This window comes from Nostoc sp., from assembly GCF_036917465.1.
Lineage (GTDB): Bacteria > Cyanobacteriota > Cyanobacteriia > Cyanobacteriales > Nostocaceae > Nostoc.
The window spans coordinates 1-57671 of the sequence record NZ_JBALDL010000106.1; the positions used below are offsets into that span (position 1 = coordinate 1).

Sequence of the window (57671 nt, forward strand, 5' to 3'; positions counted from 1 at the left end):
AAATAATAACTGACCTTTGGGCAAATTTATCCGGAGTATGGTGTTCAAGCTAAGAACAATTAATTGGTAGATGCACCCTGATAACTAACTCCCCTGGTTGGCTAACGCTGACTGGGGGTTTTTTTTTGGTTATCGCCATAATATTTACTGCTCACTCAATCCCTGAATCGCTTTCTTTTTATTGTGAGCTAGAGATGCCACACCAAAATGATTGCTATGATATCTAAATCATATTCTTAATTTTTTTTATATATTTCAGCACGCAGGAGGCAGGAGGAAAATTTCCCTCTCGATAACTATTTGTTTAAGATCGCCACTAAACTCTTGTAAGAAAGCAGGAAGCTAACGCAATAGTCGCTTCAATTCCAAATGTGGTCGAATCCTATAAGTAAATGCTCCTCCTGCCTCCTTCAAGGTTAAGCTTTTGCAGCAGCAACACTTGGTAAACTTACTTTCAACCGCTTAAACATCGCTTCCCGCGCTTGTACAGCAAGATTATCATCTAAGGGTGGCAATGCGATCGCTTCCCCATACTTTAGCCGTAGCGCTGTTTGAATTAACCAGTCGGCGACGAAAGGATTTTTTGGTAACAAAGGGCCGTGAGAATAAGTAGCGATCGCATTCTGATAAAATGCTCCTTCTGTCCCATCCTCTCCATTATTTCCCAAACCGTACACCACGCGCCCCAATGCTTCCACTTTCCCCAGCTTGGTACGTCCGCCGTGATTTTCAAAGCCTACCAAATATGGTGTACTCCCCGTCATCTCTTTTAAATCTTGCGCCAGACGTGATGCTGTCACTTCAATTACCAAGTTACCAATACAGCGCTTAGTATTTTCACCAGGATGAACGGAAACTAAATCGAGTATTCCTAAACCATCAATCCGTTGCCCTAAGCCTGGTTCATAATAATGTCCCAGTAGTTGGGGTGAACCACAGGTAAAAACGCCCGGTGTGCCATTTTCGATTTTGTCGCGCATTGCATCAGCTTTTGCGCCTTGCAAATCACGCATGACAATTTCTTGCTGACGATCTTGTGCGCCACCACCAACTATGACATCTACAGTTTTAATATCTGCGGCTGTACTATTTTGATCTAGGGGTAAGATTTTAACGTCGTATCCCCGCCACTGAGCGCGACGTTCTATAGTAATTACATTACCGCGATCGCCATAAGTACTCATCAGTGTTGGATAAAGCCAACCTATTGTTAATTGCAAATTTTGGGAACTCATATTTTTGGGGACTGGGGACTGGGGACTGGGGATTGGGGATTGGGGATTGGGGATTGGGAAAACACCGTTACCCAATGGCAAATGACAAATGACAAATGACAAATTTAAAGAATTTTCCGGCCAGTTAGGACTTCTCGAACTTCTAACATGGCTGAGTAGGTGGGTAGAATATGCAGAGTTTCATTGTCTGGTGTATGCTCTAATGCAGTAGCGATCGCTTGTCGCAAATCTTCTTCTACAATTAAATTTATGTTACTCTCAGGGGACTTTTGGCTGTAACGTAGACGTAGTGCCATATCGTAGACGCGATCGCCACTCACTACTAAAGTCCCGCCGCGTTCGACTAATTTCTCGGTATCCACGTCCCAAATCCAGGATACATCAGTGCCATCGGGCGTGCGATCGTTTAATATCAACAGTGTGGTTTTATCTGTGCTTTGAGTCACTACGCGAATGGTTTCATTCGTTCCTACAGGATTTTTTGATAATAATATCCGCACTCGTTTACCGTTAATTACTAAATCTTCTGCCCGACCAAAAGCGGCTTGGAAGTTGTTAATAGTATCTCTGATTGTCGTTTCATCAACTCCTAACTCAATAGCCGCAGTAGCTGCCGCTAAAGTATTGTATTTGTTATACAAACCAACAAGAATTTGCGACCATTCACTACTTTCTAAAGTTGGTTTACTTTTAGTAAAACCACACTTGGGACAAGTAAAATCTCCCAAATGAGACAAGTAAACACCTTTGTAATCTAGAGAATGCCCGCATTTGGGACAATAGATAGAATCGACTGCGTGAGGAATAGCTTCTAAATAATTTGCTGGTTCATTCAAGCCAAAGAATAACACCCGTTGCGGTAACTGCTGACCGAGGTTAGATAAAGTTGGGTCATCAGCATTAGGAATTACCACAGTTTCTGCTGGTAGGGTAGAAATAACTTTTGTCCAGCGCTTACTAATTGTATCTACTTCGCCGTACCTATCAAGCTGGTCGCGGAACAAGTTTAAACAGAGAATAATTCGCGGCTGGAGTGGCTTTAATACTCTTGGGACAATATTTTCATCAACTTCTAAGATGGCGTAATCAACATCTAGCGTACCTAGTAAATTGGTGCTGTCTAACAGCGTCGTCATCAAGCCATTTTCTAGATTTGCACCTGTGGAATTATGAGCGACGCGATAACCCTTGCGTTCTAAGATTGTAGATAAAAGCAATGCTGTAGTGGTTTTGCCGTTAGTACCAGCAATTAAAATCACTCCGTTTTTAACTTGCTGACTCAATAATTCTAAAATTCGGGGTTCAATGCGACGAGCAATTGAGCCTGGTAATACACTAGCAGCACCCAGACGGAGCGATCGCACTATAAATGTCACACTTTTTGCCACTGACACCGCGAAACCTAATCGCAGCCTATCTATGAATTGAATTTTGTTTCCCACATCTGTACCCTAGTCTTCTGGCGTTGCTAATTGAAAGTATTTAATTGCAAATTGAATATGCGTGAGTTTAGCGAATCCTAGCTCAAAAAGCCAGCTTCAAAATTAAGATGGAGGAAATGAGGGGGAGTCGAGGCAGGGGAGTAGGGGAGCAGGGGGCAGGGGAGAGTTAGAATCTAGTTCATCCACCTCAGAACTCCGTTTATCGATATCAGAACTCCGTTCATCTATATCAGAACTCCGTTTATCTATATCAGAACTCCGTTCATCGATATCAGAACTTCGTTTATTTATATCAGAACTCCGTTTATCGATATCAGAACTCCGTTCATCGATATCAGAACTCCGTTCATCGATATCAGAACTCCGTTTATCTATATCAGAACTCCGTTTATCGATATCAGAACTCCGTTTAACTCCATCATCCACTTACGAGAGATAATCTCAGTAGGCGTTATCTTAAAAAATAGTGCGTGGGCATAATTACATATCCAGCCCAGTTTGCCGAATTCAGCACAAACTCACGACAAGTAGTAGCTTGCAAGGTTCCTTTTGATGAATAGCACAAAATTTCTTTTTTTACACAAACAAATTACTGGCTGGGGAAGGTGGTTCTCCAAATGCCTGTTGTTGCTTGCAAGTCTTTTCATTTTAAGTACGCAACCTGCTTATGCTGGTCTTGATAATGATTTATATGACGGCAACATCTTTGTCGTTTATGCTGGCAATGGTTCATTGGTTCCTCCCAGACAGACACTTGCACAAACTTTAGCGGAACATAAACCCATATTTTTGGCTTTTTATTTAGATGACAGCAGCGATTCCAAAAGGTATGCCATTTCTATCTCACGGGTACAGGAATTTTACGGTCGGGTAGCAGAGATTATGCCGATTAATGTAGATACTATCCCGTCTAAAAAAAACTATGAGCCTACAGAACCAGGATATTACTACTCTGGGACTGTTCCTCAAGTCGTGGTGTTTAATAAATCAGGTGAGGTTGTTTTGAATAAAAAAGGTCAAGTACCTTATGAAGAAATAGACGACCAATTCCGCAAAATCTTTGATTTATTACCACGCACCGAAACAGCACAGCTAAAGCGACGAGCCTTCAATGAGTTCAGTAGTGAGTTAGCTAGATAACTTAATTGGGTAGACCAAATTGGTCTGCCCTAATTTTTAGTGCTATCTGCTACCACATTTATGCCGATGCCAAAGCATAATATTGAAATATCTGTGTTGACAGATTAGAAAGTGAATCCATAGTCTATAGTCTTTGACTAATGACTAATGACCAATGACCAATGACTAACTAGAGTGTATTCTGATGTCAAAGGTTTACACCACCCAGGAGCTAATTCAAGTTTTGGCAGCCGAACGCCAAGCTTGCCTCAATGGAAAACGCCTAAAGTTAGAAATAACAGCCTCTGGCAATCCTGTAATTGACCAGTTTATTAGAACTGATGGGCTGCAACAATTCACAGCTTATCAAGATTTCAAAGCCGCGATTCACGATTATCAAAAAGAAAATCAAGTTTCAGGTATTATCTGGCGGGAGGTGACAGTTAAAGGTAAAAACTTGAGCTATCCTGAAGTAAATACCGATTTAATAGCTCTCTCTAATGACTTAGAGATATTAAAATCTGCTAAAAATTCTATTGTAGAATTTTGGTATGAAGTCTCGATGGAGATGGATTTATACTTGAGTTTCAATAATAGTAAACAATACCAACAAATTCTCACATCTGATGTAGAAAGAATTGTTAAAAGAACAGAATGGGCAAGTTTGTGTAAGTGGGAAAATTCGAGTTTTTTGGAAATGATTTTACAGCTTGGATGGGGTAAACCAGAAGAAGCTTACTATAAACGAGGAAGACCAGTATCGGGTAGTGAATATATCCATGCAGTCAATCCTGGTAATTGCCCCATCGGATAATTAGTAATTTGTAATGACGCTCTCTACCAGACGCAGCAATCAGGAAAACAGGAAGGTGAGCAAGGACTCGTCCTACGACAGCTACAAAAACGGGTAGGAGAGTTACTTGACGAAGTTCGGCAAGGAATTCAAAGTCTTTCTCTAGAACAGTTGGAAGCACTGGGTGAGGCTTTGTGAGATTTTAGTGCGATCGCTGATTTGCTCAATTGGTTACTAAGCTCATCAAACAGTTTAGTGCGATCGCGATCGCAACTCTACCTTAAAAAGGGTTGTCTACATCTACAGATTGAAATAAGAATGGAATTTATAGTAACGAAAAGAATAGATATTTAAATAGTAGTAAATGCACTCAGGAAGTCATGAAACGACAATATTTTCTGAAAAATAGCGGTTATTATTTGAATAATTAGAGGCACATATATTTGTACACCTACTTCTGTACACCATATCTAGAAAAATCTGGAAGACCGCTCTTATGAGTTCCTATCAATGATAATTTTAAGCATTGGGAACCCTTAAAAATCAGAGTTTATGAACGCAGCCGACGATAAAACAATTGTTCGTGAGTATTTCAATTCCACAGGGTTTGACCGTTGGAGGCGGATTTACGGCGATGGCGAAGTCAACAAAGTCCAACTAGACATCCGCAATGGACACCAGCAAACGGTGGATACAGTTCTCGACTGGTTAAAAGCTGATAACAATTTACCACAACTATCAATCTGCGATGCGGGCTGTGGAGTGGGTAGTCTCAGCATCCCGCTAGCGGTAGATGGTGCTAAGGTCTATGCGAGCGATATTTCCGACAAAATGGTAGAAGAAGGCAAGGATAGAGCGAAGCAAACTTTGGGAAATGGCGAAAATCCTACTTTTGCTGTGCAGGATTTGGAATCGTTGAGTGGTAGTTACCATACTGTTATTTGCTTGGATGTTCTCATTCACTACCCCCAGCAAAAAGCCGATGAGATGATTTCTCACCTTTGTTCTTTAGCACAGTCGCGGATAATTCTTAGTTTTGCGCCGAAGACCTGTGCGTTGACTATACTCAAGAAAATTGGCAGTTTCTTTCCTGGGCCGAGTAAAGCCACTCGTGCATATTTGCATCGTGAGGCTGATGTAGTGAGAATTTTGGAAAGTAATGGCTTTTCAGTGCAACGTCAAGCGATGAATAAAACTCGCTTCTATTTTTCCCGTCTACTAGAAGCTACCCGTGCATAAGGGAGATAAGGGGGATATTACTTCCCCATATTTTCTTTATTTCTAGCTAAAAGTAGGGTGCGTTAGGCTGAAGCCATAACGCACCGCCATAAACTAACTATTGGTTGAGAAATGTCGCATTTGGTAGTGAGTTTTGGTTTTGATTTTTGCGATCGCTGCGATCGCGTTCGTGAAGAATTATGATGAAGGAGGCGATCGCTTAGTTAAGATTTCCTGGCTATAAAGTTGCCTGGTAGCTACAGAAATCAGCAACAAGCCGAAGCTTGAGTAGTTTAATATGGTTGGAAGCGATCGCTACAGGTAGAAAAATTTTACTATTTTGGGATGTTGCTAGACTAATCATGCGATCGCTAAAAAACTCTCCCAGGGAGTAGATTGATCTAGTGGAACATCTGGGAAAGTCAGGTTAGAATTTCTAGCAAAGTTCAAAATTGAAGTCGAACTATGAAAACTGCTGAAAAATTGGCTGCTGGTTGGCTACTAACACTCGGATTCATGTTTTTAACGCTATCAGCATCAGCAGCAATTGAAAAATTTGCTACCCGTAAGGTGTTCATACCAGTGAAAGATGCGTATGATTTTTATGCACCAAATGCTACTTATCAAGATGATAATACTATTGCTGGTGGTCTAATTTTTGGTGTCCCTAGTCTCACACTCGGTACATGGTTAGCATTGGGATTGTATCGCCAAAGTCGGCAAGAGAAAAAGGCACTTAATCAACAATGTAGCGATCGCTTGCAATCTCTTTTTTATGAGATGCTACAAGAAAATCATGGACGTGTAACTGTTTTAGGCTTTGCAATGCAGTCACAACTACCCGCAGCCCACGCCCGACAATATTTAGATGAAAAAGCTAAAGAATTCAATGCAAACTTTAAGGTGAACGAAGAAGGGGCTGTATCATATCATTTTGATGTTTAATTGTCAAAAGCTAAAAGTACTTCGGATATGTAATTGAGAGAGAGCCAGTGGAGTTGAAGAAGTTGATTGTAATGGAAGTGATTTTTTTCGAGGCATGAAATACGTATGTAAGTTTAAGGTTTAAAATATAACTGTCAAAGTAGTTGGGTCAATGGGAAAAGAACGCAGAAGAGTGATGATACATGAACTGTGACTAGTACGTACCGCAAGGCGGAAGTCACGCATTCAAAAGCAATACAGTGTAAGCGTTTTGTTGATTTGGAATGGGTTGTTTATTTCCGCCACGCTGTACTAGTTTTTTGTCACTAATTAGTGTGGTGGTCAGAAGTGAGATAATCTAGATTGTTACTATTGGTCAGCACACCATACCAGAAAAATTATAACGATAGGAATGACACCACAAGACGCACGACAATACGCGCCAGCAACTGAGCGCAACCGAGAAGCAATTCTAGAAATACTTTTACAGATATTACCGTCAAGTGGCACTATTTTAGAAATAGCTTCTGGTACTGGTGAACACGCAGTATTTTTTGCGTCCAGGCTAAGTCCTCGCCTGTGGCTACCAACAGATGCAAATTTAGAGTTACGAGCCAGCATTATTGCATGGACAGAACACAATGGATGCGATAACGTTCATGCGCCGCTTGAGTTAGATGTTAGAGAGCCAGTTTGGGCATTGGAGAAAGGGGCAGTGGCTCAGTGGCTGAATCCGAAGCCAATTGTCGCCATCGTCAATATCAATATGATTCACATTTCACCTTGGTGTGCGTGTCTTGGGCTAATGGCAGGGGCAGGTCGAATCTTAGCAGCAGGAGGTGTCCTCTATTTGTATGGCCCCTTCAAACAAGGTGGAGAACATACAGCAGCGAGTAATGCAGCCTTTGACGAATATTTACGCAGCCAAAATCGAGAATGGGGTGTGCGGAACTTGGATGATGTAGTCGCAGCAGCTAGGGCAGAACATTTCATCTTGAAACAGATTTACCAAATGCCAGCGAATAATCTTTCAGTAGTGTTTGAACGTTCTTTTTATGAATAATTCCTGAAAATAGTTTTGGTGCGGACTCTATCGGAGTTATGCGAGAAACTTTCCCAAAATCCAGATTGGAGATTGATCAAGGGGAATGGTGAGATTAAGGATATCTTTAACGTGAGATGCGTTGTGTTTGGAGAACTGAGCCAGAGCTTGAATCATGCATCAACACCATCTCCGGCAGAAACAATAGTATTCCCCATCTCCTCTAGGAGCGATAACTACGTTAAGCTCCGCGAACCAAAATCAGTCCGAAGATTATTGAACGACCGGTTTCTTTGCGCTTCAATTTGACAACTCGTGTCCAAGCTCAATTCTTCTCAGCACCACATCTTCCTGTCTCTCTGTTCAATACGGATGAGAAAGGGAGTCATTTCATTTTTTGGAATACAGCACTTCCGGCAGCTATGAGGTACATCCTCAAAGCCAAAAGCTATCCTAGAAAAAGGGCAATAAAAAAACTGTATTGCATAATAGCGGGAAGCGCTGTAATCTTTTCCTTGATGCGATGGGCATTGGTTTCGGCGCAACCAAAGGGATTTTAAAAGAGCGAACCTGCTCTCAAGACTCTTAGTTTGCGCTTGATAACTTGAAATTCTTGCTATGACGCTTGTGTAGGGGTGTAGGCGAGAAGTTGACTGATTAAATTGTAACTTTGACCAAGACGGCAATGCATCTGGGTTTACTCAGGTACAATTTGCACAACTATCTGCTGGATTATCACTAACCAACAACAATTTTATGGTTGTTTAATCGGAGTTAGCCCCTTCTTGTCCGAGCATTGCTCCCTATTTCTGGACTGATCTGCTAGTCATAGCAATAGGCGAGACTACTGGCATCTCTCGAACAGGGTACATGGTTTGGAATTCAGAAGGCTCAGTTGGCAGGAGGCTCTTAGCAACTGAGCCTTCTGAATAAATTTTCTTAGCACTGACCTTGAGTACATTAATCATTGTGTGCGTGTTCAAACTCGTAAACGTAAAATAGGCGACTAAATTTATCAAGCAAGTATCCTAAAAGCAGAAAGAATGCTGCACCCCCAAGCGCCCACCAGAATCCTGTATGAGGAAAAACCGTTAAAAGTGACGCAGGTATTTGGTTTGCAGATGCTAATGCAGCTTTCACCGCTATGGCTCTTGCATCCAGAATTACAGCAACACATAAGCATAATATAGATAACCCGTAAGCCAACACCCGTAGACGTTTAATATTTTTCAAAGCATCTTTGCAAACTTGGCAATGTTGGGTATGAGTTGTCCAGACATCAAAAAGCTTTTGTTTGTCTAATTCCAGTAAGGGAAGATCGGTATTACACCCTGAAGCCCAAGGAATACTACCTCCAGCTTTTTTCTCCAACCACTGGCGAAATGCAATTACCATTTTATCTTGAGGATTGGGTGTATAAACTGCGTTCACCCATTGGCCCTTTTGACGTTTAGCTAAAATATTCTGTTGATAATGAAGAAATACTAAGTCTTGGTGTAAGAACAAGGATGACAAAACATGGCCTAGCCAAGTTGGCATTGGTAGTCCAAAAACTCCTAATCCTTTAGGTGTCTTACCCATCTGGTTCTTAACTAAGACCTGACAGCCAATATGACGACACCACCCTGGGCGTGTAGGGCTAGCATACAATGCTAGGATTAGCTTACCACCATCTTTAGAAGTAGAAACAATCCTCATCTGACAAGGTGGTTGGAAGTCGTGAATTGCTTGCTCAATCGTGGGAGCAGTCGGTGTAATTTCAAAAGAAAATCCTTCTTGAGTAGACATTTCCTTGATGCAAAGCATATCGTAGTAATTAGCATCTTTATACCGATTGCCAACTAGACCGTGGTGGGAAACAGGGACATGGGCTGGATCAGCTACATTTTCCATGAAAAAGTCCCATCCATAGGGTAGGTCACGTATATTCCAAAATAGATGAACTACTCTATCGGAGTTTTCTTCAAGTTCTGGAATAATTCGTGGTGTCCTCAATTGACTTTCAAGCTGTGCATCAGAACCAGACTCAGCCCAAACCCACAATAAACCCTGCCGTTCTTGTGTTGGATAACTAATTGCAGATGACTTTGAATTTGAGCAGTGTTTAGAGGATGTCTGCTGATCTTTCGACTGGGGAATGCTCACACACTTTCCCTGCGAATCAAAACGCCAAGCATGATAAGCACATAAAAGTGTGCCATCAGATTCAACACGCCCTTCTGAAAGAGGAGCTAGTCGATGGGGGCAACAATCTTCAAAGCAAGACCATTTACTCAAACTGTCTCGCCACAAGACTAAGTTTTTTCCTAATAACTGTATTGCATGTGGGCGAGATGGATCTAGAAAATCCATAACTGCTACAGGATACCACTGCTTTGTCCATTGAAATACTTCTTCTTTGTTTTGATTCAATGGAATGCTTGCGTTATCCATATCCCCTTGAAAATCTATTTTAGTGGTCATGTGTGTTCTTTTATGTTTTTGAATTAATAAAGTTAGAGCTGTTTAATATTTAATATAGTTGCAATTCCAGGTATGCTCTTTTCTACTTAAAAAACTTTCTTCGCTTGCTTGATGGCATAAAAACTATGTATCCCCTCAAACACCCCTTCAGGACACAGTTGCTCAAAACGACAGCAGTTAGTAGACATCTTGCAAAAGTTACTTATGCAAGATGTTGGGGTGCAGGTTAAAGGGTAAGGGAAAACTCCATACCTTTACCCTTTAACATGCACCCCTTTTCCCCACTTCTGCAAGAAGTTTAGCGAGCAAATGCAACGAATGCCCATACCAGTCTACACCAAGCTATACATGAACTCCGGCACGGGTCAGTTAACGAAGTGAAGCAACTGCTGGCGTGAAAGATAGCTCTTGGGGCAAATATGCTGATGGTGTTATAGTTTGCCATTTTCTGAAGATTGAAGAAGGCAGCTATGGTGAGGGCAGAAGGGACAATTCACTTATGGGATTTAACCCCTCCTGAATTGAAGCCAGTGAACTCTTGTTCAGTGGGGGTCTTAAACTAGACTGTTAACTTTGATGAGATTTACCCATTTTTTATTCATACAATTTTGGTGTCATCATCGGTGAACAAATTAAATGAGTAATGAGTAATGGGTATTTACTCATTACTCATTACTTAAAGAACGCGAAAAATAACTTTTTCCACTGGAAATTTTACTCCTCTTGGATTGGAAAGTATTGTGCATGAATTTTTAACCCCTGAAAAGGTGCAAAGTTAACAGCCTACTCTTAAAACCTTGAACAAGAGTTCACTGGCACCAGATATGGAGTCAGAATTCTCTTCTGCCTTCACTCTTTAACAGCGCTGGAGCCTTTCTTCGATAATAGGATTATGCCTCTGATATTCAATTCGCACTTGTTGAATGTCAACTTCCTTAGACTCTGAAAACACAAGTTGCCCTATTTGATATAGTCCCAGATTTTCAAACTGTGTTAATTCCGAGTTAGATAATGGCCAAGGTGGTCCAGAGGGTTCAACTTCTGTCTCTCGAACATGAGTAATTAGTAACAGTGTTCCGTTTAGAGAGACGACAGAGGCAACTGAAGAAATAACTTCATAGCGCACATTCAAAGGTAGAGCTTGAATATTACGACATTCAAAAATAAAATCAAAGGCTTGATGCCATTGTGAGGGAATTGCTAACAAATCTGCAACTAGATAGTTGACAGTTGAATCTGGAAATCGTTCTTGACACCAAGCGATTGCTGTTGGAGAAATATCAAAGGCGGTTACTTTAAATCCTCGATGAGCTAAAGCTTCAGCATCATCTCCCAAGCCACAACCAATTACTAACGCCTTTTGATGTGAGGCTAATGGTTCATGATTCGTCAACCAATCTTGCAGATAAGGATGAGGAGCTAACTTTGCCCAAGGAATTTGTGCTGCATCCCCTTTAGCATTAGCATATAAAACTTCAAACCATGCTGAGGGATCTGATTTTTGTAAAGCTTCTGTGGCTAACTGTTTAACAGAAAACTGCAAATTTTCCGGGTTTTGTTCCAACATAAAAACTGATGCCATTATATCCCAAAAAAGAACTTGGGTTTAAGACCCCCACCAAATTTTTAATTTGGTGGCTTTTACCTCAGTTGGGGTCTGAATCCCCAACTGAGGTAAAACATAAAAGCCTTCTGCCCTCAGCATAGCAGCGTTGCTTCAATGAATCTCTATCCGAAACTGATTATTTTTAGGAACTAGCTTTTGATTTTGTATAATCTGTGCGTTGACGAAATAAACCTGTCATACTGAAGCCAGTAATCAACAAATCAATTAATCCCAAACTGTTTAAAAGTGGATAGATTTTTTCTATGAATATGCAGAAGAAATTCACCTAATTCTCGCTGATGAAACCATTCATGGACAATAGTAAAGCATATACCTGTTAACACAATCAGAAAGAGAACTTGCTTGGAAGTATTGTCAATATCTTGGTTGCGAATCTGAAAGACTGAAAAAATAGTGGTAACACACAAAACTACTAAAAAGTAAAAAATCCAAATTCGTCCAACAAATTGTCCTAACAGACCAGCAACATAAGTCAACTCGCTAGCATCCTCGAACTCCAGCATCACGCCGCACCCATGATTCCACTGCACAAAGTCTGTGATCTGCCTAGAAAGGTATAAACTAAGCCTTAGAGTTAGAGTAACTAAAAATATTGTAGAGTCAAGAAACAGTCCTAAGTATTGCCCTACACAACTGAGCCTATGACTACCGCACCCTTAAGCTGGCAAGAACTAGAAACCCTCACGGACTATCAAATAGATACTGTTAATGGTCTTACCAACGCTAAAGCCAGGTTGCGCTTGTTTGGTCAGCTAGAATCTGATGTGCGGGTAACGCTGTACCGCGATAACCACGCCTGGTGTCCTTACTGTCAAAAAGTTTGGTTATGGCTAGAGGAAAAACAGATCCCCTATCGCATCGAAAAAGTGACAATGTTTTGCTACGGGGAGAAAGAAAGTTGGTACAAGCGTAAGGTACCATCAGGAATGCTCCCCGCGATCGAGCTAGATGGAAGGATTATTACGGAAAGCGATGACATTTTGCTCGCTTTGTCAAAGGTTTTTGCTCCATTGAACCAAGGGATGGAAGACCCCACAGTACTTCCTTTACGTCAATTAGAACGACTTTTATTTAGAGCCTGGTGCGTTTGGCTGTGTTCTAGAGCAGGTTCTTCTCAACAAGAACAAAGCAACCGAAAACAATTTATCGCAGTGGTGGCTAAGGTGGAGGAGGCTCTGGATCGCACCGCAAGCCCTTACTTTCTGGATAGCTTCGGCATTGTTGATGTGATTTTTACGCCATATCTCGAACGGATGAATGCAAGCCTTTACTACTACAAGGGCTACTCCCTACGGGAAGACAACCCTCGCTTGAGCGCATGGTTTGCGGCAATGGAAAGCCGACCGACCTACTGCGGTACCCAAAGCGACTTTCACACCCACGTACATGATTTGCCACCCCAGATGGGGGGCTGTTGGGAGAACGGCGAAACCCAGATGCTTCTCAATAAAGCGCGGGTAGATTACGGCCCCTGGTTCGGGCTACCAGATGTTACTTATCCAGAACCCGAAAACTCGCGCATGGAAGCTCTTCAACGAACTATCGAACACCGCGTCAATATTATCCGAGTCAATCCCTTAGATGATAAATTGTTTGATCAAGCCCTACGTTGTGCTTTAACACACATGATGAGCGATGAAGACTGTGTACCTCCATTGGGATCTGATGTCGCTCTACGATATTTGCGCGATCGCATTAATGTACCGCGAGATATGTCCATCTACGCAGCCAAGCGATTGAGGGAATCCCTGGAGAAAACCGCAGCCCTTGCAGGTGATGGGCAGCCAGATCCCATTCCCACTAAGCATCGACGAGATCAAGACCCGTCTAACTTTGTCATCAAGTAGGATTCAGGTATCCATCCTGGCATAGAGCGCTCCTTTAACAATTAACAGTAAACAGTTATCTTAGTTTCAAGCTTTGATTTCTACAAGCCGCACACTCGTGACTTTGAGTCATGAGTTAGGCGCTCCATATTCTGATATAAGTAGGTGGGCGAAAATCAAGCTAACTAAACCACGACAACTAAAGATAAGCTCCTCTACTCTCCCACAATCCCCTACAGACAGCCTTTCACCTCCAAGGTCATCTCTTTTGGGCTAGCGAGTCGCCAATGACCATGAAAATTGCAAATCCCTCAAAGCGTGGACGCTTTGAGGGATTTTTGGGTATTGGGTGTTAGGGATTGGGTTGCTAGTTTAAATTATTTGCTTTCTGAACTGCTCCCTTTAACTCTTCAAAGGTAATACTGCCGTCTTTGTCTGAATCATAATTTACTAGCAATTCCTGGGGACTAGTGGTATTTGTTTCTGATGAAATGATTGCACTTAAGCCAGGACTTAAAAAAAGATCATTAATGGATACTTTGCCGTCTTGATCGCTATCTAAAGTATTAAAAAGAGATTGAAGCTCTTGCTCGGTTGTCATAAGTTTCTATCTGAATTAGTTTTTCAACTTAATATCTCATTAATTTCTGATTAATCTCTCGAAATTAAATAAACTTATATCAAAAGACATAGAAACGGCTATCGCTGGGGCTTAGATCGGATGTACGCTGTGGGTTACAGGCTTTACACCGTATTGACCGTTGAGTAACAAAAGATTTAATGTCTGCCAAACACGGCAATCAAGGGATGATTCACGCCATCTACTCCACCCAATCGGGCGCATCTGCCACCAGTTGAGCAAATTTGTTCGGGTTAATATCTCAAACTTCTGCATCCGCTCGTCAGACCCCCGCAGTTGAACCCCCGGCGTGAGAAACTGTACAGATTCAGATTTTCCAGCAACAACACCCCTGGCAATAGCTGCCCTTTGTTAAAATCTGGTTTCCAAATCGAATTTTCCCCAACCTGTAATATGGATTTCGCTCGTTTAGCATCTCGTTTTGTGAGAAACTCCCGCCCCAGCGTCAAGTAATAGTGCATTCTTAGTTGGGGATAGCAACCATCATCGTCTCAGAATCTGCGATCGCTTCACATTCAGCAGTAAACATCTCCAGAAAAGATTTTGTTACCTTAAATTTACATAAAAATATGAGGAAAATTAAGCCTCTCTCCGCTTGCCTAACGGCAGGCTAACGCCAACGGGGAGAGGTTTGGAGAGGGGTCTTAATTGATTTCTGGAGATGTCTAGTATACAATTCTTCACTTGCGGACTTAACCGACTCGATAACTGACCCAAAAAGCGTTGGTTAAGTGCGTAGGCGTAGCCCGTCGCAGACATCGCTGGAGGGTAAGTTAGGGCGGTAAACAACTTAATCTCCCACAATTCCAATGCAACGGCTGTGTTGTACAGTGTGTCAAAAGCTGACTGACCCTTGGTAACGATAAAATCATCAACACCTTTTTCTTGTCCAAAGGGTAAATCAATCGCTCGCAGCGAACAACTATCCGCAACCAGCAACCGTCCCATACATCTGATAGCGGTTCTTACTTTGCCTGTGGGATCAACGCCAATACGGTTCGGTTAACGTATTCCTCGAAGATCCCCCCAACCCCCTTAAAAAGGGGGGCTTATAACCTTCTTTTACCCCCTTTTTAAGGGGATCGCCGTAGGCGGGGGGATCTTAACCGAACCGTATTGGGATCAACGCCATTGCACCACAGGTAAAGTAAAGAAGAGATTGCAACACAAACTTAAAGCAATTCGTTGTAAACGGATCTGTAAATTTTTTTCAAATACTATTAACGCTCCTTGCTCTTTTCATTTAAGGAAGATAATTTAATCCGCCGACTTTCACGTGAGAGTGGTAGTAAAAGTGGGGCTTGACTTTGAGGATTGCTTTGTTTAAAGGTTTCCACTATCTTAGAGATTTGTGCAATTGTCGGTGCTTCAAATACGGTACGCAAAGGCAACTCCAGATGCAAGGTATCACGCACTCTAGAGACAAGCTGAGTTGCCAGTAATGAATGACCGCCTAGTTCAAAGAAATTGTCATAAATTCCCACGTGCTTAAGTCCCAAAACCTCAGCAAAAATTTTTACCAACACTTGTTCAATAGGAGTGCGAGGTGCGATGTAATTTTCAGGAAATTTGGGCTTAGTTGCTTCATAGAATGCTCTTAAGGCGCGGCGATTGACTTTACCATTAGCTGTTAGAGGTAAAGATTCTAATACTACAAAAGCTGATGGTATCATGTACTCAGGCAGTTTTTGTGCTAAGAAAGCCTGCAACTGCGGGACTAATTTACGCGCACCTTTGGCTTGTAAGGGATTATTAGCGTAAGATTGCCAGGGACGAGAGTAAGTGGTGCTATGGGGAAAAATAGTTCTCTTACCTATTTCATCTTGCCGTACAAAAAGCACATCATACCGTCCCTGAATATTTGAATGTGACCACGTAATCTCAACTCCGTAAGGTACACCCAATGTATATAAATCTTCTGGTTCTACTCCTAAATTTTCGAGTTCTTGCAAAGCCTTACGCATTTGACCTACAGTTTTAAAACCTTCTACATTTGATAGCCATTCTGCTGTTTTAACTGCTGCCATCACCCGCGCATTAGGTACATTTTTAATATATAAAATTTCTGGTTTATTCTTAATTAATAACTCAGACACTGCTGGGACTGTTAAATTATCTTCAGACCAGTTCAATACTAAAGGAAATTCAGTATTATTAATAATTTCATCACCGATATGAAGAATCACATTATACCGAAATTGAGTTAACTCATTGCGTTCGTCAAAGACGTTGGCGCAGCTATCGCGTCCCCGCAGCAGTTGAATTTGTACATGGCTAATCTGGGGAAAGTATTGCTTTATTGCACTAAAAAAAGCTGGATCAATCACCAACTCTGTCTCTTGGAAAATTTGCATTTGAACCCGTTGCTGTAACTCAGAGCGGGTAAGGGAAGGTTCAGCTTGATACAGTTGCACTGATGCATGGAAAGCTTGCAAGAGTTGTAAACTACGTACATCTCCTATGAAGATAAAGCCGCCTGGAGCAGTTGCCTCCACAGCACCTTTTAATACACGAATTAGATAATCAATACTAGGAAAATATTGTACAACTGAGTTGAGAATCACTGCATCAAAAGCTGCTGTTTCTACTTTCTCGAAGTCAGTAGCCATTTGCTGATACAGCGTTACCTGCGGCATTTGTTGCTTTTCTAACTGCTGCTGAATGTAGTTAAGTGAAACTAGGGAAAAGTCTGTTGCACAATATTTAGTGCAGTGAGGTGCAATCTTGAATAGAATTAAACCTGTTCCACAACCAATTTCTAACACTCGCTTAGGTTGCAAAGCCAAAATTTGCGCTACTTGATTATTCACCCACTCACGCATCTGCTCTGCTGGAATAGGTTGATTTGTGTAACTACTGTTCCAACCGATAAAATTGGATGTCAGATCGGAATCAGCAGCAGGTTGATTATAAGTTTCGTTATAGAGCATCTGCCATTGCAAAACCTGCTCATTCTGCAATTGTATTAATTGCATATTCTCTTGCTCACTCTTATATTCAGCTTTCGCTACTACATAAGCTACTAGCTGCTTTTCCTCTTCTTTATCGTCACGACTTATTACTACAGTTTGCTGTACTGCTGGATGCTGACTCATTACTACTTCAATTTCGCCTAACTCAATGCGATAGCCACGGATTTTTACCTGCTCATCGAGGCGGCCTAAAAATTCAATGTTGCCATCTACTCGATAGCGAACTAAATCACTTGTTTTATAGAGTCGTGCTTTTAACTTATTAGTGAAAGAATGATAAATGAAGCATTGATAAGTTAAATCAGGACGATTTAAATAACCTCGTGCCAATCCATCACCACTTATATATAAATCTCCTGAAACGCCAATGGGTACAGGTTGTAAATGTTTATCTAGTATGTAAACTTGGGTATTGGCAACCGGACGACCAATTGTAGGTGCTACATTATCGTTATTCTTCAAATAAATATGACCAGAAGTTGTCACGACTGTATTTTCAGTTGGGCCATAATTATTAATTACCTGAAAAGGATGGTTAGCTAAAGGATATTGATTTAGCTTGTCTCCACCTATAAGTAATATGCGTAAAGCTGCATCTTGAACAAAATCTAATAATAAAAACTTTTCTGCTATAGGTGTTGGTAAAAAAGAAATTGTTATTTTTTTTGAAATTAGCCAATCTCGTAGATATTCAGGCGATCGCCTGATTTCATCACTTACAATATAGATACTGGCTCCAACGCTTAGGTAAGGCCAAATTTCCCAACTGCAAGCATCAAATGCAATCCCAGCTATCTGCGTTACTCGGTCAATATGTGAAACTGTAAATGCTTTGTGATGCCAAAAGACTAGATTTAGCAATCCTCTATGTTCAATTTGTACGCCTTTTGGCTTTCCTGTTGAACCAGAGGTATAAATGACATAAGCAAGGTTGTCTGCTGTAACTTGGCTACAAAGATTATCTTTAATTTCTTGAGCAATAATTTTACAATCTTTATCTAAACAGATTATTTTTGAATTATTGTTTTCTAAACGTTCAAGCCATTGCTCGTGAGTTAATAAAACGGAGACTTGAGCATCTTTCAGCATAAAGTTCAAACGTTCAGATGGATAGCTTGGATCTAGAGGTACATAAGCTCCACCTGCTTTTAGGATGCTCAACATCCCGATTACCATATCAAAAGAGCGTTCTACACAAAGCCCTACTAAAACCTCGGCTTTAACTCCTAATTTTTTTAGATAATGTGCAAGTTGGTTACTACGTATATTTAACTCTTTATAGCTGAATTGCTCATTACCAAATACTAGTGCAGTTGCATCAGGATTCTGTTCTGCAATCCTCTCAAATAACTGATGGATACACTTATCTTGAGGATAATCTAACTGAGTATTATTCCATTCAATTAATAAATTATGTAGCTCAGATTCACTTAAAAACGGTAATTGTGCAACTCGTTCTTCTGGATTTGCAACTATACCTTCAAGTAATGTTTGGAAATGTCCTAGCATCCTAGTTATAGTAGCGTCATCAAATAAATCAGTGCTGTAAATTACAAAACCACTAATTCCTTCTGAGTTATCTACCCATAAACTATTTTGAGTATTTGGCTCCCAGAGGTGAAACTCTAAATCAAAGCGTGTTGTTTCCGTATCAAATGGTAGCGGACTTAAAGTTAAACCAGTTAACTCTAATGCTGACATAGGCGCATTTTGTAATGCAAATACCACTTGAAATAGCGGATTTTGATTTAAATTTCGCTCTGGATGTAGTTCTTCTACAAGCTTTTCAAAAGGCAAATCTTGATGAGCATAAGCTCCCAAAGCTACGTCTTTGACTCGATTCAATAATTCTCGAAAAGTTGGGTTTCCAGTTAAGTCGGTACGCAGGACTAAGCTATTGACAAAAAAACCAATTAATCCCTCAATTTCACTACGGTTGCGATTGGCAATAGGTGAACCAATAGCAATATCTTCTTGTTGTGTATAGCGGTAAAGTAAAACTTTAAATGCTGCTAAGAGGGTTATAAACAAACTTACCCCTTCTTGCTGTCCGAGAGCTAAAAGTGCTTTGCTCAAGCTTTTTGATAATTGTACAGGTTGCCTTGCACCCTGGTAAGTTTGAACAGATAGTCTTGGTCTGTCTGTTGGCAGATTTAAAATAGAAATTCCGTCTAATTGCTTCTGCCAGTAACCGAGTTGTTTTTGTAATACTTCTCCTTGCAACCATTGGCGTTGCCAGTATGCAAAGTCTGCATATTGGATTGTAAGTTCCGGTAGAGGAGAAGGCTGATTGCTAGCAAAAGCTATGTAGAGTGTTGCTATCTCTTGAATTAGCACTCCAATAGACCAACCATCGGAGACAATGTGGTGTATATTTAGCAGCAGGATATATTCTATCTCATTCAATCGCAGCAGTTTTACTTGCAACAATGAATCAGTTGATAAATTAAAAGGATGTTGAGCTTCTTGGTTAATGAATTGTCGTGCTTTTATTTCTCGTTCAGTTTGTGGCAGTTGCCGTAAATCTATTATTGGTAACGGGATTGTTAGCGTAGCATTAATTACCTGAACAGGTTGCCCTGACTGCATAACAAAATTGGTGCGTAAAGCTTCGTGTCGTCGCACAATTTCGTTAAAGGTTTGCTCTAGCGCGGCTAAATTTAGTGAACCTGTTAAATGTAAGGCTACTGGAATGTTATAGAAAGGATTATTAGGTATTAATTGGTCAAGAAACCACAGCCGTTGTTGAGCAAAGGAGAGGGTAAGATTTCCAGAACGCGAAATAGGTACTATAGGTATAAAGCTGTATTTTTTATTATGATTAGTTGCTTTTAAAAATTCAATAATTTCTGCTTTTCGCTCTTGAATTTCTACACGTAGTCCTGGTGTAAGAGTTCCTTGTGGCGCGTTACAACGAAACTTTTCACTATCAATAAAAACTTGAATATCTAAGCTGCGAAGATAAGATAAAAACTCAAGCGTATTCAAAATTATACCCCTTCACAACTATTGTTACTTAGTAGTTATCAACTAACTCAGCATTTTTATCATACTTACAACACTGGATAAATCATTCTTGGGAGTGAAAGCTGAATGATTTTAACTATGGTATGAAGCTAAAAGACAACGCAGTTAACAAGGTATCGCAAGGTTTAGGCTTATGATATTCATGCCTCATAATTTTCTAGTTGTATGGCTGTTTCAACTGCTGTCCGTGGGGGTACTTGGCGGGGGAATCTACATTCTTTATGAGTGGTACGAACGAGAACTTGTAGGAACGTCTTACTTGGTAGCTGGATTAGTAATGTTTCTGTGGACTTTTGGCGGCCGTTTTATCAGTTTGCCACTGCTGCGCCGTCCTGGAAACCAAGAACCCACGTTTATGCGTAGCAAAACTGTGCAGCGCTTGCCACGTCCAGACGGGAGCGTGTTGCAAGTAGAGTTTTTTGGCCCTGAAGATGGTCAGCCAATTATTTTGTCACACGGTTGGGGGCCAAACAGTACTGTATGGTATTATGCCAAGCGACAATTAAGCGATCGCTTCCGAGTAATTGTTTGGGATTTACCAGGGTTAGGAAAATCCTCTAAACCGAAAAACAACGATCACTCCATAGAAAAATATGCCCGTGACTTGGAAGCTGTTATTGCGATCGCAGGTGATAAACCTGTTATTTTGGTGGGACACAGCATGGGTGGAATGATTAATTTAACCTTCTGTCGTCTGTTTCCAGAGCAATTAGGGAGTCGGGTGGCTGGCTTAATTCTTGTAGATACTACTTACACCAATCCGGTAAAAACTTGCATCTTTAGCAATCTGGTACGTAAATTGCAGAAACCGCTACTCGAACCTGTGTTGTACCTGACTACCGTACTGTGGCCAATTTTTTGGTTGATGACTTGGCTTTCGTATTTCAACGGTTCGCTGTACATCACTGTAGAACTGTCTGGATTTACGGGTACAGAAACACGGGGTCAACTAAGTTTTGCAGGTTTATTATCAGCATTGGGTTCGCCTGGTGTTCTGGCTCGTGGCACACTAGCAATGTTCAACTTTGATGAAACAGAAACACTTGCGACTATTAATATTCCTGTGTTGGTAATGTGTGGGGATTCAGATATAGCGACTAAACCTGTGGCGAGCGATCGCATGAAAGCAGAATTACCTTACTCTGAAAGAGTCACCCTAAAACCAGGTGGACACATGGCATTGATGGAACAAAACCAGCAGTTTTCTGAAGCAGTCAGCAGGTTTTGCGATGGCTGCTTATAGCACCGAACCTGATATTAATCGCTACTGTGGTTCGCGCATATATACCGGATGACATAAATAGTGATGTTTCTCCTTAAAATTCAACGTCTTCTCGCTCTTGCCCCGGAGTTTCAGTTTTATCTCCACCTTTTGCTGCCCAACACATTGTATCAATGGACTTAGCAAGTTGTTCAATAGTTGGTGCTTCAAACAAATTGCGTACAGTTACATCTATTTGAAAGGTATCTCGGATTCGGGAAATTAACTGAGTTGCTAATAGAGAATGACCGCCCAATTCAAAGAAATTGTCATGAATGCCTATCTGCTCTTTTATCAAAAGTTTAGCCCAAATTTCTCCAAGTAACTCTTCAACTTGCGATCGCGGTGCTACATAATCATATCTCTCGAAAGTTACTATATTGGGTCTAGGTAAAGCATGACGGTCTACTTTGCCATTAGGTGTTAGTGGTATTGATTCTAGTACTACATAGGCTGTTGGCATCATGTATTCTGGTAACTTTTCTTTCAAAAATTTGCATAGGTTATCTACCAAGTTTGATACTTCTACTACACTAATAACAATATAAGCTACCAAATACTTATTATCAGGTATGTCTTCATCAGCGATAACCACTGTTTCTTTCACTACTGGATGTTCACTCAACACTGCTTCAATCTCTGATAATTCAATGCGAAAGCCACGAATCTTTACTTGATTGTCAATCCGTCCTAAAAATTCAATATTGCCGTCTGGTAAATAGCGGGCTAAATCACCAGTTTTATAAAGACGTGTTTTTAAGTTATTATTAAAGGAATTTGTAATAAAGCATTGAGCAGTTAATTCCGTGCGATTGAGATATTCTCGTGCCAAACCATCGCCACCAATATATAATTCGCCCATAACGCCAATGGGCAAAGGTTGTAAATAAGTATCTAATATATAAAGTTGTGTATTATTGATCGGGCAACCAATGGGAATAAATGTAGAGGATTCTGGTAATTGTTGGATATGGTAGTAAGATGAAAATGTTGTATTTTCTGTAGGCCCATAGACATGAATTAAATGCTTTGGCACGCCATGTTTGAGAATCTTTTTAACCCATCTTATATTAACAGCCTCGCCACCGAATAGTAAATATCGCAATGAAGCAAAAGCTTGCGGAACATCTCTAGAAATCTGTTCAAGTAAAGCTGTTGTCAAAAACAAGATACTAATGCCTTTTTGTCGTAATTGTAATGCAAACTCGTGAGGCGAGAGGATTACATCTTTGCTAATACCCACAAGTTGAGCGCCGTTAAGTAGCGCTCCCCAAATCTCGAATGTTGCTGCATCAAAAGAAGTGTTTGAGGCTTGAGCGATTTTATCTGAGGAGGACAATTTTATATAATTTGTATTGCACACTAGCCGATTTACAGCTTTGTGATTTATAGCCACACCCTTGGGTTTCCCTGTAGAACCAGAAGTATAAATAACATAAGCTAAATTGTTAGATGTAATGCTATTTTCAAGGTTATTTTTGTTTCCTTGAGTAATAACTTCCCAGTCTTTATCTATGCAAACGATTGGATTCAGGAAGTATTTAAAAGACTTGAGCAAATTTTCTTGTGTTAGCAATACTGAAACCTGTGCATCTTCCAGCATAAACTTTAGGCGTTCTTGAGGATAGCTGGAATCTAAAGGAAGATATGCTCCTCCTGCTTTCAGAATACCTAATAACCCAACTATCATTTCTATAGACTGGGAAATGCAAATACCTACTAAAATTTCTGAACCTACCCCGATTTTTTGTAAGTATTTTGCTAGTTTATTACTGCGATTATTCAACTCTTGATAAGTCAATTGCTCGTCACCAAATTCTAATGCTATAGAATCAGGTTGATGCTCTACCTGTTTTTCAAACAATTGATGGATACACTTATCATTAGGATAATTTGCCTTAGTATTATTCCATTCTACTAATACCTGATGTAACTCAACTTCACTTAATAGTGGTAAGTTGGCAATGCGTTGTGCTTGATTTGCAACAATGCTTGACAACAGAGTTTTAAAATGCTCCAGCATCCGGCTAATAGTTGCTTGCTCAAACACATCTGTGTTATAAATTATTACGCCACGGAGTCCTTCAGAATATTCCCAGTTTGCACCCCATAGACTTCTAAAGTCGTCAGAACACTTCCATAAATGTAATTCTAAATCAAAGCGGGTTTTTTTTAAGTCAATATTTATAAAGCTAGGCACTAATCCAGGCAATTCTAGTGCCGACATTGGCGAATTCTGGAAACTAAATACTACTTGAAATAACGGATGATGGCTCAAGTTCCGCTCTGGATGCAGTTCTTCAACTAGCTTGTCAAATGGTAAATCTTGCTGATTATAAGCTCCTAGTGTTACTTCTCGTACTCTATCTAACAGTTCTCGAAAAGTTGGGTTTCCAGATAAGTTGCTACGTAGGACTAAAGTATTGACAAAAAAACCAATCAAACCTTCAATTTCGCTGCGATTACGGTTAGCAATTGGCGAACCTACCGCAATATCTTCTTGATTTGTATAGCGGTAGAGCAAAATTTTAAATGCTGCCAGCAGCGTCATAAAAAAGGTGACTCCTTCTTGCTGCGAAAGCTTTTCTAGTGCATCAGTTAGCTTTTTTGGTAACTCAAAAAATTGTGTTGCTCCTTGATAGCTTTGTATAGCTTTTCTTGGTTTGTCGGTAGGCAAATGCAGCATAGAAATACCATTTAATTGCTGTTGCCAATAAGTTAACTGCGTTTGCAGCACTTCTCCTTGTAGCCACTCACGTTGCCAGTGGGCAAAGTCGGCGTATTGAAGAGGCAGTTCTGATAAAAACGGAGTTTGGTTCTGTGCAAAAGCTGTGTACAGCATTCCCAGTTCTCGAATCAGCACCCCAATAGACCAATCGTCGCAGATAATGTGGTGCATATTCAGTAATAGAATATGTTCTGTTTTGGAAAGCACAAGCAACTTCACTCGCAGTAATGGCCCGGAGGATAAATTGAAGGGATGTTCTATCTCTGCTCCCATAATCCTCCTTGCTTCTAACTCTCCTTTACCATCTGGCAATAGCTGGAGATATAATACAGAAATAGGTATTGTTAAGTTAGGTGCGATCGCCTGTAGAGGTTGCCCATCTAAGACTATAAATGTAGTCCGTAAGCTTTCATGGCGATCCACAATTTCGTTAAAAGTCTGCTCCAGTGCCGTTAAGTTAAGTGAACCTGTTAAGCGAATTACTGTCGGCACATTATAAATAGTATTGTTAGGGATCAACTGATCGAGGAACCATAACCGTTGTTGGGCAAAAGATACTGGAAAGACAAAAATCTCTTCAGAAGACATATTTATTCCTTATTTTAAAGTTTGTGCTTTCTCAATACAGGCTCCTAACTGTGCGGCGAGAACCTGGATATGGGGTTTTCTGAGCATTGTTAGGTGATTGCCAGGGATATGATGAATTTCCGTTCTTTCCACAGCTAGCTGATCCCAACCCATACTCGGATCTTCCTCGGCAATATTTAACTGAACTTTTGTTCGGAAAAGATTAATTTGCTTAGGGTAGACTTGCGGAACGTAGTTGAGAACTGCTTGGCTATTGGCGTAAAAAACACGAAACATAGGAACAATTGCTGACTCACTTAAAAGTCTTAACTTGGATTCCTCAGATATTCGGTTCTTACTAGGAGCGGTAATTAGACGCAAATAATCGAGGAAAAAAGGCCACATATATGGCACTACTGTAGTTAGAATAAACTTGAAAGTATTAATAAAAGAAGGAATATTGCTCTTAATTGGTGCTACAGTGTCAAGCACAGCAAGTAAAGCTACTTCTTCCCCAGAATTTTTGATTTGTTGAGCCATCTCAAAAGCAACCCAACCTCCGAAAGACCAACCTCCTAGAAAATAAGGGCCTTTTGGTTGTACTGAGCGCAATGCTTCAATGTAGTGGCTAGCCATATCCTCAATGCGATTTAATGGAGTTTCTCCATCAATTCCAATAGGCTGTAACCCATAAAATGGTTGATTTTGCCCTAACTGATGAGCTAATTCATAATAAGGAAAGACAAGACCAAAGATTGGATGCACACAGATAAAAGGTGGATTTGAACCATTTGGTTGAATCGGAACCAAAGGGGACCAGGCCAGAGAATTTGTTTTAAAATATAGAGCGATCGCTAAACTTTCAATTGTTTGATTTAAAAACAGCTTAGATAAGGGTAAATCACGAGCAAACTGCTTGTTTATCTGGTCTAATAAACGTACAGCTAGCAGTGAATTTCCTCCCAAATCGAAAAAGTTATCATGAATACCTATATGCTCAATGTTGAGAACTTCAGCCCAAATTTTTGCCAAGGTTGACTCAGTTGGAGTCCGAGGAGGAATAAAGGTTTTATTTATTGAGCGGCTGAGAGGATGAGCTTCTTTTAGTGCATAACGATCCACTTTACCATTAGCTGTTAGCGGCAGAGAATCCAGAACTACAAAAGCCTTTGGGATCATGTATTCTGGTAATTTTTCTTTTAATAATTCACGTAGTTCAATAATTGTTTGCTCCGGCGGTGACTTAGAAACAATATAAGCTACTAAATGCTTATGTTCAGATAGATTACTTTGAGAAATTACAATTACTTTTTGGATATTTTTATGTTGAATGATAACTGTTTCAATCTCGGACAACTCAATGCGGAAGCCACGAATTTTTACTTGATTATCAATGCGTCCTAAAAATTCAATATTACCGTCTGGTCGATATCGGGCTAAATCACCCGTCTGGTAAATTATTGTTTCTTTTTTACCATTAAAAGGATTGGGAATAAACTTTTTGGCAGTTAATTCAGGGCTGTTAAGGTAGCCTCGTGCTAGTCCATCACCACCAATATATAATTCACCTAAAATTCCAATTGGTACAGGTTGTAAATGTTTATCTAATATATAAATTTCAGTGTTAGCGATTGGGCGACCAATGGGAGGTTTTTCACTTACAGATTTAATTTCGGCAACAGTTGACCAAACGGTTGCCTCAGTAGTCCCGTAAGCGTTAAAAAACCTCCGACTAGAACTCCACCAACGTTTTATTATATCCTCAGAACATGATTCGCCTGCACTAATAATAGTTTGTAATTCGGGGAGGGATTCTGTAGGTAAGACTGCCAAAACCGCCGGGGGGAAAGTGACGTGAGTAATAGCTTTTTCGCGTAATAGTTGGAGTAAAGCTTTTCCAGGGAGAAGACATTCTTTATTTGCTAAATAAAGAGTTGCCCCTATTTGCAATGCCATGACAATCTCAAAAATTGAAGCATCGAAACTCAATGATGCAAATTGCAGAATGCGGTTACTTAGTTGTAAGTTAAAAACCTCAATCTGATCTGCTGCTAAATTAGACAATCCTCGGTGTTCTATAGAAACGGCTTTAGGTTGCCCTGTTGAGCCAGAAGTGTAGATGACATAAGCTAAGTTTTCAAGTGTTACACAACTCTTTGGGTTTTCTTGACTATATTGTGTAATAGTTCCCCAATCTTTATCTATACTAATAATTTGTTTTGAGAATTCTGTAAAATGCTGAAGCAATTTTCCTTGTGTTAGCAATACTGAAACTTCTGCATCTTCCAACATGAAGTCAAGACGCTCTTGAGGATAGCAAGGATCTAAAGGTAGGTATGCACCACCAGCTTTGAGGATAGCTAATAACCCAATTATCATCTCTGGCGAACGCTCTATACAAATACCAACTAAAGATTCGGTTTGAACACCTATTCTTTGGAGATGATGTGCAAGTTGATTGCTGCGTATATTTAACTCTTTGTAGCTGAGTTGTTGATTCCCAAATACTAATGCTATCGCATCTGGATTTTTCTCTACCTGGGCTTCAAATAACTGATGAAAACATTTATTATTTGGGTAATTTTTTTTAGTATTGTTCCAATCAATTAATAACTGCTGTCGTTCTCCTTTAGTAAGCAAAGATAAATCTGAAAGACGCTGTTTTGGATTGACGATAATACTTTCTAACAGTATTTGGTAATGTCCCAGCATTCGCGTAATAGTGCTTTGATCAAATAAATCAGTGCTATACACCACTTCTCCTTTGAGAGTTTCTAAGTCTCGCCACACATGGAACTCTAAATCAATCTTTGCAATTTTGCTGTCGAAGTCGAATAGCGAAAGCTTTAGCCCAGGTAACTCTAGCGTTTCAATCGGAGTATTTTGCAGGCTAAATACAACCTGAAATAAGGGATGGCGGCTCAAATCTCGCTCTGGATTAAGTTCCTCCACCAGCTTTTCAAAGGGCAAATCCTGATGGGTGTATGCTCCTAAAGTTACCTCTCGCACTCGATTTAATAATTCTTGAAACGTCGGGTTCCCTGAAAAATCTGTACGCAGCACCAAACTATTGACAAAAAAACCAATCAACCCCTCTAGTTCGCTTCGGTTGCGATTAGCGATAGGCGAACCTACGGCAATATCATCTTGCTGCGTGTAGCGATATAGCAAAGTCTGGAAGGCTGCCAGCATTGTCATGAATAACGTAACATCTTCTTGGTAGCTAAGTGCTTCTAGCCCTTGAGTTAAGGACTGTGGTAGTTCTAGAAAATGTTTTGCACCCCTGTGGGTTGGAACTGCTGGTCTTAGTCGGTCAGTGGGGAGATTGAGTGCCGAAATCCCGTCTAATTGTTTTTGCCAATAAGCTAACTGCGTTTGTAACGGTGAACAGCCGTTTGTCCCTATGCCTTGTAGCCACTCCCGTTGCCATTGGGCGAAATCTGCGTACTGAATGGGTAGGTCTGGCAGAGGCGTAGACATCAGATATCGCTGATCTTCTACAAAACTTTTGTATAATACCCCCAGTTCTCTTACTAGCACTCCAATTGACCAGCCATCAGCAACAATGTGATGTAGATTTAGTAGCAGTACATATTCTGCTTCATCTAGTTGTAGCAGCTTCACTCGCAGCAATGGCCCGGTATTGAGATTGAAAGGATTTTGAGCCTCTGCGGTTGCGATTCGCTGTACTTGTATCTCACGTTCTTGGCTCTCGAAATTGCGTATATCTATTAGGGGAAAAGGTATGGTTAAGCTGGGTGCGTTAGCGCCGCTTGCAGCGATCGCCTGCACTAGTTCTTGCTGTACCATAACAAACATAGTGCGTAAGATTTCGTGGCGACGGACAATTTCGTTTAATGTCTGCTTGAAGGCGGTGAAGTTTAGGGAACCTCTCAGACGAAGTGCTGTTGACACATTGTAAAATGGATTACCGGGTGCTAACTGATCGAGAAACCACAATCGTTGCTGGGCGAAAGAAGTGGGGAAGATAAAAACCTCTGCATCTTCAGAAAAATTAACTTCTTCATCATCTGTAAGGCTACTAAAAATATGCTTGCTCATCAGAATATCTTTCCCAAAAAACGACAGCTACAGCTACAGCGCTATTGATAATGATGGCATCCGTTAGTTGAGATGCAATTTAAGCGCAACACTATGTAAACAGGGAATTCAAAATGTACACAAAGTAATGTATATGTGATTTAATGCGGATTTCTAAAATCGGGATGCCTGCGGCGGGCTACGCCTACGCAGTATGTCAAAACAGTTATGCACAGCAACACAACTCTATCGTCGGGTTACATCTTAGCACTGGACTTAGGTACAACAGGGAACCGCGCCTTTGTGTTTAACGCAGAAGGCAAGGTTGTTGGACAGGCATATAAAGAACTAACTCAGTTTTATCCTCAGCCCGGATGGTTAGAACACGATGCTCAACAAATCTGGGAAGATACGTGTTGGGCGATGCAAACGGCAATTGAGAATGCCCAGATTGTTCCATCTGCGATCGCAGCTTTGGGATTAACTGTACAGCGCGAAACCTGTTTGATTTGGGACAAAACCACTGGTAAACCACTCCATAAAGCGATCGTCTGGCAAGATCGCCGCACTGCTCCCCTTTGTTACCAGTTGCAAGAGCAAGGCTATGCTGATGAAATTTACGATCGCACCGGATTAATCATTGATGCTTATTTTTCTGCCACCAAGCTCAGATGGCTATTAGACAAGGTTACAGATATTGACCTGAACAATGTCTTAGCAGGCACTATTGATACCTGGATACTGTGGAAACTCACAGGTGGAAAAGTCCATGCTACTGACCACAGCAACGCCAGCCGGACAATGTTGATGAATCTCAAAACTTGTGAGTGGGATGAGAATTTACTCAATCTGTTTCAAATTCCAACTCATATTTTGCCCCAAATTCAGCCTAGTTTAGGAATATTTGGAGTTACTGATGCCACCTTGTTGGGCGCTGAAATTCCCATTACTGCCATCTTGGGAGATCAACAAGCTGCTCTATTTGGTCACGGCTGCGATCGCCCCGGTTTGATGAAATGCACTTACGGAACTGGTAGTTTTTTGGTAGCTCACACAGGCGATCGAATTGTGCGATGTCTACGACGGGCTACGCCTACACATCATCAACTTATTTCTACAGTGGCATGGACACAAGCAAATCCAAGTGGAGCATTGAATGTAGGATATGCTCTGGAAGGCAGTATGTTTACTAGTGGGGCTTGTATTCAATGGTTGCGCGATCGCCTGAAGCTGATTAAAACTGCTGCTGAAAGTGAAACGATGGCAAATCAGGTAACAGATAATGGCGGAGTCTACTTTGTCCCTGCATTTAGTGGGCTAGGCGCACCTTATTGGGATATGAGTGCTAGGGGAGCCTTTTTTGGCATTACCGCCAGCGTACAACCAGAGCATCTAGTACGCGCCGTATTAGAAGCGATCGCTTACCAAGTTCTGGAGGTAGTGCAGGCGATTAATGCATCTAGCAGTACTCCAGTTGGACTATTAACCGTAGATGGTGGTGCTTGCGAGAATAATTTTTTGATGCAGTTCCAGGCTGATGTTTTAGGTATTCCAGTTGAACGGCCAATAATGCGCGATACGACTGTTCAGGGTGTAGCATTTGCAGCAGGTTTAGCTGTAGGATTTTGGGAGAGCTATGAAGCATTAGTGCAGCAACGGCAAATTGAGCGTGTGTTTGAGCCAAAAAGCGATCGCCCATTGTCCAACTTTGCTACTTGGCAAAAAGCAGTGAAACGCACTTTAGCTTGGACAGGGTAAAGACAAGCAATAACAAACTTTGCTATTTTCGACAAATGATTAAACCTAAGATTTTTATTGATGGGGAATCGGGAACCACAGGCTTACAAATTTACTCACGCCTCAATCAACGGGATGATATTGAGTTAGTTAGCATTGAAGAATCTAAACGTAAGGATGCAACTGAACGAGCCAAACTAATCAATGCCGTCGATGTTGTTATTCTCTGCCTACCTGATGATGCAGCCCGCGAAGCTGTTAGCTTAGTAAGTAGTACTACGGTTAAGATCCTTGATGCTAGTAGTGCCTATCGCACAGCTAATGGCTGGGTATATGGCTTCCCTGAACTGAATCCACAACAGAGAGAGAAAATCGCCAGCGCCCAGTTTGTCAGCAATCCAGGCTGTTATCCCACAGGATTTTTAGCCTGTATCCGTCCATTGATTGCCAAGGGAATTTTAAAAAGTAATTTTCCCATCACCATTAATGCAATATCGGGTTACTCTGGTGGCGGAAAGAATCTCATCAATCAATACCATACCTTCCACGAACAGCAAGCCGGAGGCGAGTCGCTATATCCATACAGCATCTACGGTTTGCAGTTTGGGCATAAGCACGTCAAGGAAATGCATTATTATTCAGGGTTAGCATCGCCGCCACTGTTTGTACCGTCAGTAGGGGATTTTGAGCAAGGGATGCTAGTTCAAGTGCCTTTGCCACTAGGAATTTTGGATAATCCACCATCAGGTGAGGTAATCTATGAAGCGATCGCTAATTACTACCAAGGTGAAAAATTTGTGCAGGTTGCTCCATACCAGGATTCTACTCTGCTGCGAGACGGAATATTTTTGGATGCGATCTCTACGACGGGCTACGCCTACGCAATAAATGGTACTAATATTGTTCAGGTTTTTGTATTCGCCAATGACACCACCAAAGAAGCATTGCTAGTTGCTCGTCTCAACAACTTGGGCAAAGGCGCATCAGGAGCCGCAATCCAAAACCTAAATATTATGTTGGGCTTTCCAGAAGAATTGGGATTGTTATAACAAAATGGGGAATGGGGAACAAGCAAGCGAGCAGGGAGCAGGGAGCAGGGAGCAGGGAGATTAGTTTTCCCCTCTACCTCTTTTCAATGCCCAATGCCCAATGCCCAATGCCCAATGCCCAATGCCCAATGCCCAATGCCCAATGCCCATTATTTTGATTCTTTTTTCAGTTCTTGAAGCAATTGGATTACACGATCTTCAAAGCCTTTATTTCGGTTTTTAACTGATTCAATCAAAGGTTTATCAAAAAGATTAATAACACATTTAACTAATTGAATACCTAAAGGTTTTAAATGCCGACCTTCAACAGTTCCCAGAAATTTTTGAGGTGGTTTTTTAAGAATATCAGTAAACCATTCACATGTTAATTTAGCAATGTTATCAGATTGAAAACAAACGAAACCCATGATATTAAATAGCTCACTATCCTTGATTAAATTCTTAGTTTCTTCAGGGGTTGGTTTCACACCCCAACCAAGATTATCGATGAAATCCGCTAAAAATTGAGGACGAATTGCGCTAGCTGTATCACTAATATCTGGTGCTAAAAGGATAGAAACTTGCCCTTTAATGAAGACACTATTAATTTTTATTTCTCGACGTACATAAGTGTAAATTAATTTCCGATCTTCTACAATTTTTCGTTTAAGCTCCTCAACGAGAGTATTAATATCTTTAATCACACTTTCTATTTGGGACTTTTCCGAAGTATGAGATAGCAGATTCCGAATAAAGTTTTCCCGCTCTTGAAGATTATCTGGCAGAGCAGTAAATCCTTCTAATAAGGAAATATATTTACAGCCAAGGCTATGTCCTATCCAAGAAAAGTTTTTATCATTTAGATAGGCTTCATAATCATATCCTTCAACACTTGCCATCCTCACAAGCTCTGGCAAAATTTCATACTGCTCTCTCATAAGAAAACCCGCTTCTACATAATGGTCAAATGTAAAATTAAACGGTAGAAGAATAATAGTATATCCCTGCTCAAATAGAGATTGAAGCAAATGGCGATAAAAAAGCATGGGGCCAAATGTACCAAAAAAAGCCCCTGCAATAAATTGAATTACCCCTTTAGGCTGTGGATGCAAAGCAACCCAACTGTGAGAAACGGGTTTAAATCTCAGTTTTAAATTTGTATTAACCATGACGTTAGCAATGAGTCCATCTCATTTTGGTAAGTGTATACTTAATCTCCAAACTGGTATTGCTACTTTTCGGATTCTTTAAAAAATATTTTTCCAAAACTGAGATATTCGGCTTAATAACATAGTAAACGTCAGTAGCTCTCACAGCATTTATGAAAGAGAGATATTTTGATTATCAAACAAAGTTTGCTTATAACATTTTCCAATCAAATAAGGCACATCATACCCCCCTCTCGAAGAGTCTACTGTGTATACACAAGTCGTATTACCCCCCTTATAAAGGGGAGAAATAATAAATATTATATTGTTCCCTCCCTTTTATAAGGGGAGAAATAATAAATATTGTTCCCTCCCCTTTATAAGGGGAGGGTTAGGGTGGGGTAAGATTTACGCCTAAATCCAAGCGAGTAAACTATTTCAGACTTGTGTATACACCGTAGCTTGAAGATATGGGAGCGGTTCTTTCTTATACCTCGCTAAACCGAAAATCGCTACATATAACTTCAAAGAGTTGATATCTTCATAGCAAGTATAAATACTCGTATTGTCAAATTCGATTGACTGAAGGTTAATTAGCAATCTAAATTAGTCTGATATGAAAAAATTGGTATTCCAGTTAACACGCAATAAAGCTTGATACATGGTTCAATGAAATACTAAAGCCCCAAAAAGCCAGAAATATTTATATTTGGAGATGAGGCGATGGTTTTACCTAAAATATATAAGAGTTTTTTGATACTAGCTACTATTACACTCGTTACAGTATTAGCAGTTTCAGGGTTTGCTAAGACAAAACCTCAACACAATGTAATAATTTTCATTACAGATGGATTGCGGCCTAGTAAAGTTAATGCTCAGGAAACTCCTAATCTTTATGAAATTCGCCAGCAGGGTGTAAGTTTTGTCAATAGCCATTCGCTGTTTCCTACTTTTACTACCGCTAATGCTTCTGCGATCGCAACTGGACATTATCTGGGTGATACTGGTGATTTCAGCAATACAATTAATGTTGGCTTTCCTGTCAAAAGTGCCAGTAATAGCCCCGTTCCTTTCTTAGAGAATAATGCTGTTTTGGGGGAAATTAGCCAACACTTTGATGGTAATTACTTAAACGAAGAAAGCCTATTAGATGCCGCGCGTGAGGCTGGATTTAGTACCGCCGCCGTTGGCAAGGTTGGGCCAGTATTAATTCAAGATGTTACTCAACGAACGGGTAAATCTACAATCATAATTGATGATGCCACAGGTTCTCAAACGGGAATTCCTTTGAGTTCTCAAATAGCTGAACTGTTAACAAAAAATGGCATTGACTTAAAATCTCCGACACGAGGAGATAACGGCAAATCTGGGAACAGCACAGTACCAGGCACTAAAATCGCTAATATAGTTCAACAACAATACTTTGCCGATATAACCACAAAAGTGCTATTGCCTCTATTCAAACAACGGCAAAAACCTTTTGTTTTAATTTATTGGTCACGCGATCCAGATGGAACTCAGCATAACCAAGGTGATAGTCTAAACACTCTTACTCCAGGGATTAATGGCCTCACTTCACTTGCAGCCCGTCAAAATGTTGATAAAAATCTCGGACAAATCCGCGCCGTTCTCAAACAGCTAAATTTAGAAGCTTCTACAGATATTTTTGTGACGGCGGATCACGGTTTTTCTACCATCAGCAAGGAGAGCAAAACCAGCTACTCAAAAACACTTGATTATCCAGATGTTATGAAAAGATTTTTGCCAACTGGCTTTTTAGCTATTGATATTGCTTATGGTTTAGGATTGCCTTTATTCGATCCAGATAAGCAAAATATTGCGGTTGATCCAACTCAGGGTCAGTTTTCTAAAAATGGTTTGATTGGTAAAGATCCGAATAAACCTGATGTGTTAGTGGCTGCTAATGGTGGTTCAGATTTGATTTATTTACCTAATAGTGTAAATAACAAAGCACTTGCTAAACAAGTTGTAGATATTCTATTGAAAGAAGATTATGTTAGTGGTTTATTTGTAAATGATACATTAGGCTCGATTCCAGGGACTTTACCATTAAGGGCGATCGCCCTTAATGGTAAATCTCATCTTCCTAGCCCTGCGATCGCAGTAAACTTTCGGACATTCGATACTGGCTGTGGCGATCCAACTGCTTGCGGTGTAGAAGTTGCAGACACTTCTTTGCAGCAAGGACAGGGAATGCATGGCTCTTTTAGCCGTGCTGATACTTACAATTATATGGCTGCGATCGGCCCTGACTTTAAGAAAGCTTTTGTAGACCGAGTACCAGTGAGTAATGCTGATGTGCCAATTACCTTGGCTAAGATTTTAAATTTGAAGACTCCCCATCAAGGAAAACTTATAGGTCGTGTTTTAGATGAATCTTTGGTTAGAGGAGCCAAAAAAGTTTCTTTTAAATCTAATACTTTGACATCCCAACCAAGTACTAATGGATTAAAAACGATCCTAAAGTATCAAACTGTTGGCTCAACTAGATATTTTGACGTTGCTGGTTTTCCTGGTCGTACACTTGGTTTAGCAAAATAGTACGCCATTGTTAGATTTAAATCTTTGAAACTCTCAAGATTATTTCATTCCCATAAATTAAAGAAAATGTAGCAGTTAACATCAGTAAGTTTATTGTTGAGAGCTTCTAAACAACTCTAACTTTCCCTTACAATCTGATTCTCCAACGCAAATTATAACGAGCTTTGAGGTGATTAGCATCACCTTTTTTTATTCATACTCTTGACATAGTTGATGACGAAAGGTTATAAAAATTTAAGAAAAATAAATCAGTCTGCCTAATCCACTACATTCCCAACAAACATTTGTAAAGGGTAAACCGGAGCGGAGGAACCAAACCTGGGGCGTATTTTGAAGAAAGTTAACAGTTAATAGTGAGGAGTGAGGATTTAGGAGTTAATAGTTAGTAAATTCATAACTCATAACTCATAACTCATAACTTTCTTAAGAAGGACATCTCTCAGTCCTAGCCCGTCAGCTAACTTCGTCGGCATTGAGAGGAGATTGAACGAGCAGCATTCTTAACAAGTAATGTCTTGTTCTTGTCAGTATCCTTTGGCTGGTAACTTTGCGGTTCGTTGTGCCTGCCCTCGGCCTTGAGAGAGGATAATAATATCTTGATTTCTGGCGTTTGAGGCAGGATTATTTACCTTAAGGTGAAAATCAGCTATGTTCCAGAATAAGAAACATCGCATTGCCCTAATTTCTGTTGATGGCGACCCTGCGGTTGAAATTGGTCAAGAAGAAGCTGGTGGTCAAAATGTTTATGTGCGTCAAGTAGGTTATGCCTTAGCCCAGCAAGGTTGGGAAGTGGATATGTTCGCTCGTCGTAGTAATCCTGAACAAGCTGCGATCGCTCAACATAGTCCAAACTGTCGTACTATTCGCTTAAAAGCTGGCCCAGCTGAGTTTATCGGGCGAGATAACTTGTTCCAGCATCTACCTGAATTCATCGAAGAATTCCAGCAATTCCAGCAGCACCAACAGTTTCATTACTCCCTCATTCATACCAACTACTGGTTATCATCTTGGGTTGGTATGGAATTGAAAAAGCAGCAACCCCTGATTCAGGTACATACTTACCACTCTCTAGGAGCCGTTAAATACAGAAGTATTGGTGATGTTCCTGTAATTGCAGCCCAGCGATTAGCTGTAGAAAAAGCCTGCTTAGAAACTATAGATTGTGTAGTTGCAACCAGTCCACAAGAACAGCAACACATGCGGGTACTAGTTTCCAGCAAAGGGAACATTGAAATGATTCCCTGTGGCACCGATACTGACAAATTTGGGAGAATTGAACGAAGTGCAGCGCGAGAAAAGTTGGGAATTGCACCAGATGCGAAAATAGTTCTCTATGTTGGTCGCTTTGACCGCCGCAAAGGAATTGAAACCTTAGTCAGAGCCGTTGGCAAATCTAGTTTAAGAGGTGAAGCTAACCTCCAACTAGTAATTGGTGGTGGTAGCCGTCCAGGTCAGAGTGATGGAATAGAACGCGATCGCATTGCTAGCATCGTCACTGAACTCGGATTAGAAAATTGTACAACCTTTACTGGTCGCCTAGATGAAACCGTTCTCCCCTTCTACTACGCCGCCGCCGATGTCTGCGTAGTTCCTAGCCACTATGAACCTTTTGGTTTAGTTGCTATTGAGGCAATGGCTAGTAAGACTCCAGTTGTAGCTAGTGATGTTGGCGGGTTGCAGTTTACTGTTGTACCAGAAGTTACAGGGTTACTTGCGCCTCCTAAAGATGAAGTAGCTTTTGCTGCTGCTATAGACCGCATTCTTACTAACCCAGCTTGGCGAGACGAGTTAGGTGAAGCGGCAAGGCAACGGACAGAAATTGCTTTTAGTTGGTACAGTGTCGGATTCCGACTGACTCAACTTTACACTCGTTTGTTGGCTCCAACTGCACCCAATACCCGACCCCGGATTGCAGCTTAATTTTTATAGTCATTAGAGCAAAAAGCCAACCAGTAGCAAGGTGACTCAAGAACCTTGCTACATCCTTACTTATCTGCTATTTAAATTGATGGATCTGGAATCTGAACAAATTCTTCCCATCGTTCAATTTTTTCATGCTCATTATACTGAAAATCTTCATAGCTAGTTGAAGCATTACTGATATTGAAAAGTTGAGCAAAATCAGAAAACTGTTTTGCTGCGTGAAAAACCTTATTATAATGCAACTCATCAATATCAGTATGGTTTTCACCTGTTTGTAAACGTTGCAATAATTCTAGGTTTCTTTGATAGACTTTTTCACGTTCTTCTTTAGAGGAAACTGTCAAAACTTCAGCAATCTCTTCAATAGTTGTTTGATTGTTTGGTAGTTCAGCTAGCAAATCGGCAAAAACTTCAGGCTTTCCACATAATCTTGCTTTCTCTTCTCTGGATACAGTCTACTTTGTCAATATGTAAATCCTAACACTGTCAGTTTGATTGGCAGCATTTTGAAGATATTGGCATAAGTCCAGCGAACTTTTTACGCTTCAGTTTATCTAAAAACTTTTTTGTCACATCAACTTTATCAGTAAATCAGACTAGTTAGGCATTGCAAGCAGCGATTTGTGCGTAATAAAGCTTGTACAATTATCAAGGCGGTTTTTACTGCCAGAATACTTCTCAGGTGTAAAATTTATCGACAGCAAAATTTTTATACTTTGTATTTTTCCATCCTTCACTTGTGGCAAAAATGACCCAAGTTAAGCACTCATATATTGCAATAGATAACTTTTACCCTTATGACTGGAGAGCAAAATCTTGGGAATAGAACTACGCAGTTTCGTATTTCTCGACAGCCTGCAACCTCAACATGCAGCATATATGGGAACAGTAGCGCAAGGCTTCTTACCATTACCAGGGGATACATCACTGTGGATTGAAATTTCTCCTGGTATCGAAATTAATAAGATTACGGATGTAGCCCTGAAAGCTGCCTCTGTCCGTCCGGGAGTACAGATAGTTGAACGACTTTACGGACTATTGGAAGTTCATTCTAGCTCCCAAGGCGAAACGCGGGCTGCTGGTCAAGCCATTTTAGCGGCATTAGGAGTCCGAAAAGAGGAATGTCTCAAGCCGCGTGTTGTTTCTAGCCAGATTATCCGCAACATCGATGCTTACCAAACACAACTCATTAATCGCACGCGACGGGGACAGCTACTACTAGCAGGACAAACGCTGTATGTATTAGAAGTGGAACCTGCTGCTTACGCCGCACTCGCTGCAAACGAAGCTGAGAAAGCAGCATCGATTAATATCCTTGAAGTTCAAGCTGTAGGAAGTTTTGGACGGCTTTATTTAGGTGGACATGAGCGAGATATTTTAGCAGGTGCGGCGGGAGCGTTAACAGCCATTGAAAATGTAGCTGGTCGAGCAAATCCTCTAGGTGGTCGTCAGGAGTAAAGGAGAAAAAATGGCAAATCGAGAGCATCTAGCTTTACTGAAAGCAGGTGCAGTTACATGGATTGAGTGGAGAAAGAGAAATCCTCAGATTGAACCAGACCTCAGCGCCGCAAATCTGCAAGGGGATAACTTCAGAGGCGCAAACCTCCAGGGGGTAAATCTGAGAAAAGTAGATTTGGGTAATGCTTTACTCGTCCGAGCAAACCTCAGTGGTGCCGACCTCAGTAGTGCCAACCTTCACAAAACCTTGCTTGTTGAAGCTAACTTGAGTGATGCTAACTTGAGTGTTGCTAACTTGAGTGGTGCTATACTTACGCAGGCAGATTTGAGTCATGCTAATTTGATTGGAGCCGACTTGAGTGAGGCAAATTTGAGAGGCGCTGCGATCGCTCATGCTAATCTAATTGGAACTGACTTCAGAGGCGCTAACTTAAGAGATACCGATTTAGGGACAGCGAAACTAATCCGAGCTAATCTTTCTTCTGCCAACCTGATTGAAGCTAACTTGATTGAAGCTGACCTTAGCGAAGCAACTTTATATGAGGCGGAAGTATTGGGGGCTTATCTTTATAAAACTGACCTTTACAAAGCTAATTTAAGTAAGGCTCGCTTCAGTGGTGCTTACCTATTGCGGGCTAACTTAACTGAAGCTGACTTGAGCGAAGCTGACTTGAGTTGGACTAACCTGAGAGGCGCAAATTTGGTAGGGGCAAATCTGAGAGGAGCTAATCTGAGAGGAGCCGACCTGAGAGGAGCTAACCTCATCGGTGCAAATCTTCAGGAGGCAATTATGCCTGACGCTTCAAGGCACAATTGGTTAACAATAAAGAGCAGTTAACGTTGTACTTATTGACATACAGACGCGAAAGCATTGCAGCAATTTCGCGTCTATACAAAAGTTTTGAAATTCATTAAATACCGAAAATCGATTTAAACAGTGACTTTTGAACCGTCAAATTTTGTGAAGGTGAAGCCATTGAATGTTTCATTGTAACCCAGTTTTTCATCTCTAAGCAGACTAGTAGCTACCTCTTCTCCCAAAGCTAAAGCAGCTGAACCATCCGAACGCCAATGGATACCACCATGACCGCGACCAATAGCATAGTTAGTCGCCAGTTTATTCAACTCTCCACCTACAGTCAGTGGTGCGCCACTATAAGGAATTACTTTTGTAGGATCATTTGGATCAGGCACTACAGGATCGGAGATAACAAAGTTTTCATCAAAAAATGCTTTCAACAGTGTGACATTAACACCAGCATTGGCAGCTGCACCACCTGTATAAGAGGAATGGGTTGGCGATCCTTCTGGATATGCTTGGGGTAATAGATAGCTGCCAAAGGTGCTAAAGGTCTGAGCCAAAGCTTTAGAATTCAATATCTCGGAATTAATCGGATACCGAGTTTTGTTGACAATATTGTTGTAAATTAGCCCACCATAAGCTTCCGGGCGCAGAATGCGGTGTACATAATACTTCTGCCAGTATGACGCTCTAATCACACGTGAACTAGCCAAGTTAAGCAAAGCTTGTAAATGTCCCACTGCAAACGTTGCATTAGAACCAGTTTGAGTATTTGAGTTGACGTAGGGATTTCCCGAATTCAAAGGTGTACCGATGCTACCAAGAATAAAAGAAGCTCCAAGGTATGTGGGGCCGCCAATATGAGCATACTCACCTAAATCACGAACCGTAACTATATAACGGTTGTTGGGGTCGTATTTTATAGACTTCCCGGAACTACCTCCATTCTGAATAGTTAACCATTCTTGGAAATCGATTAGAAAATCATTACCAGGAAGAGCAGTACGAATCAGTGGGGAAACAGACTGAGTTCCCCAAGAAATAGTTCGTAACAAAAATTGTGAGATGTGAGGCCCATCTAGTACTCCTGGCGGAATCACATATTTTGTACTTTGATCTGAACTGACGTAATTGACACTACCACGAAATAAAGTTTGAGGAGTGACACGGCCATTTTGTTTTGGCCCTCGGAAGCCTGAAAGCTTGTTGAGGTCTTCAACAGCTGCCAAAACCTTTGGGTTGTCAGTATTGTTTTCGAGCTTAGAAAGAGGTACATCTCGGAGTAAAGCTTGCCAGTAGAGTTCAACTGCTTCAGCAGCACGTTCTGCACTAGCTAGAGCCGGTGGTGGCGGCACTGCTATCTGGGCTGCATTGATTCCTTCTAGGCTAATTGCTAGTGGACCTTGAGGATTGACCAGCTTTCTCGTACCACCCAAGATGATATTTTCATAATCATTCGGGTTTTGCGTTGTCAGTGCTTTAGTCAAAGATTTGTAAGCTTCCAACTTGACTTCACCAAGCCCATTATGGGGTAGTCCCCTACTGTCAGAGCCGATTTTGTTGGAATAACGTTCCTCATCGCCGTTGATCGGATGCGGCGGAATGGGAATATTGCGTTCAAGTCTGGCTGCTTCAACACGTACTCGATAGGCTTTATCAACAAACCTGTTGTAGTCGAACGGTTGATTATTATACCGCCTGTTGATATCTTGGGCTTGTACAATATCTCCTCCCTTCTTTGAGGAGAAAGGTGAACCGAAAACTCCTGCAACAAGGCTAGCAGCACTAAACAAACCAGCGCGACCAAGAAATGAGCGTCTGCTGGCGTGACTAGCAAAAAAACGTTTGCTACCTACACGCGGTTGTTTTGGTTTCTCTACTTCACTATTAGCCTGAGTATGTAGCTCAGAATCTTGATGAGAATTAGGATCTACTTGCATAAGATGTTCTCCACGGGCAAAAAATAACGCTAAAATCTAGTCATCTGTGAATAGATGAGCAATTGAAAGCTAGAACAGCCTAAACAAGATACCCACCTCCAGAGAAACAGGGTAATCTTACCGAATTTGGAATGAAACCTGGGGTGATTTTCTTGAAAGTTATGTCGGCATTCAGCGCTCGTATGATGCCTTCATCACATAGCTAGCTGTTATACTTCTGTACTTCTAGTCAGTCTGATAGCATCTTGTCGGGGTTAAAGCATAGCTAAAACCACCATTACCTTCTAGTTAAACCATAAAATACGGTAAATTGACTGACTTACCGTATTTTATGGTTGTTAAATCAGACTTTCTCACAATTAGTGATGAAAATCAAGAGGTTTTTCCAATAAATTTAGCAAGAGTGTGAGATCATAGCCAAGCTCGATCGTATTGAACAGGCCAGAGTTTATCCTGTCCTAACTGTTTCGCTGCTAGATGCGGCCAGTAAGGATTGCGGAGTAGTTCACGTCCCAACAGTACTATATCAGCTACTTCTGTGCGAATAATTTCGTCAGCCTGTTCAGGGGTTGTAATTAAGCCTACGGCTCCTGTATGGATATTGGCTTCGCGGCGGATGCGTTCGGCAAACTGTGTCTGATAACCAGGTTTAATTGGTATATTGATACCTGGTATAATGCCACCCGAAGAACTATCGATGAGATCAACTCCTAGAGACTTAAGTTTGTCACTTAAAGCGATACTTTGCTCGATATCCCAACCTTTATCTGCCCAATCGGTGACAGAAAGACGTACCCAAAGTGGATGCGTTTCGGGCCAAACCTCTCGGACTGCTTGAACAACTTCTCTAAGTAAACGAGTGCGGTTTTCAAAGCTACCACCATAATCATCTTGCCGTTGGTTAGCAAGGGGTGAGAGAAACTGGTGGAATAAGTAACCATGAGCAGCATGAATTTCAACTACCTTGAAACCAGCTTGCAGAGAACGTTTAGCAGCCTGGACAAAGGCATCAATAACTTCCTGAATTCCATCAAGACTCAGGGCTTCTGGAACTGGGTTATCTTTACTAAATGCGATCGCACTACTCGAAATCAAAGGCCGCCAACCTTCCTGAGATTCATCCAGCGCTTTCCCGCCTTTACTCGGTTTGGCAGTACTGGCTTTTCTACCTGCATGAGCAAGTTGAATACCCGCAACAGCGCCAAAATTATGAATCAATGCCACAGTTTTAGCTAAAGTTTCTATGTGTGCATCTGACCAGATTCCCAAATCTTGGGGGCTAATGCGTCCGCGAGGTTCTACAGCTGCTGCTTCTGTTAAGACTATACCTGCACCACCAACTGCGCGAGAAGCTAGATGAATAACGTGCCAATCATTAGCATATCCATTAGTACTGGAATATTGACACATCGGTGAAACGGCGATACGGTTGCGAAAGGTAACTTCACGAATCTTGAATGCTTCAAACAGGTGTGCCATTAGTATTTATCGTAAATAAAAGGGTATAAGACCCCAACTATAAAGGTAGCCCAAGTTTCAGTCGGGGTTTAAATCCCCGTCTGAAATTGTTTTGAATTTTGAATTTTGAATTTTGAATTGTTAACTGGTTCTTGGTTTTGCAATTCCCAAATATCGCATTTTATTTCTTCTCGATCAACTAATAACTGTAAATGATCTGGTAATTTAGTTTTTTGCGAAATTGACCAAATTTCTCCGTAGAAACATTCTCTTTCAATTTGTCCGAGAAACATAGCTTTATTCTCCAGTAATATTACAGTCTGACAGTTGATTCAGGTTTGTATAAGTCTGATCTAATACACGCTCCATTCAAGGACGCTCTCAGACGAAACCCTCTAGAGCTTCCCGTTGTGTGGGTCGGGTGGAACATACCAAACACCAGTACTAAAAGATCCTGTTGCTCTACGCATACCGCAGTAGCTATTATCTACCAGTACCACTTTTCCCCCTTGAGCAGCAGCATTCCAAGCCGCCCAAGTTGCTGATTATTCACCACTTGTGACTAAAATATCAGTCTTTAAATTCAGTTCTGAGATTAAACTCCTACCTGACTTAGATGTATAATGTATAGGACTTACGCAAAAAATAGCCAAAACCCTTATTCTCAGGTAGGGGCAATTCATGAATTGCCCCTACGCCGTATAGTTTTGCGTAAGTTCTAATGTACTCAAGATTACATCTCCTAACTTATTGAATTGGGCATTGATTCTACTCCCGTACCGTGGCTCAGACATAGTTTTTAAGAACCCTTGTAATAGAAGCAAGCTAAGAGTTTGTTAGCTCACCTAGAGAATTTCCAGATTAATCTACTGCAAATTGACTAACTTACAGTAGTATTAGTTATGAGATTTACATAGTTTGTGCTAAAAAACAAGAGTCTATTAAAAATTATTGATATTAATTTGTAAAAAAGTTGAGTTTGTGGCGAAAACTTTCTCAAAAAAATTAGAAGTTACACCAAACTACACAGTGTAAGCACTATTGTTTACGCAATTCCTAAAATTAAAGGGCGAGAATTATACTTGCCAACTAATAATTAAAACAACAGATTCGGAATTGAATGCATTAGATGAAATTAATTTTCTATAATTGTAGGTGCGTATCCCTGAATCTCGTTATCTATTCGTTAGGTATTTTTCCAAAATTTTACCCATTACCATTGTGAAAAAGGGTGTTTTACTAAATTGTTGTTGAAATATCTGGAGTCATCAGAAACTTCTTGTCCAATCCAGCTTGGTAGTTGAATGTGTTGATTTTCATCATTAAGTTCTACTTCTGCTAATATTAATCCTTTATTAACACCATCAAACTCATCGATTTCCCAAATCAAATCACCCGACTCTATTTTATATCTGATTTTTTCTATAAATGGACGTTCACATAATGTCTCAAGTATTTCTTGAGCATCTTCTACAGGAATAGGATATTCAAACTCTAATCTTGAATATTTTATATTGGGGCCTTTAATGGTCAAATAACTTTTTTCCCCTACTACACGTATACGTACAGTTGCTTTGTCTTGTGTGGCAATGTATCCTTGACGATATACAGTACCTTCAGCTAATGCTCTCCAGCTATCTCCGATAACTAAATATTTTCTCTCTATTTCTTTCGCCATTTTTACAATACCTTTGTTTAAAAAAAAGATTATAAATAAATAGGGTTTATAGCAGAAGTATTGAATATTAAGCAAAACCAATAAGAATAGCCCAAAATATGTTAAATTCTGGGCGGAAGATTAAAGTATATCTATTTGATAGTGACTATAAATTCATTTCCCAAAATTGTCAAAGGGATCTTGAGAGGATTACAAAAAAACGATTATCCAGTATTGGACAGATTTGTTGTTAAGATAAAGGACAAGCAGGAATTAGAATACAAGAAAGAATAGGGTTTTAGGCTAATTTATTTTTTTAGATAGCTTTGTTTATTTGAACAATATTTTCTGTATGGCCACAGTAATTTTGTGACCATACTATGTAGTCATTTACCTGAAAATAGCGGTAAGTTCTTCTCTCGCCAAAGCTAATCCTTGATGAGCATTTTTAAACTTTGTTTCATCTGTAAATTTATGAATAAAACATTTTAAATAAGCTTCCAAATACCTAATACGTAAGTGGGGATCAGCCGGACTCAGAAGAAAAGGTAGATCACCTTCAACCATAAACCGAATAGCCAACACGGGGATAGGGCTACGAAGTGGACGAAAGTTTGGGTTATGCAGACCAGGACTTTGATTAAGTTTATGAAACTCTCCTATCATTAGTCCTGATTCAACAAATAAAGGTTTAAGTTTCTCCTGGACACTATCTATTATTTGATAAGCTTCTTCATCAATGTCAGGAAAGATAAGTAAAAAAGCTTTATTAATTGCTAATTCTTGCTCTTTAACTTCCATCTCAAGAAATAGATTTCGGTAGCGTCCAACAATTTCTTCTAATTGGTCTGAATACAAATCTTTTGTACGAATAACTGCTAGACGAATACTGTTTGACTTGAGAGAGTGAGGTACAAAGGGGCAAACTGGGCCGGGTCTTCCTAAATCACGATGAGGCTTTCCTAAAAAGCTTTTCACCCAATGCATAATTTCAAGCAAGTAAGGAAGGTCTTGACTTTGCTTGATTTGTTCGATTTCAATAGTTGTATAAAGTTGCATAACTTTGAGTAAAACTGAATAAATTTTAAGTCAAAATTCAAAAATGTTTGTCTAAGATTATGTACTGAAGAACAACAATTAGTTAACCCAAAAAAACACATAGGAATTTTATGATTTATTCTTCAGCAATTGCTTATAAAAAACAAAAAATTTATATAAATTTTTTGTTTTTTATAACTTTATGGCAATCACTACACAAACATATTTCTGCAACAAGCAACTTGTGTTCATTGATTTTTGGGGTTTAGCTATAGGACTAATGTTTGATTTCTGAAAAGATACGTAGGGTGTGTTAGCGATAGTGTAACGCACCAAATCCTTACAAATGGTACGTTACGGAAGACGTAACACACCCTACATATACTTAGATTTTTTCAAAAATTAAATCGTATTGCTATAGAATATACATGTATTAACCAGCCAATACTCTTACTTTTTTCTACTCTCAAGTTTCTATTATTTTTAACGAGTATTTGTAAAGTTTATATCTAGATAGTTATTTATACTGTAAACTTTTAGTGTTAATTTAACAAAAGCGTCAGCTTAGTATCAAGGTAGTTAAGTTTTACTTAAGTAAAATATCAAAAGTTAAGTTTAATTTAATATAATAGGGTTCATTTAAGGATAATTGTAAGTATATCTGTAGCAAAAATACTGTAGGAGCATCAGTGAGAAGTTAAGGTAATTGCACATTTGTCAAGAGGGTGCAGGAAAAGGCGATAAATCCAGCTTGAAGATTGGCTTTCGGAGATATTTAACCACGCCTAAGTCATGATTTTCTGGGGCAGCAAAATACTTAATGGGGTCTTCGGCGTTACCTTTATCGTAGGCGACACTAAAACGATCCCCTATTTAGGCTGTTGAATACTTTGAAGATAATGATAATTAAAAGAGGGGGAGGAGGCGAGCCACGTTCGCCTCCTCCCCCTCTCCCGACACGCGATTATCATTTTATTAGGAATGTTTTGAGTATTTTAACTGATTGACAAAAAGCGGATATTTTTTTACTTGGCAGTCCCTTATTTATCAACAAATTCTTTGACCACTGTCATAGCATCAGCAGGAATCTGCGTAATTAGGCGAAATGGAAATGCTGTAGTCGAAGCAAACTGGGCATAATCTGATGTCAGAAAGATAGCGTAGTTTTTAGCTTCTGGAGTCATCTGTGCAGCAAAAGCCAAAGTTATCGCTTTAAGGTACTTGCGAACATCTGCTGCTTGTTCACCTACAACTTCACCGCCACTAATGGGTGTATTTGGTTTTCCTATTTGATCTAAAGTAGTACTGGGGTCTTTTACACTTAGATGAGTACCTCCAACTATACCAACTAGCCATTTTGGGGATGGGATTTTGTCAAATCCTACAATCTGTTCAGTTAAAGCTGGGGTAGTTTTATCTGCGGAACCTGCTAATACTAGAGTAGGAATTTGCACCTTAGTTAATCCAGTTTCGCCAAACATCAGAGAAGTTGTAGGATTGAGAGCGATCGCCTGTTTGATTCTAGTGTCCCGTAGTTGGTAGGTATTTTCTGGTAATTCTTGAGCAATGCATTGCATGGCTTCTCCCAGACTCAAGATAGCCAAATTCTTTTTACAGCGTTGTTTGAGCCGTTGTAATTGTAATTCTGCTCCAGCAAGTGCTAAAGCTGTACCACCACCAAAAGAATAGCCAACAACCATCGCGTTCGTGGTTGCAAGTTTCCCTTGTAGGGGATGATTAGGTGTTTGGTTAAGTTTTTCTAATTCATCGAGAACAAAACTAATATCTTTAGGGCGATTTAAAAACTCTTGAGGCTGCACAACTCTGGTTTTGCCTTGTAATGCTAAGTCAGTATTTGCCCCATTACTACCAGGATGTTCTAAAGCTGCCACTACATAACCGTGGGATGCTAAATGTTCTGCTAAGTAACGCAAGTCTGTGCGGACTGACGCGAAACCGTGAGAAAAGACAATTACGGGTTTATTGGGGGTTGCAGTAGTTGACCAGTAAATATCAACTGGAATTTTGCGGCCACGCTTTTGGTCATTCAGGCTTAAGTTGAGTATTTTTACTTGAGCATTTCCTGATTGGCTAGGATCAAAAGGAAATGCAATCTTCGGTGTTCTAGGATTGAGTTGAGGAGCAATAGTTAGCATAAATTGCTGGGTACGCCAAAAAGCTGTATTCAAATTCCTTGCAACTATAAAAGCCTGTGGCAAATTAATTTCTAAACGCTTACTCGGATAAGCAGCGATAAAGCTTAGTATAGAAAGACCCTGCGGTGCAGTAGAGCCTAATACCAATCCTGCTCTAAGTGCTTGTACGCCAGCTTTATCCTTTCTGGCTAAGGCAGTAGCGAAGTCATTGAGAATAGTTGTACCAATCTGAGTATTAATTAACCTATTAATGGTGACAACATTCATCGGTATATTCATGCCCAGCGCTTCCAAGAAGAAGCGGCGTTGTTGTTCAGATAATCCTTTAGCAAAAGGCTGCAAACTTCCAGGCAACTTCCCAGTTTTTGCAGCCTTTTGCAACTCAGCCAGAGAAATGGATTCTGTAAATAAGCCTAAACGCATAACAACGGTGTCAGCCGCAATTGCCGAACTATTTGTTCCGAGCTGCGTAAGTGCGATGCCTACGGGAAGGATTTTGCCCAACGCGCCCAATAAACCTGCAACTGTCTTAAGGCTTCCCCAACTTCTTACCATAAATATTGATACCAATCATTACTTAGGGGAATATAACTAATATTCGTGTATTTGACTACCCCATTCATTGCCGAGAAATAAAAGTATATTTTTTTCTGAACTTGGTAAAATTCAACGTGAGCAGAAGATTGAAGCTTCATACCCGAAAAGGTGAACTGTGATAGTAAAGTTTTCATTTCATTGACTTGGGAAAAATAGCTATGCAAAATATCCCAATTTTAAACAACAAATGTTTTTTAAAAGCTGGACATTAACACATTAAGATGTGTTCGCAATTTTGCCTAAAATCCAATATAAAAGCAAGAATCTTTTAAGTACTAAAAGATCAGTCTATTTTTTAGTTTAAAACTTGATTATTACTTGTTAAAAAATAAACAAAAGCACCTTAATAATAGGTGCTTTAAAAAAAACTCTTTAGTTTTTCAGACAAATTTTTAAGGATTGTAACTGTTAGACCGAGGACTGCGAGTACCAGTTACGGCTCCAATCATTGAGGCTATTAAACCCAACAAAGAACCAAACACAAACCACCATAATCCCGAACGTAAATTAGCTGCCGCTTCCCGAGCTTGTTGGGCACTTACGTTTGCTTGTGGTACATTAACACCGCCTTGCTGTTGTACCTGATTTATAACTTCTCCAGCGTTAGAAGCAGCAACACCAAAAGCACCCGATACTCCACTTGCTAACAGCCATGAGCTAACTGCCAAAGTTGTTGCCCAAAGAATTGCGCCATTAAGAAGGGCTGTATTGCGGTTCATTGGCCCACAAGCACGAGCTGTAACCCAACCACCAGTAAATAGAGAAATTAGTAAAGCGATAGTTGACCAAAGCCCTGCATTACCCGCAGCGTTAGGGGCAATTGTTCTGGGTGCGCCTGAACCTTCAACAGTGCCTGCCGCAACAGCGCCAATGATAGCGCTTAAAATTAATTGAGTGGCTAAAGAAACCAACAAACCAGAAATAATCGGCCCCCAGCGAACAAGATCGTGATATTCAGCTACTCGCCCTGCTACCACAGGCTCATTAGGAATAAGGTCATCACCTGTACGATTTATGTATGACATCGTTTATGTTCTCCAATGCTCTTTGAGCAAATTTTATATCAAATATATTCATGTTTCTGTTTAAAATTAAACAACTTAATTGTTTATTTTAATATCTATCAATAGAAATAGTTAATGAATCTACCTTTAGTAATAAATAATAGTTTTTTGCAACAACTTTTAATAGATTTTAGTATTTATTAATATCCGAATAATTCTTTATAATTTCTCAATATAAAACTCTGATGTTTTTTTAGGAATGTATCAGGAATATTTGTGTATTTGACTACTCCATTAATTGCCGAGAAATAAAAGTAAATTTTGTTCTGTACTTCAGAGCGATCGCTCTCTTCTACCAATATCGTTTTTATTGGAACATCCGGTTATAAACGTTAGGTAAAACTACAGTCTGTAGGGGCAATTCATGAATTGTCCCTACCTAAAGTTATAGTTTTAGCTATTGTTTATGGAAGTCTAGGCAAAGGCTCTGTTGACAGCAATAAATATAACTAAAAAATAAAAAAGCAACCAATTGTACAATTAATCACAGCAAAAAAAATGAGCATAAATCAGTGTTAATAGCCACAAAATCCTGATTACTTCTCAGCTATATTTAATACTGTAACAAACCTCTAAAACAGAATAAGCGATCGCATAGACAATCTGCATTTTTTGTAGGTTGATACTTTGACTGCAATTTTTCGATAAAAATTTAATCGCCTGATTAATATTTTGTCTTTGCCATTTATAAGGTGTTGTAGGTGAATAGTTTTACTGCTGTAGCTTCACTATCATTACTCATCAAATTTTCCCAACTGCATCAACAATTTTTCTTGGGTTTATGCGTCGCAGACTTTACTATATTTTAATTTTGCTATTCTCTGTGATTATTACTACAGTGTGGTGGCCTGTGAATGATTCTGATTGTAATTCTGAAGCTTTTTTAGCATCAAAAACTACAAAATTCCGAGTACATGCAACTAAGGTTATTATTCAGCCGTGGCTTGGTCGTCATCATGTATATGGAATCTTTATGATTCCTGATGAATACAAACAAGCTAAATTTTTTGTGTTAACAGTCCAAGGTGCTGGTAGTTACTGTTCAAAACAATTTGGTTATCAAAAAAACTTTAATGATATCTTTGCTGAACCAGGAACTTATCTGCTGAGAAAGTTTATTAGAACTCGAACCGCTCTGAGGCTTATTTTCCAAGGTTTGTACTTTCAAATCAATGATAATAAGAATTGGACGTTGACTTTGCCTGAACTAAAAACTAGTCAAAACAAAGGATAGAGGTAAAATACTCAAAAGATAAGTAAGTAGGCGTAATTAAATATAAGATCAAATCTCACCCTCAATTCCTCGCCTTACTAAGGAGAGGGAAGCCGGAGGCAGGGTGAGGTTTTATATTTAATTTGACCCATTTACTTAATCAAAAATTAACGCATTCTCACAGCAGTGCCTGTGGCAGTAATCAGTAAAAGAACTCCTGACTGGTCAAGATTGATTGTGCCAGTATCAATTTCAATCCCAATCACTGCATTCGCTCCTAAACGTTGCGCTCGCTGTTCTAGTTCTTCTAGTGCCTTGCGTTGACCCTGCTCAAATAGACGCTCATAGCTACCAGTGCGTCCACCAATAATATCCCGAATACCAGCCAAAAAATCCCGCAAGAAATTGCTACCATAGACCACTTCTGCTGTCACAATGCCTAAATATGACTCAATCACGGCTCCTTGAATCACATCAGTGGTAGTTATTATCATAAATTAGTCTCCTAGATGGCATATTAGGTTAGGATTTGATATTTATTATCAAAATACATATATAAAACTAGTCTGTATTGATACAGCTTTTATCAATATACTCGCACATACTTATAGATTGCGATCGCTTCCAGAGAGCGCACAGCGCCATTGCAAATACGCTCTTATTTATACTATTGTTCTGGCTAAAAGCTATGATTTTAAGGAACATTTTGCTTACTAAATTTATCTTACCGTGTAATGACTAAAAAAGATGTAAAAGTCTGGATAGCAGATTCCTAAAAGATAGTATTAATGACTCCAAATCTGAGAAAAATTAAATAGGGAGCCAGCGAACTATTAAATGAAATAACAAATAAGAATAAATGTTAAAGCCTCTGATATTGGCGGATCACCTCTTTAGGATTAAGTTAGATATCTGTAGCCTTTCTCTAAAATGCAGGTATAACTACTGAATTAAAAAGTTTCATTTTGTTATTCTACTGATTTATATGTAGGGTCACTTCATCTGAACTTAATATCTTACACTTCATTATTCAGTAAAAACTCTGTAATATAGTGCTGATTGTAAAGGAAAGATGAGATGAACTATTCACATCTTAATCAATACGAAGAAATACAGTTTTCAAAAGTCCAGATTTTTGTTTTAATGTACAAGAAAAAAGTCCTCTAAAATTTCAGGAAATTTACTGTGTACAAGTCTACATCATTTGTGTTTGGCGTGGTGTTACTAGGATGTTTTGCCTTTACTATACCTTCAGTAGCTCAGGCTCAGGTATTAGTGGCACAAGCTAAAAACCCACAATTAAAGGAACTACTAGAAGAAGGACGGAGGTTAGTGGATGGTGGCGATTATGGTGGTGCGATCGCAGTTTATAAGCAAGCAGCTAGCCTAGATCCCAAAAATGCTAAAATTCATTCAGGTATTGGCTACTTATACGCTCAACAGGGAAATTACCAAGCAGCACTAACTTCTTATCGTCGTGCGATCGGCATCAGCCCTAACAATAGTGATTTTTACTACGCTGTAGGTTACATCAAAGCCAACTTAGGAGATACCCTTGGGGCAAAAGAAGGCTACCGTCGAGCCATACAATTGAACCGTAACAACGTTAACGCCTACTTAGGATTGGCTGTAACGCAATCTCGCATGGGAGATTATACTGCTGCTACCTGGGCATACCAACAAGCAATCGACTTAGATAAGAACAATGCCCAAACTTATGAGTTGATGGGTTCAATGTATAAACAGCGACGACAAGCGAAACTTGCCAACAGCTTGCTTCAAAAAGCCCGTGACTTGTACAAGCGGCGCAATGACTCCCAAGGAGTGGACAGAGTAGAAGCCATGCTGCGACAGTTAGGAGGATGAGGTTAATCTAACTTGCGTCCCGTTAATTCTACAAAAATATCTTCCAGGTTAGAGGGACGCACCATCATTCCGGTTTTATCAGACTGTTCATTCAAGTAGATATTCGCGGATTCTAATGATGGGAAAAACAAATATTCCCAACTACGCGCACTCTCATTTCTCACCTCAGACACACCCAATTGCTTCATCACCAAACCTTCACCGTGAACTGAACGGAGTTGTTGTAAAGTTCCCAAAGAAATCAGCCTACCGCCATCCATAATACCGATGCGTCCTGGCTTGGTAGAGCCAAAAGCATCGCATAAAAATTCGACTTCATCCATATAATGGGTCGTCAGTAGCATCGTCATCCCTTGTTTATTTAAATCCCGAATAATTTCCCAGATTCGTCGCCTGGTTTGGGGGTCTAGTCCTACGGTTGGTTCATCCAAAAACAGAATTTGTGGTTGATGCAATAAAGCTCTCGCAATCTGCAACCGTCGTTTCATACCCCCAGATAGGGTTTTTACCAAATCATTACGTTTTTCTGCTAGCTCAACATACTCTAGCCATTGATTAATCAGTTTTTGTCGCTGCGGGTTACTAATGTGATGTAGTCTCCCATGCAGTTCCATATTTTCCCAAACACTTAAATCGTTATCTACACTGGTTTGCTGCAAAACTACACCAATACTTTGTTTTGCTAGCATTGCTTCTCTAATCACATCATATCCACCTACTTCTATCCGTCCTTGGGACGGTTTCGTGAGTGTAGTTAGCATCCGAATTGTGGTTGATTTACCTGCACCGTTCGGGCCAAGTAGAGCAAATATTTCCCCCGCTTCAATTTTGAATGACAGGTCATTGACTACAGGTACATTGTTATAAAACTTGTAGACGTTTTCTAGAAAGACAGCAGCAGTCATGGTAACTTTGCTCCAATTAAAAATTTAAAATTACTCTTTTGAAAAATAATTGCGACAGATGAAATCGTAGAACCTTTTAAGAGAAATAATTCTCAATATAAAATCTAAAATTCAAAATGGTAATGGTCAAATTAGACGGGAGCATTGGAAAACATTTAACTCATTCCTCTTCTAATCCATCTTGAGATTTTACTTAGTTTGAAAGATATTTTGTACCATTTTTTTATCTGTATTCGCCGCCGCCCGATCCAACTCTGCAATTTCACTGACGTTTAATTGCCAACCTAACGCACCAATATTATCCCTAGCCTGTTCCACGCTTTTGGCTCCAGGGATGGGAATAGTTCCTTTACAGATACACCAATTAATCGCTACCTGCGACATAGTTTTATTTCTGAACTGTGCCACCTCTTGCAAACATAGCAAAAGCGATTTGCTACCAGAAGTCCCCCCGTGTCTACCCATTCCTGCTAATATCTGCCTAAATAACAAACCTCGGATTCCTTTGGGCAAAGACCCTTGCTCAGAGTATTTTCCTGTCAGTATTCCCAAAGCTAGAGGGCTGTAGGCAATCAGTTTAATTCCTAACTCATCACAAAGGTCTTTAAGCCCCAATTGGGTGACAGGATATGTAGACAATAAAGAATATTGAACTTGCAGAGTAGTAATAGGAACACCTCGTTCAGCAAACTTTTTCTGCACTTGTTTAAGCCGTTTAGGCCCATAGTTAGATAGTCCTACTCCCTTGACTAGTCCTTGCTCATACAAATCGGCAAGACCATCTAACAGCCCTCTCTCTTGCCAAGGAGCATAATTTGCTGTTGACCAGTGCATTTGTACCAAATCGACGTTTTTTCCTAGACGTTGGGCAGATGACTTGCAAGCACTTACCATTGAGTTGCGTGTCCATCTCCAGGGGTAAGCAGCAAGCTTAGTCGCAATACAAATATTTTCTTCGTTTGAACCTACATATTCTCGGTTGAATCGTCCTAACAGTAACTCACTTCGACCATTCAATCTCCCAGTTCCGTAAGAATCACCCGTATCAAATAAAGTCACACTGTTGTTTACACAGAGGTTAAACACCGCTTGCAACTGGTCATCCATACTTTCGTGATATCCCCAAAGCAGTTGGTTGCCCCAGGCCCAAGTTCCACAGCCCATACTTGGGAGTGAGAGTTTTTGGAGAGTTTGCATCTTTGCTCTCTGTAGATTGCCTTATTAATTATCAGGTATTTTGAATATTAAAGTAATCAAAATTGAATAATAGTAAACTTAATAAACAGATTTTTAAAAGCTGTTGAAAATTAAAAAAAATACAATAATGGAGTTACTAACTGCTATCGAAGTAGAGGTAGAGCTTGTTATTCACCATTCTCGTCGTTTGAGGAACATTGTAGTCAAGCGCCTTGAGGTACCGGGCTTAAGTTTTAGGATAACTCCAGATTCCACAATTGGCGGTTATCCAATTGAAGCACTTGATATCCCACCAAGGGCTAATCATCCAGATGGTAAACCTCGCTATGACTTGTTAAACTTCCGGCTGAAGACTAAGTTAGACTGTTTTAATTTCCACCGTGGGCAAAAAGTTTTGGTTGAGAAGGTTCTGCTTGAGTACTTTGAGATGCCTGGAATAAACTTTCATTTAAGCAGGAGCTAATCCCACGCATCTCAATACTAGTAATTTTACTCCTTTAATGGCTGCTACTAATAATGGAAAACTTGAAATAGTTAAACTTTTAGTCCAAACAAGAGGTGTATTATATTCATAAGCAAAATTTTACTTATCTGTTGAGATAAATACTCAAACAGTTGGTAAAGCTCTTTGAAAATCAACCTGGCAGTGATCGCACTAAATTTGAGGTAACAAAATAAAATTCAATTCCTGAACTGATTTTTCTTCAAACAATGTTAGTGATTTTGAAATCTTATTCCCTAAAAATCTTGAGAAAGGGCAATTAAATAAAATCAGTGCGATCGCTTGTAACGTAAAATTAATTCCCATCCGGCATTTGCTAACACCTTGACACCCATGCTTTGCGATTACCTCATTCAAATCCTGACTGCCCGTGTATATGATGTTGCCCAAGAAACACCACTGGAATATGCACCAAATTTGTCTGCGCGGCTGAATAATCAACTCCTGTTGAAACGTGAGGATATGCAGTCAGTATTTTCCTTTAAACTGCGGGGTGCTTATAACAAGATGGTGCAATTACCACCAGATATATTAGCCCAGGGTGTAATCGCAGCATCTGCGGGCAATCATGCTCAAGGAGTCGCACTTGCAGCCAATCGCCTGGGAACCAAAGCGATTATTGTCATGCCAGTAACCACACCTCAAGTCAAGGTGGACGCAGTTAGAATGAGGGGCGGGGCTGTCGTCTTATATGGAAATACTTACGACGATGCTTATAGCTATGCCCGTGAATTAGAAGTAGAAAAAGGTTTGACCTTTATTCATCCTTTCGACGATCCTCATGTAATTGCCGGACAGGGAACCATCGGGATGGAAATTTTACGACAATATCAGCAACCCATTCATGCAATTTTTGTTGCAATTGGAGGGGGTGGATTGATTTCTGGGATTGGGGCTTATGTGAAACGGTTACGTCCTGAAATTAAGATTATTGGCGTTGAACCAGTAGATGCTGATGCGATGTCTCAATCGCTCAAAGCTGGACATCGGGTGCGCTTGTCTCAAGTGGGGTTATTTGCTGATGGTGTGGCGGTGCGAGAAGTCGGTGAAGAAACCTTTCGTTTGTGTCAGCAGTATGTAGATGAAATTATTCTGGTGGATACAGACGATACATGTGCTGCGATTAAAGATGTGTTTGAAGATACGCGAGCAATTTTAGAACCAGCTGGTGCATTAGCGATCGCAGCTGCCAAAGCCTACGCAGAACGAGAACAAATTGAGGGACAAACCTTAATTGCTGTAGCCTGCGGTGCAAACATGAATTTTGATCGTCTCCGCTTCGTGGCAGAACGGGCACAGTTAGGCGAACGCCGGGAAGCAATCTTTGCAGTCACAATACCTGAAGAACGGGGAAGTATTCGCCAGTTTTGTGAATGTATTGGCAACCGTAATCTCACTGAGTTTAATTATCGGATTGCCGATGAAAAAACAGCCCATATTTTTGTCGGCGTACAAATTCAAAACCGTGCCGATGCTGCAAAGATGGTAGAAACCTTTGAAGCTCAAGGATTTGAAACTCTTGATTTAACAGACGACGAATTAACTAAATTACATCTGCGGCACATGGTGGGTGGACACTCTCCCCTGGCTCATAATGAATTACTCTACCGTTTTGAGTTTCCCGAACGTCCCGGCGCATTAATGAAATTTGTGACTTCTATGAGTCCCGACTGGAATATTAGTCTTTTTCACTACCGCAACAATGGCGCAGACTACGGGCGAATCGTTGTCGGCATCCAGGTTCCCCCCCATGAGATGGAAGAGTGGCAAGCTTTTCTTGATAATTTGGGCTATCGCTATTGGGATGAAAATAAAAATCCAGCATATAAGCTGTTTTTGGGATAGGGGAATGGGGAATGGGGAATGGGGACTGGAGACTAGGGACTGGGGACTGGGGACTGGGGACTGGGGACTGGGGACTAGGGATTGGAGACTGGGGAAGATGTACAAGTAGACAAGAAGAATAACCATGTCCTATGCCCTATGCCCCATGCCCTATGCCCTATGCCCTATGCCCAATTTAACGAGAACTACCTTTCAATATCAAATTGGAGTCCAAAGTATAGAAGCCAATTTCGTTAGGAACCCTAGAAAATCTGCCTGTCCGATAGCCTCTAGATAATTCATTCAGCACCTTATTTTTAATCTCTCTAGTTTGCTGAGAATCTAGTTCTCCATAAATTCCGGCGATGACTTCAGCAACGCTGAAAACTTTACCTGGGTTGTCTTCAAACAGAGACGTGAGGGCATCAATTAAGAATTGACCCTCAAAAGCTTTGAGCATCGGTACTGTTTTTGTCGGGGGTATGAAAGGCTTCTTATTTTTGTTTCTAGAAGCACCATTGCGCTTACTTGGGGCTACCAAATTTAAATCCAGAGTATAACAACCTGGCTCATCGGGAATAGTTACCCAGTAATTCCTTTCTCTACCTTGGGTGAGGGAAGATTGAACCCTACCTTTAACTACTTTGAATAGATTGGAATCTAACTCTCCA

42 protein-coding genes, 2 pseudogenes and 1 riboswitch (1 of these 45 running past the window's edge) are annotated in these 57671 nt (G+C 40.3%); of the genes and pseudogenes, 19 read left to right on the plus strand and 25 right to left on the minus strand.

Annotated elements, in window-relative coordinates; genetic code table 11:
* Positions 1-416 precede the first annotated feature (416 nt).
* From V7K38_RS28190 to V7K38_RS28200, 3 genes are all read right to left on the minus strand, one after another.
* On the minus strand, positions 417-1235 hold the full coding sequence (locus tag V7K38_RS28190; protein WP_334862881.1) for a type 1 glutamine amidotransferase: 819 nt from the start codon (positions 1233-1235) through the stop codon (positions 417-419).
* 104 nt (positions 1236-1339) lie between these two features.
* A complete protein-coding gene (locus tag V7K38_RS28195; protein WP_334862883.1) occupies positions 1340-2677 on the minus strand; it encodes a Mur ligase family protein in 1338 nt (445 codons plus the stop codon).
* Between the two features lie 102 nt (positions 2678-2779).
* Positions 2780-3103 (minus strand): hypothetical protein, encoded by a 324-nt coding sequence (locus V7K38_RS28200; protein ID WP_334862885.1) that lies wholly within the window; start codon positions 3101-3103, stop codon positions 2780-2782.
* A gap of 126 nt (positions 3104-3229) precedes the next feature.
* Between V7K38_RS28200 and V7K38_RS28205 the strand changes: the two genes are divergently transcribed.
* The 6 genes from V7K38_RS28205 to V7K38_RS28230 all read left to right on the plus strand — a co-directional run bounded on the left by V7K38_RS28205 (position 3230) and on the right by V7K38_RS28230 (position 7794).
* Complete coding sequence (locus V7K38_RS28205; protein WP_334862887.1) at positions 3230-3817, plus strand: thylakoid membrane photosystem I accumulation factor; 588 nt, start codon at positions 3230-3232, stop codon at positions 3815-3817.
* A 184-nt stretch (positions 3818-4001) separates the two neighbouring features.
* A complete protein-coding gene (locus V7K38_RS28210; protein ID WP_334862889.1) occupies positions 4002-4610 on the plus strand; it encodes a hypothetical protein in 609 nt (202 codons plus the stop codon).
* A 6-nt stretch (positions 4611-4616) separates the two neighbouring features.
* On the plus strand, positions 4617-4787 hold the full coding sequence (locus V7K38_RS28215) for a DUF4351 domain-containing protein (RefSeq protein ID WP_334862992.1): 171 nt from the start codon (positions 4617-4619) through the stop codon (positions 4785-4787).
* A gap of 354 nt (positions 4788-5141) precedes the next feature.
* A complete protein-coding gene (gene bchM, locus V7K38_RS28220; protein WP_334862891.1) occupies positions 5142-5828 on the plus strand; it encodes a magnesium protoporphyrin IX methyltransferase in 687 nt (228 codons plus the stop codon).
* A 444-nt stretch (positions 5829-6272) separates the two neighbouring features.
* Entirely contained in the window at positions 6273-6752 is a 480-nt protein-coding gene (locus V7K38_RS28225) for a hypothetical protein (protein WP_334862893.1), read from the plus strand.
* Between the two features lie 391 nt (positions 6753-7143).
* Positions 7144-7794, plus strand: a complete 651-nt coding sequence (locus V7K38_RS28230; protein ID WP_334862895.1) for a DUF938 domain-containing protein — start codon at positions 7144-7146, stop codon at positions 7792-7794.
* Positions 7795-8733: 939 nt separating this feature from the next.
* Here V7K38_RS28230 and V7K38_RS28235 read toward each other — a convergent pair.
* From V7K38_RS28235 to V7K38_RS29755, 3 genes are all read right to left on the minus strand, one after another.
* On the minus strand, positions 8734-10236 hold the full coding sequence (locus tag V7K38_RS28235; protein WP_334862897.1) for an aromatic ring-hydroxylating dioxygenase subunit alpha: 1503 nt from the start codon (positions 10234-10236) through the stop codon (positions 8734-8736).
* An 856-nt stretch (positions 10237-11092) separates the two neighbouring features.
* A complete protein-coding gene (locus V7K38_RS28240; RefSeq protein ID WP_334862994.1) occupies positions 11093-11803 on the minus strand; it encodes a class I SAM-dependent methyltransferase in 711 nt (236 codons plus the stop codon).
* Positions 11804-12063: 260 nt separating this feature from the next.
* A complete protein-coding gene (locus V7K38_RS29755) occupies positions 12064-12369 on the minus strand; it encodes a hypothetical protein (RefSeq protein ID WP_442940814.1) in 306 nt (101 codons plus the stop codon).
* 135 nt (positions 12370-12504) lie between these two features.
* Between V7K38_RS29755 and V7K38_RS28250 the strand changes: the two genes are divergently transcribed.
* On the plus strand, positions 12505-13710 hold the full coding sequence (locus V7K38_RS28250) for a glutathione S-transferase family protein (RefSeq protein ID WP_334862899.1): 1206 nt from the start codon (positions 12505-12507) through the stop codon (positions 13708-13710).
* A gap of 346 nt (positions 13711-14056) precedes the next feature.
* Here V7K38_RS28250 and V7K38_RS28255 read toward each other — a convergent pair whose 3' ends face one another.
* The 4 genes and pseudogenes from V7K38_RS28255 to V7K38_RS28270 all read right to left on the minus strand — a co-directional run.
* A complete protein-coding gene (locus V7K38_RS28255; RefSeq protein WP_334862901.1) occupies positions 14057-14290 on the minus strand; it encodes an EF-hand domain-containing protein in 234 nt (77 codons plus the stop codon).
* A 111-nt stretch (positions 14291-14401) separates the two neighbouring features.
* The gene (locus V7K38_RS28260; protein ID WP_334862903.1) at positions 14402-14584 is read right to left on the minus strand and encodes a hypothetical protein; all 183 of its coding nucleotides are present in this window, start codon (positions 14582-14584) and stop codon (positions 14402-14404) included.
* A 324-nt stretch (positions 14585-14908) separates the two neighbouring features.
* Positions 14909-15322, minus strand: coding sequence for a DUF3854 domain-containing protein (locus V7K38_RS28265; RefSeq protein WP_334862996.1), 414 nt, complete (start codon positions 15320-15322; stop codon positions 14909-14911).
* Positions 15323-15549: 227 nt separating this feature from the next.
* Positions 15550-20289 (minus strand): annotated as a pseudogene (locus V7K38_RS28270) (amino acid adenylation domain-containing protein); the annotation flags it as partial.
* A 181-nt stretch (positions 20290-20470) separates the two neighbouring features.
* Between V7K38_RS28270 and V7K38_RS28275 the strand changes: the two are divergent.
* Positions 20471-21571: an alpha/beta fold hydrolase gene (locus V7K38_RS28275; RefSeq protein WP_334862906.1), complete on the plus strand. Its 1101-nt coding sequence runs from the start codon at positions 20471-20473 to the stop codon at positions 21569-21571.
* A 73-nt stretch (positions 21572-21644) separates the two neighbouring features.
* Here the strand turns inward: V7K38_RS28275 and V7K38_RS28280 are convergent, their stop codons facing one another.
* Complete coding sequence (locus V7K38_RS28280; RefSeq protein ID WP_334862908.1) at positions 21645-24905, minus strand: non-ribosomal peptide synthetase; 3261 nt, start codon at positions 24903-24905, stop codon at positions 21645-21647.
* A gap of 9 nt (positions 24906-24914) precedes the next feature.
* Entirely contained in the window at positions 24915-28946 is a 4032-nt protein-coding gene (locus V7K38_RS28285; RefSeq protein ID WP_334862910.1) for a non-ribosomal peptide synthetase, read from the minus strand.
* Between the two features lie 207 nt (positions 28947-29153).
* On the opposite strand from V7K38_RS28285, the gene glpK reads away from it, so the two are divergent.
* Both glpK and argC read left to right on the plus strand, forming a co-directional pair.
* Positions 29154-30683 (plus strand): glycerol kinase GlpK, encoded by a 1530-nt coding sequence (gene glpK, locus V7K38_RS28290; protein ID WP_334862912.1) that lies wholly within the window; start codon positions 29154-29156, stop codon positions 30681-30683.
* A 35-nt stretch (positions 30684-30718) separates the two neighbouring features.
* A complete protein-coding gene (gene argC / locus V7K38_RS28295; protein WP_334862914.1) occupies positions 30719-31711 on the plus strand; it encodes an N-acetyl-gamma-glutamyl-phosphate reductase in 993 nt (330 codons plus the stop codon).
* A 149-nt stretch (positions 31712-31860) separates the two neighbouring features.
* Here the strand turns inward: argC and V7K38_RS28300 are convergent, their stop codons facing one another.
* Entirely contained in the window at positions 31861-32859 is a 999-nt protein-coding gene (locus tag V7K38_RS28300) for a DUF1350 family protein (RefSeq protein ID WP_334862916.1), read from the minus strand.
* A 702-nt stretch (positions 32860-33561) separates the two neighbouring features.
* Between V7K38_RS28300 and V7K38_RS28305 the strand changes: the two genes are divergently transcribed.
* Together V7K38_RS28305 and V7K38_RS28310 are read left to right on the plus strand one after the other, a co-directional pair.
* Positions 33562-35400 (plus strand): alkaline phosphatase family protein, encoded by a 1839-nt coding sequence (locus tag V7K38_RS28305; RefSeq protein ID WP_334862918.1) that lies wholly within the window; start codon positions 33562-33564, stop codon positions 35398-35400.
* A 244-nt stretch (positions 35401-35644) separates the two neighbouring features.
* Positions 35645-35887: riboswitch (cyclic di-AMP (ydaO/yuaA leader) on the plus strand.
* 161 nt (positions 35888-36048) lie between these two features.
* A complete protein-coding gene (locus tag V7K38_RS28310) occupies positions 36049-37320 on the plus strand; it encodes a glycosyltransferase (protein ID WP_334862920.1) in 1272 nt (423 codons plus the stop codon).
* A gap of 80 nt (positions 37321-37400) precedes the next feature.
* Here the strand turns inward: V7K38_RS28310 and V7K38_RS28315 are convergent, their stop codons facing one another.
* Positions 37401-37721 carry a hypothetical protein gene (locus tag V7K38_RS28315; RefSeq protein WP_334862922.1) on the minus strand — a complete coding sequence of 107 codons (321 nt, stop codon included), beginning with the start codon at positions 37719-37721 and terminating at the stop codon, positions 37401-37403.
* 418 nt (positions 37722-38139) lie between these two features.
* Here V7K38_RS28315 and V7K38_RS28320 point away from each other — a divergent pair, with 418 nt between their 5' ends.
* Positions 38140-38781 carry a hypothetical protein gene (locus V7K38_RS28320; RefSeq protein WP_334862924.1) on the plus strand — a complete coding sequence of 214 codons (642 nt, stop codon included), beginning with the start codon at positions 38140-38142 and terminating at the stop codon, positions 38779-38781.
* Between the two features lie 10 nt (positions 38782-38791).
* Entirely contained in the window at positions 38792-39619 is an 828-nt protein-coding gene (locus V7K38_RS28325) for a pentapeptide repeat-containing protein (RefSeq protein WP_334862926.1), read from the plus strand.
* Between the two features lie 92 nt (positions 39620-39711).
* On the opposite strand, the gene V7K38_RS28330 is transcribed toward V7K38_RS28325, so the two are convergent.
* The 7 genes from V7K38_RS28330 to V7K38_RS28365 form a co-directional block, all read right to left on the minus strand.
* Entirely contained in the window at positions 39712-41523 is a 1812-nt protein-coding gene (locus tag V7K38_RS28330) for a vanadium-dependent haloperoxidase (RefSeq protein WP_334862928.1), read from the minus strand.
* 411 nt (positions 41524-41934) lie between these two features.
* Entirely contained in the window at positions 41935-43002 is a 1068-nt protein-coding gene (namA, locus tag V7K38_RS28335; RefSeq protein WP_334862930.1) for an NADPH dehydrogenase NamA, read from the minus strand.
* Between the two features lie 68 nt (positions 43003-43070).
* Complete coding sequence (locus tag V7K38_RS28340; RefSeq protein WP_334862933.1) at positions 43071-43274, minus strand: hypothetical protein; 204 nt, start codon at positions 43272-43274, stop codon at positions 43071-43073.
* A 920-nt stretch (positions 43275-44194) separates the two neighbouring features.
* Positions 44195-44659, minus strand: a complete 465-nt coding sequence (locus tag V7K38_RS28345) for a CYTH domain-containing protein (protein ID WP_334862935.1) — start codon at positions 44657-44659, stop codon at positions 44195-44197.
* 369 nt (positions 44660-45028) lie between these two features.
* A complete protein-coding gene (locus V7K38_RS28350; protein WP_334862938.1) occupies positions 45029-45697 on the minus strand; it encodes a DUF6875 domain-containing protein in 669 nt (222 codons plus the stop codon).
* A 1019-nt stretch (positions 45698-46716) separates the two neighbouring features.
* The gene (locus V7K38_RS28360) at positions 46717-48387 is read right to left on the minus strand and encodes an alpha/beta hydrolase (protein ID WP_334862939.1); all 1671 of its coding nucleotides are present in this window, start codon (positions 48385-48387) and stop codon (positions 46717-46719) included.
* Between the two features lie 434 nt (positions 48388-48821).
* Complete coding sequence (locus V7K38_RS28365; RefSeq protein ID WP_334862941.1) at positions 48822-49454, minus strand: hypothetical protein; 633 nt, start codon at positions 49452-49454, stop codon at positions 48822-48824.
* An 820-nt stretch (positions 49455-50274) separates the two neighbouring features.
* On the opposite strand from V7K38_RS28365, the gene V7K38_RS28370 reads away from it, so the two are divergent.
* On the plus strand, positions 50275-50727 hold the full coding sequence (locus V7K38_RS28370) for a hypothetical protein (RefSeq protein ID WP_334862944.1): 453 nt from the start codon (positions 50275-50277) through the stop codon (positions 50725-50727).
* Positions 50728-50873: 146 nt separating this feature from the next.
* Here V7K38_RS28370 and V7K38_RS28375 read toward each other — a convergent pair whose 3' ends face one another.
* Complete coding sequence (locus tag V7K38_RS28375) at positions 50874-51200, minus strand: YbjQ family protein (protein ID WP_100900674.1); 327 nt, start codon at positions 51198-51200, stop codon at positions 50874-50876.
* Between the two features lie 691 nt (positions 51201-51891).
* Here V7K38_RS28375 and V7K38_RS28380 point away from each other — a divergent pair.
* Positions 51892-52572: a tetratricopeptide repeat protein gene (locus V7K38_RS28380; RefSeq protein ID WP_334862947.1), complete on the plus strand. Its 681-nt coding sequence runs from the start codon at positions 51892-51894 to the stop codon at positions 52570-52572.
* A 2-nt stretch (positions 52573-52574) separates the two neighbouring features.
* Here V7K38_RS28380 and V7K38_RS28385 read toward each other — a convergent pair whose 3' ends face one another.
* Complete coding sequence (locus V7K38_RS28385; RefSeq protein WP_334862949.1) at positions 52575-53477, minus strand: ABC transporter ATP-binding protein; 903 nt, start codon at positions 53475-53477, stop codon at positions 52575-52577.
* A 189-nt stretch (positions 53478-53666) separates the two neighbouring features.
* A complete protein-coding gene (locus V7K38_RS28390) occupies positions 53667-54674 on the minus strand; it encodes an aldo/keto reductase (protein WP_334862951.1) in 1008 nt (335 codons plus the stop codon).
* A 103-nt stretch (positions 54675-54777) separates the two neighbouring features.
* Here V7K38_RS28390 and V7K38_RS28395 point away from each other — a divergent pair, with 103 nt between their 5' ends.
* From V7K38_RS28395 to ilvA, 3 genes and pseudogenes are all read left to right on the plus strand, one after another.
* On the plus strand, positions 54778-55137 hold the full coding sequence (locus V7K38_RS28395; RefSeq protein WP_334862953.1) for a hypothetical protein: 360 nt from the start codon (positions 54778-54780) through the stop codon (positions 55135-55137).
* A gap of 28 nt (positions 55138-55165) precedes the next feature.
* A pseudogene (locus V7K38_RS29760) lies at positions 55166-55249 on the plus strand (hypothetical protein); the annotation flags it as partial.
* Between the two features lie 260 nt (positions 55250-55509).
* Positions 55510-57021: a threonine ammonia-lyase, biosynthetic gene (gene ilvA / locus V7K38_RS28400; protein ID WP_334862955.1), complete on the plus strand. Its 1512-nt coding sequence runs from the start codon at positions 55510-55512 to the stop codon at positions 57019-57021.
* 175 nt (positions 57022-57196) lie between these two features.
* Here the strand turns inward: ilvA and V7K38_RS28405 are convergent, their stop codons facing one another.
* Positions 57197-57671, minus strand: the 3' end of a protein-coding gene (locus tag V7K38_RS28405) for a hypothetical protein (protein ID WP_334862957.1). It continues 557 nt past the right edge of the window; 475 of the gene's 1032 nt are visible here — the last part of the coding sequence; its start codon lies off the right edge, out of view — the gene reads right to left on this strand; it ends in the stop codon at positions 57197-57199.

Excerpts from the sequence above, each read along its gene's own strand:
- V7K38_RS28190 (WP_334862881.1), bottom strand. The coding sequence starts at position 1,235 with ATGAGTTCCCAAAATTTGCAATTAACAATAGGTTGGCTTTATCCAACA.
- V7K38_RS28205 (WP_334862887.1), top strand. The coding sequence starts at position 3,230 with ATGAATAGCACAAAATTTCTTTTTTTACACAAACAAATTACTGGCTGG.
- V7K38_RS28210 (WP_334862889.1), top strand. The coding sequence starts at position 4,002 with ATGTCAAAGGTTTACACCACCCAGGAGCTAATTCAAGTTTTGGCAGCC.
- bchM (WP_334862891.1), top strand. The coding sequence starts at position 5,142 with ATGAACGCAGCCGACGATAAAACAATTGTTCGTGAGTATTTCAATTCC.
- V7K38_RS28225 (WP_334862893.1), top strand. The coding sequence starts at position 6,273 with ATGAAAACTGCTGAAAAATTGGCTGCTGGTTGGCTACTAACACTCGGA.
- V7K38_RS28230 (WP_334862895.1), top strand. The coding sequence starts at position 7,144 with ATGACACCACAAGACGCACGACAATACGCGCCAGCAACTGAGCGCAAC.
- V7K38_RS28235 (WP_334862897.1), bottom strand. The coding sequence starts at position 10,236 with ATGACCACTAAAATAGATTTTCAAGGGGATATGGATAACGCAAGCATT.
- V7K38_RS28240 (WP_334862994.1), bottom strand. The coding sequence starts at position 11,803 with ATGTTGGAACAAAACCCGGAAAATTTGCAGTTTTCTGTTAAACAGTTA.
- V7K38_RS28250 (WP_334862899.1), top strand. The coding sequence starts at position 12,505 with ATGACTACCGCACCCTTAAGCTGGCAAGAACTAGAAACCCTCACGGAC.
- V7K38_RS28255 (WP_334862901.1), bottom strand. The coding sequence starts at position 14,290 with ATGACAACCGAGCAAGAGCTTCAATCTCTTTTTAATACTTTAGATAGC.
- V7K38_RS28260 (WP_334862903.1), bottom strand. The coding sequence starts at position 14,584 with ATGCAGAAGTTTGAGATATTAACCCGAACAAATTTGCTCAACTGGTGG.
- V7K38_RS28275 (WP_334862906.1), top strand. The coding sequence starts at position 20,471 with ATGCCTCATAATTTTCTAGTTGTATGGCTGTTTCAACTGCTGTCCGTG.
- V7K38_RS28280 (WP_334862908.1), bottom strand. The coding sequence starts at position 24,905 with ATGTCTTCTGAAGAGATTTTTGTCTTTCCAGTATCTTTTGCCCAACAA.
- V7K38_RS28285 (WP_334862910.1), bottom strand. The coding sequence starts at position 28,946 with ATGAGCAAGCATATTTTTAGTAGCCTTACAGATGATGAAGAAGTTAAT.
- glpK (WP_334862912.1), top strand. The coding sequence starts at position 29,154 with ATGCACAGCAACACAACTCTATCGTCGGGTTACATCTTAGCACTGGAC.
- argC (WP_334862914.1), top strand. The coding sequence starts at position 30,719 with ATGATTAAACCTAAGATTTTTATTGATGGGGAATCGGGAACCACAGGC.
- V7K38_RS28300 (WP_334862916.1), bottom strand. The coding sequence starts at position 32,859 with ATGGTTAATACAAATTTAAAACTGAGATTTAAACCCGTTTCTCACAGT.
- V7K38_RS28305 (WP_334862918.1), top strand. The coding sequence starts at position 33,562 with ATGGTTTTACCTAAAATATATAAGAGTTTTTTGATACTAGCTACTATT.
- V7K38_RS28310 (WP_334862920.1), top strand. The coding sequence starts at position 36,049 with ATGTTCCAGAATAAGAAACATCGCATTGCCCTAATTTCTGTTGATGGC.
- V7K38_RS28325 (WP_334862926.1), top strand. The coding sequence starts at position 38,792 with ATGGCAAATCGAGAGCATCTAGCTTTACTGAAAGCAGGTGCAGTTACA.
- V7K38_RS28330 (WP_334862928.1), bottom strand. The coding sequence starts at position 41,523 with ATGCAAGTAGATCCTAATTCTCATCAAGATTCTGAGCTACATACTCAG.
- namA (WP_334862930.1), bottom strand. The coding sequence starts at position 43,002 with ATGGCACACCTGTTTGAAGCATTCAAGATTCGTGAAGTTACCTTTCGC.
- V7K38_RS28340 (WP_334862933.1), bottom strand. The coding sequence starts at position 43,274 with ATGTTTCTCGGACAAATTGAAAGAGAATGTTTCTACGGAGAAATTTGG.
- V7K38_RS28345 (WP_334862935.1), bottom strand. The coding sequence starts at position 44,659 with ATGGCGAAAGAAATAGAGAGAAAATATTTAGTTATCGGAGATAGCTGG.
- V7K38_RS28350 (WP_334862938.1), bottom strand. The coding sequence starts at position 45,697 with ATGCAACTTTATACAACTATTGAAATCGAACAAATCAAGCAAAGTCAA.
- V7K38_RS28360 (WP_334862939.1), bottom strand. The coding sequence starts at position 48,387 with ATGGTAAGAAGTTGGGGAAGCCTTAAGACAGTTGCAGGTTTATTGGGC.
- V7K38_RS28365 (WP_334862941.1), bottom strand. The coding sequence starts at position 49,454 with ATGTCATACATAAATCGTACAGGTGATGACCTTATTCCTAATGAGCCT.
- V7K38_RS28370 (WP_334862944.1), top strand. The coding sequence starts at position 50,275 with ATGCGTCGCAGACTTTACTATATTTTAATTTTGCTATTCTCTGTGATT.
- V7K38_RS28375 (WP_100900674.1), bottom strand. The coding sequence starts at position 51,200 with ATGATAATAACTACCACTGATGTGATTCAAGGAGCCGTGATTGAGTCA.
- V7K38_RS28385 (WP_334862949.1), bottom strand. The coding sequence starts at position 53,477 with ATGACTGCTGCTGTCTTTCTAGAAAACGTCTACAAGTTTTATAACAAT.
- V7K38_RS28390 (WP_334862951.1), bottom strand. The coding sequence starts at position 54,674 with ATGCAAACTCTCCAAAAACTCTCACTCCCAAGTATGGGCTGTGGAACT.
- ilvA (WP_334862955.1), top strand. The coding sequence starts at position 55,510 with ATGCTTTGCGATTACCTCATTCAAATCCTGACTGCCCGTGTATATGAT.